Raw genomic sequence first — 57,671 nt, 5'->3', positions numbered from 1 at the left:
CATTACGAGGATTCCGGTGGCCGTGGCCCGGTGGTACTGCTGGGGCACGAATTCTTCATGGATCGAACGATGTTCGCATCGCAGGCGGCCGCATTGGCACCGGAGTTCCGCATCGTCACCTGGGATGCGCGCGGACACGGCCGCACCCGCGACGAGGGGCTGCCCTTCACCTATTGGACGGCGGCCCGCGACGCGCTGACCGTGCTGGATCAGCTCGGCGTCGAACGCGCGGTGGTCGGCGGCACCTCACAGGGCGGGTTCAGCGCCATGCGCACCGCCCTGCTCGCTCCCGAACGGGTGGAGGCGCTGATCTTGATCTCGACCGAGGCGCACAGCCCGACCCCGCAGGAACTCGTGACCTCGCGCCGCTTCCTGGACCACTGGCGGGAGCCGAATATCCGGCACGCCCTCGCCGAGCACATGGCGCACTGGCTGATCGGAGACGACGCCTGGTACCGGGCGGTGTGGACCAAGCGGTGGCTGGCGCGCGATCCGCACGAGCTCGAGGCCGCGGCCGGATGTCTGCTGGCCCGCGACTCGATCCTGGATCGGCTGTGCGAAATCACCTGTCCCGCATTGGTCATCCACCCGACGCGGGCCGGCATCCCGCGCGCGCACGCGCTGGAGATGGCACGGCGACTGGTCGGATCGCGATTCTGCGAAATCGAGGGCGCCCGTCAGGCGGTCAACATGACCCACCCCGAGCAGGTCAACGCCGCGATTCGCGACTTCCTGCGCGGGGAGGTGCTGACCCGGCTCAACTGAGCCGGGCCGCGGCGTGCGATCTCAGGCCCGCACGCTGAGACCGACCCGCTGGAATTCCTTCAGATCGCAGTATCCGGCCTTGGCCATCGAACGACGCAGGCCGCCAACGAGATTCACCGAGCCCCACGGATCGCTGGACGGTCCGTACAGCACCTTCTCCAGCGCCGGCTGCTCGTCCGGCTCGGCGAACTGCAGCAGCGCGCCGCGCGGGACCGACGGATGCGCGGCCGCCGAGGGCCAGTACCAGCCGTGGCCGGGCGCCTCCTGGGCCAGCGCGAGCGGCACACCCAGCATCGCCGCGTCGGCACCACAGGCGATGGCCTTGGCCAGCTGGCCGGAGGAGACGATGTCGCCGTCCGCGATCACGTGGACGTAGCGCCCGCCGGTCTCGTCGAGGTAGTCGCGGCGGGCCGCGGCGGCATCGGCGATCGCGGTCGCCATCGGGACGCCGATACCGAGCACCTCACCGGTGGTGGTGGCGCCGGGCATCGAGCCGTAACCGACGATCACGCCGGCGGCGCCGGTGCGCATCAGATGCAGGGCGGTGCGGTGATCGCTGACGCCACCGGCCACGACCGGCACGTCCAGTTCGGCGATGAAGGTCTTGAGGTTCAGCGGTTCCACCGACGAGCCGGCATCTTCGACGGGCACCGCGCTCGCGCCGCCGACGTGTTCGGCGGAGATGATGGTGCCGTGGACGACCAGCAGGTCGATCCCGGCCTGCACCAGACTCGGGGTCAGGGCGCGCGCGTTCTGGGGGCTCACCCGCACCGCGACCGTCACTCCGGCGGCGCGCACCTGCGCGACCGCGGCGGCCAGCAGGTCGGGCTGCATCGGCGCGGCGTGCAGTTCCTGCAGCAGTTCGACCGCGGCCTCGGGACCCTTGTGCTCGGCCACCTCGACCAACTGCTCGATGCGTGCGCTCACATCGGCGTGCCGGGCCCACAGTCCCTCGCCGTTGATGACGCCCAGTCCGCCGAGGCGGCCCAATTCGATCGCGAATTCCGGCGACACCAGCGCATCGGTCGGATGCGCGACCACGGGGATGTCGAATCGGTAGGCATCCAGCTGCCATGCCAGCGACACCTGCTTCGACGACCGGGTGCGCCGCGAGGGGACGATGTCGACATCGTCCAGCTCATAGGTACGCCGGGCGGTCCGACCCATCCCGATCTCGACCATGTCCCGCACTGATGTCTCTCCTTAGTGTGTTCTGCCACGCCGGTGTGTGCGACGAACTCGCGCGCCGGCGCCACGACGTCGCGGCGATCTCACGCCGACGCGCGTCCATCCTCCCAGCTCCCGGCGTACGCCATACGCCGGGGGCGGTCCGTGTCGGACCGTGAGCATCGGGACGGGCCGGGCGCGGTCACACATCGACACGACCGACCGGTATCCCGGGACCGCGTTGGGCCGACGCGTCGCGATGACATGCCTTGTCCCGGAAGCATTTCCGTCACCCGCGACACAGCGGCGAGCCAACCGTGTCGCCGTGGCGAGGACTCGTCGCCCTCGCCCCGGCTCCTACTTGCCGCGGCCGGTGTAGTTCGGTGCCTCGACCGTCATGGTGATGTCGTGCGGGTGGCTCTCCTTGAGACCCGCCGCGGTGATCTGCACGAACTGCGCCTGCTGCAGGTCGGCGATCGACTGGGAACCGGTGTAGCCCATGGCCGCCCGCAGACCGCCCACCAACTGGTGGATGACCTGATTCACCGGACCGCGGAAGGGCACCCGCCCCTCGATGCCCTCGGGCACCAGCTTGTCCTCGGCCAGCACGTCGTCCTGGAAGTAGCGGTCCTTGGAGTAGGACTTGCCCTGCCCGCGTCCCTGCATGGCGCCCAGCGAACCCATGCCGCGGTAGCTCTTGAACTGCTTGCCGCCCACCAGGATCAGTTCGCCCGGGGATTCGGCGGTACCGGCGAGCAGCGAGCCGAGCATGACCGTCGACGCACCGGCGGCGATGGCCTTGGCCACGTCACCGGAGAACTGGATACCGCCGTCGGCGATCACCGGCACGTCGGCCGCGCGGCACGCGGCCACGGCCTCGAGAATCGCGGTGATCTGCGGGGCGCCGACGCCGGCGACCACGCGAGTGGTGCAGATCGAGCCGGGACCGACACCCACCTTGACCGCGTCGGCTCCGGCCTCGACCAGCGCCGCCGCACCCTCGCGGGTGGCGATATTGCCGCCGACAACCTGGATCCGGTCGCCGACCTCGTTCTTGACCTTGGCGACCATCTGCAGCACCTGGGCCTGATGGCCGTGCGCGGTATCGACGATCAGCACGTCGACCCCGGCATCTGCCAGGCTCATCGCGCGCGACCAGGAGTCCTCGCCGACACCCACCGCGGCGCCGACCAGCAGGCGGCCGTCGCGATCCTTGGTCGCGTTCGGGTACTGGTCGGTCTTGACGAAGTCCTTGACGGTGATCAGCCCGCGCAGGCGGCCGTTGCCGTCGACGATCGGCAGCTTCTCGATCTTGTGCCGGCGCAGCAGACCCAGCGCGGCCTCGGCGGTGACGCCCTCCTGGGCGGTGATCAGCGGCGCCTTGGTCATCACGTCGGCGACCCGGCGGTTCTGGTCGACCTCGAAACGCATGTCCCGGTTGGTGATGATGCCGACCAGCGCACCGGTCTCGTCCACCACGGGCAGACCCGAGATCCGGAACCGCGCGCACATCGCGTCGACCTCGGCGAGGGTGTCGGTCGGGCGGCAGGTGACCGGATCGGTGACCATTCCGGCCTCGGACCGCTTCACTGTCTCCACCTGCGCGGCCTGATCGGCGGCCGACAGATTGCGGTGCAAGACGCCCATACCTCCGGCGCGGGCCATGGCGATCGCCATCCGCGCCTCGGTGACGGTATCCATCGCCGAACTCACCAGCGGGGTGCGCAGCGTGATCTCGCGCGTCAACCGGCTGGAGGTCTCGACCGAGCTGGGGATCAGATCGGAAGCGGCCGGCAGCAACAGCACGTCGTCGAACGTGAGGCCGAGCATGGCGATCTTGTTCGGATCGTCACCACCCGTATGCGGGCGGACGGCTCGTTCGCCCATCACGGGACTACTCATCTGATCGACCCCTCCTGGACCTCGAAAGCACCGATACGGCACTTCGGCCCGGCATTCCGGGACCTCGGTACCGATCGAGAACAGCTGATGGATGGTGGAGCCGAAGCGTGCGACCCGGCGCCTGTGTATCCATGGTATCGGCCGCCTGTGGGGGCGACCTCGTCGCCTCCGACACAGTGGTGGACGAGGGTGACAGCCGCGCAACAAGCGCGTCAAAATGCCTTCAGCGCTGGCGCGGAGGGGGTGGTTCTGCGTACCGTGGGATTGTGCGTGACCATCTACCACCTGGCCTGCCGCCGGACCCCTTCGCCGGAGATCCCTCCGACCCGTCGGCCGCGCTCGATGCCATTGAGCCTGGGGAGCCGCTGGACCCCCATGAGCGCCTAGCGGTCGAAGAGGATCTCGCCGATCTCGCGGTGTACGAGGCGCTGCTGTCCCACCGGGGCATCCGCGGTCTCGTGGTGAGCTGTGAGGATTGCCGGCAGGACCACTACCACGATTGGGACATGCTGCGCGCCAACCTGCTGCAACTGCTGGTCGACGGCACGGTCCGCCCGCACGAGCCCGCATACGATCCGACGCCGGAGGCCTACGTGACGTGGGACTACTGCCGCGGATATGCGGATGCCTCGATGAACGAAGCCCTGCACGGCGACGGATTCGACGGTTTCGACGCCTGACCCCTCAGCCGCGTAGCGCTCGGCTCGGCACAGCCGCGCGCGCTTTCGGCGTGTGAATTTCCACACTTCCGCCGCGACGTACCGCGCGCACTTCCCCCTGAAAAACACGAATCCGACCGCCGGGATCGGCGATCGGTTCTCGTATTGAATATGTGGTTCTAGTTGATGCCGGGGTGCAATCCCCCACCGGCCGGTGGCACGACCACCGTCGGCACCGAGGGCACCGACGGATGGACCGGGGCCACCGTCTGCTGCGGCTGCGTCGGCGGGACCACCGCCCCTCCGCCGATGGTGGTCGGCGGATTGGCGGTGGGCTGGTTCGTCGGCGGCTGTTCGTGTGTGGGTGGCTGTTCGTTGGTCGGCGGCTGCTGCTGAGTCGGCGGCTGGTTCGTCGGCGGCTCGGCAGTCGTCGGCGGTTGCTGCTGCTGGTTCGTCGGCGGCTTGGAACCACTTCCCGGCTCGGTGCCCGGCGTTCCCGGTCCGGAACCGCTCGCACCGGTTTCGGGCGCGGTCTGGCTGCGCATGATCTCCGGGCCCGGGGTGCTCGGCTTGGAGCCGGTGCTCTCGTGCTGCCCTGGATTGGCAGACTGTCCCGGCGTCGTCGGCGCGACCACTGTCGGGGTGGCCGGCGTCGTATTCGCCTTCGGCTCCAGCGACTCCAGCGCGGCGGCCACCTCGGGTGCGGTGGTCTTCAGCTGATCCAGCATGTGCTGCCAGCGCACCTGCAGATCCTGCTTGCGCGAGTTGTCGTCGACCTGAGTCGTGTTGGTGGAAGCGCTCTCCAACAGTGCCTTGGCCTGTTCGGGGTGTCCCTGGTCGATCAGCGCCTGCGCCTTGGTCATATCGTCGTCGGCGCGCTGGGCGATCGTGGTCTGCGCCTGCTGGCTGAACACGACCTCCTTCACCCGCCACAACGGATCACCCGGCTGCGCGCCGTAGGAGAAGGCCGTCGTCCCGCCGGCGATCACCGCGACCGCGGCCGCGGCGCCCATCAGCGGACGTACCAATCGCAATCTGCCGCGGCGATGGGCGTTGACCCTCGCCTCCCGCGCTCCGATCTCCTGGTTGACGGCCGCTACCACGGCGTCCAGATCGGGACCGGCCGGCATCGGAGTGTCGACGATATCGGCTCGCCAATTCGCGAGCAGGCTCGCGAGTTGATACTCCTCGGCACTGTCGGTCGCTACGGGACCGTCGCCTGCGATGGCGTCGATCAGCGCATCGTCGCGTCGGACCGCTGCGATATCCACCGGCCCGGCGTCACCGGACTCCCCGGATGCCTCGGCATAGGGACCGCTGTTCGGCGATCCAAGCCGCGCCTTCCAGTCGCCCCGACCGCGCTCGCCATCCCTAGCCATACATTTCACCTGCCCTCGCCACTTGTGACTTGAGTTTCGCGAGCGCCCGATGCTGAGCCACTCGTATAGCTCCCGCCGTACTGCCCACGGCGACAGCAGTTTCTTCTGCTGACAAACCCATGACCAAACGCAGGATCAGGATCTCTCGATGCTTCTCCGGTAGCGTGGCCAGCAGACTGTTCATCTGCCGGCTCGTTTCGGATTCGAGAGCGCGCTGCTCCGGCCCCTGGTCGGTGGATATGACATCTGGTACTTCGGCCATCGCGTCCGCCTTGTTACGGGCGGCGTTGCGATGTGCGTCGGCGACCTTGTGCGAGGCGATTCCGTACACGAAAGCCATGAACGGCCGCCCCTGGTCCTGGTAACGCGGCAGGGCGGTCATCACAGCCAAGCAGACCTCCTGCGCCACGTCGTCCGCGGAGAGCTGCCCACGCTCCGCGGAACCGATCCGCGCACGGCAATAACGAACTACCAGCGGGCGGATGATTTCCAGTACCTGGGCTAAAGCCGAACGGTCGCCCTGAGCTGCAGCAGCTACGGCGGCGTCCAACGCCCGAGTGCGTCATCGTCAGAGATATTCCTGGCGTTACAAGTGGCACGGCCGGATTTCGACCGGTGCTTCCACCGGTCGGTGGAACGAAACCAACAATAGCGGCTCAGCTATGTGAGTCGGACAACATGGGGGATCACTGCTCCCCGATTTCCGTCCCGATCCGCAGCCGACCGCCCCGACCAGCCAGAATGCTCGCGAACACAGCGGCTTCGGCTGCCGCGCGGCGGGCCTCGGCCGGCTCGCACACCCCCGACCGCAACATCGCGGCGGCCCAGCGCAGCGGCAGCAATCCATGTGCGGCGCAGAGAGAATCGACCAGCTCGGCACCGGCGCGACTGCGATCGATGTCACCCTCGGCCGCCGCCGCGGCGGCCAGCAGTAGCCGCGACTTCACTTGATGCCGAACCGATCCCATCCGCTCGGCCGCGGCGACAGCCGCCTCGGCGTGCGTCGACGCCGGCTCGGCGACCAGTCCCAGACCGGGTGCGGCGAGGGCGGTTTCGGCGCTGACCCAGTGCCAGCGCACCAGTGTCCGCAGGTCCGTGGGCGCGCGATCCAGTTCGCCGCGACAGCGCCGCAGCAACCGCGCGGACACCTGCGGCTGCCCGGTACCGAGTGCGTCCGCGGCCAATCCGGTCAGCGCGTCGCAGACCGCCGCAGCGCGCATCGGATCGGCGGCACCCACCACCGGCAGGTTCGCGACCAGCGCCGCTGCCCGTCCGTCCAGGATCGCGGCGCGCGCGTGCCAGCCGAGTTGACGGAGCAGCGACGCCTCGGTGGAGGCCACGAGCGAGCGGAATACCGGATCCCTGGTCAACCGGGCGGCCCGGAGCAATTCGGCGCGCGCGGCCGCATACCACCCCCGACCACCGAGGACGATTGCCCGCAACCGGGTTCCGGCGGGATCGGCGGCGACGGGCAGATCCGCGAGCGCGATGCCGGGGCGGCCGCCGAACGCCGCGTCGGCCAGTACGGCGGCGGGCCCGGGGTCCAGCAACCCGCGCACTCCCGGGGACAAATCCAACACCAGCGCACCTTATCCGGAGGCGGCCCGCGCTCCGCACCGCATACGGGCTATTTTTCAGCGAAAAGCGGAGGCGCCGTGTTTCCATCAGGTAAATCTGCAACGAGCTAACCGCCGGCGCACCGAAGCAGAATTCGCACGCTTTTCGGATTATTAACCTGCGCGCCCCGACGCGGCCATCCGGACTTCTTCCGCGCGCACGAGGCCAGTGTGCCACATCACATATCACACTCCCCAGCGTTGGCAAGTACGACAGATCTTTTCTTCTGCTAAACACCCTGTGAACTGGGAAAACGCGGGAATCTACGGACACGTCGCAATACTCGCGAAACAAGTCAACCGGTCAGTATCGCTTTCCCGGTCCGGAAAGTAAACAGTGCGTAGGTTAAATCTGAGATCTGCCGGAATTGCGATCACTGTCGACGTATCTATTGACGTGATTTCACTGCGCGACCTAACGTACTTCATCGCCGTCGTCGGCGCCGCGCGAAATTGCGGCGACCGCGTACTGCGATCGCCGGAGATCGGCGATACGGTCCGAGCCCGATCTCGGCGAGGTCACTGTCGCCCCCGCCCAGGGTCCGGACAGACCGCTGCTGACAAGCACCGCTCGACAACGCCGACGAGCTCGCACCATGAGGAGTTCACCATGCCCATGCCCACCCACCTCCCCGGTCCCAACGCCGACATCTGGGATTGGCAGATGCGCGGCTCGTGCCGCGGTGTGGACTCCTCCGTCTTCTTCCATCCCGACGGCGAGCGCGGCCGCGCGCGCACCCAGCGGGAGTTGCGCGCCAAGGAGATCTGCCGGACCTGCCCGGTGCTCATGCAGTGCCGCAGCCACGCCCTGAAGGTCAGTGAGCCGTACGGCATCTGGGGCGGCATGTCGGAGACCGAACGCGAGCTCCACGCCCGGCGCAACCGCCGCCGGATGGCCGTCTGACCGGCGCTCGCGAAATTCGGTCGCACCCGACCGATCCGAACCAGCTGGGGCGCCGAATACCTAGCAAACACCCGGCCACTGAACGTGGCCGGCGACACCGGTACAGGCGCAGGTTCTCGGCCACCGCCGATTCGCCTGCCGCATGTTGACCAACGGCCGCACCCAAGCCCCAGCGTTTCGCGAAAGTCATCGGCGTGTCACGGCGTGTCTCCGCACACTCCTCGGCGTGTCGTCTTACGCGCGAAATCCGCTGGGCCACAGGTGCGTTGCCCGACGCACCCCACCTGAAAGGAGGTCATAGCGACGCGCTACGGTAGTGACCGATGACACAGAATGGAGCGTTGTGACAACGCGGCCGCCGGCCGCAGAGGACGACTCGTTCCAAGGATCCATCGGGGACGGTCGGGTGGCCACACCGAGTGTGGACTCTGCGATCACGGCACGCGCAAGCGAAAGTATCGAGCTGGCGGCACTTCTGGTGCGCTGCGGCCGGTCCGATCAGCAAGCATTCGCCGAGCTGTACGACCGCACGTGCGCCCGGGTATTCGGACTGGTGCTGCGTGTCCTCCACGATTCCGGTTACGCGGAGGAGACGACCCAGGAGGTCTACCTCCAGATCTGGCGCACCGCAGCCAATTTCGACCCGGCCAAGGGTTCGGCGGTGACCTGGCTGATGACGCTCGCGCATCGGCGCGCCGTCGACCGCGTCCGAGCCGAACAGGCGCACGCCCAGCGTGAGGTCACCTACGGCACCGCGACCCTCGGCCACGAATTCGACGAGGTCACCGAGGAAGTCGGCCGCCGACTCGAACAGCAGGCCGTACGCGAGAGCCTCGCCACCCTCACCGAAACCCAGCGCGAGGCCATCTCGCTGGCGTATTTCGGCGGCCGGACGTATGCCGAGGTGGCTGCCTACCTCGGAGTAGGGTTACCGACCGTCAAGTCCCGGATTCGGGACGGATTGACACGACTGAAAAAGAGTTTGGGAGTGACGTGAGATGAACGAGAGCCAGATCGATCTCGCGCATACGGTCGCGCTCGGATCGATCGGCGACGAGGACCAGCGCGCGGTGCAGGAGCTGTTCGACTCCGGCGACCCCGTACTGCGCGCGGACTTCGACACGGAAGTGCAACTGACCAGAGAAGCTCTTACCCTGTTCGCCTCGGCGTCGGCCGTCCAGCCACCCGCCACCCTCCGCACCCGGCTCCTGGCCGCGATCGCCGACGATCACGCCCCCGCCGCACGACACATTCGTCCCCCCGCGCACCGCAACGGTGAGGAAGCCGGTCCCACCTCTCTCAACTGAGCTCCGGCCTCAACCGAGCCTCGAGGTAGGCGCAAACGCTCCAGCGAGTATCCGCTCGCAGCCCCCTCACGAAAACGGCAACGGCCCGTTCACGTTTCGAACGTGAACGGGCCGTTGCGGTCACAAGGCTCCCGTCACCGAGACTCAGGCCCGACCCGATCTCACCGGGTTGCGGCCCGACCCGATCTCACCGGGTTGCGGCCCGACCCAACCCCAACGGGTTGCGGCCCGGCTCGTCGATCGGTGCCCGTTGCGTACGCGACGAAGGAGCAAGCACCGGGTGCCGATCGACGAGCTCTAGGGGGCCACCGCGGCGGAGCCGCGAATTCGACACAGCCCCGCCGCCCGCTTCGATAACTCAGTGCGCGTGGCCGTGGTGGTTGTCGGCCTCGTCCTCGGCCGGCTTGTCGACCACGGCGCTCTCGGTGGTGAGCACCATGCGCGCCACGGAGGTGGCGTTGAGGACCGCGGAGCGGGTGACCTTGACCGGGTCGACGACGCCGTCGGTGATCAGGTCGCCGTAGGTCAGGGTGGCGGCGTTGAAGCCGTCCTTGCCCTCGCTGACCTTGCTGACCACGACCGCGCCGTCGATACCGGCGTTGGTGGCGATCCAGTACAGCGGCGCCCGCAGCGCCTGCCGCACGACCTCGACGCCGATGGCCTGGTCACCGGTCAGCGAGTCGCGCAGTTCGATCAGCTTGGTCGCCGCTTGCACCAGCGCGGTACCGCCACCGGCGACGATGCCCTCCTCGACCGCGGCCTTGGCCGCGCTGACCGCGTCCTCGACCCGGTACTTGCGCTCCTTGAGCGCGGTTTCGGTGGCCGCACCGACCTTGATGACCGCGACGCCGCCGGACAGCTTGGCCAGCCGCTCCTCCAGCTTCTCGCGGTCCCAGTCGGAGTCGGTGGCCTCGATCTCGCCGCGCAGCTGCGCGACGCGGGCGTCGATGGCCTCCTGGGTGCCGGCGCCGTCGACGATGGTGGTCTCGTCCTTGGTGACGACCACGCGGCGGGCGTGGCCGAGCAGGTCCAGACCGGCCTCGCGCAGGCTGATGCCCAGGTCGGGGTTGATCACGGTGCCACCGGTGACGACGGCCAGGTCGTCGAGGAACGCCTTGCGCCGGTCACCGAAGAACGGCGCCTTGACCGCGACGACCTTGAGGGTCTTGCGGATGGCGTTGACGACCAGGGTGGACAGCGCCTCGCCCTCGATGTCCTCGGCGATGATCAGCACCGGCTTGCCGGATTCGGCGATCTTTTCGAGCAGCGGCAGGAAGTCGGGCAGCGAGCTGATCTTCTCCCGGTGCAGCAGCACCTGGACGTCCTCGAGGACGGCTTCCTGCTTGTCGGGGTCGGTGACGAAGTAGCCCGACAGGTAGCCCTTGTCGAACTGCACGCCCTCGGTGATCTCCAGGTCGGTGCTGACCGTGGAGGATTCCTCGACGGTGACGACGCCGTCCTTGCCGACGGTGGTCAGGGCCTTGCCGACCATTTCGCCGATTTCCTCGTCGCGTGAGGAGACGGTGGCGACCTGGGCGATGGCCTTCTCGCCGGAGACCGGCTTCGCGGCGGCCAGCAGCGCCTCCGACACGACGTCGGCGGCCTTGCTCATGCCGGCGCCGAGGCCGATCGGGTTGGCGCCGGCGGCGAGGTTCTTGAGGCCGCCCTTGATGAGGGCCTGGGCCAGCACGGTGGCGGTGGTGGTGCCGTCGCCGGCGACGTCGTTGGTCTTGGTGGCGACGCTCTTGACCAGCTGCGCGCCGAGGTTCTCGAACGGATCCTCGAGGTCGATGTCGCGCGCGATGGTGACGCCGTCGTTGGTGACGGTGGGGCCGCCGAACGCCTTGGCCAGCACCACGTGCCGGCCGCGCGGGCCGAGGGTGACCTTGACGGCGTCGGCCAGCTTGTCGACGCCGCGTTCCATTGCCCGACGAGCCTTCTCGTCGAACTCGATCTGCTTTGCCATGGTTGAGATGTCCTTGGGGTGGGAGTGGTGGACGGGCCTGCGACGACCCGCGGCCTGGAGCAGCGACCTGGACGATCCCGGCCACAACGATCACTGCCCCGGCGCCCATGCGTGGGACACCGGGGCAGTGATCGTTACGGTGCGATCCGGATCGCGACGGCCGCGTGGGTCATCGGTCGGTCATCACTTGTCGACGACGGCCAGCAGGTCGCGCGCCGACAGGATCAGGTACTCCTCGCCGTTGTACTTGATCTCGGTGCCGCCGTACTTGCTGTAGATGACGACGTCGCCTTCCTTGACATCCAGCGGAATGCGCTTCTCGCCGTCCTCGTCCCACCGGCCGGGTCCTACGGCGACGACGGTGCCCTCCTGGGGCTTCTCCTTCGCCGTGTCGGGGATGACCAGGCCGGAGGCGGTCGTCGTCTCGGCCTCGTTGGCCTGGACGAGGATCTTGTCCTCGAGCGGCTTGATGTTCACGCTCGCCACGTTGAGCCCTCCACTTTCAGGGGATTCGGTCGTCCGGGGCTGTTCCCCGGACTCACGGTTTGGTCACGGTGTTGCTGCGGCGTTCGTGGAGCCTTACCACTACCGCCGTGCCGACCCTGCGCACAGCCCCGTCGTCGCGGGTGCCGGGACCCTTGCCCAAAGTCGAGCTGGCACCTGAGCACAACCAGTGCCGACTAGCACTCTATACACGAGAGTGCCAGCGCTCAAGGGTGGGCAGTGCTGACATCGCGACACGCCCGAGGGCGTGGCAATTGCTCCGAAAAATCTGTAACGTTCGGATAACGGATTGTGACAGTATGTAAGACGGTTCCGTGATCGGTCATGCCGTACGACAGTTGTGTCGTTACGGCGCGTCCATCGGCCGTAACCGTCACGCGATCCGTTGAGTACCACTGCTTCACCCATTCGCGCGACAACCTCGCGCACACCTGAGACGAGAACAAGACCGCACGTGATCGACGGCCGGTCCCGACCCTGAAAACGGATCGCACCTGATGGGACCGAAAGCCTGACGGAATGGCGCCTCACCGGACCGCCCCCGACGGAGGAAGACCCGCCCCGATCCGCGCGCGGAGTATTCGCCGCACAGCGGATGCCCGTGATGTCCGTTCGAGATGGTCGGTTCCACCAAGGCCGTCCGCTCGACCAGCTCGAGAAGGGAGGTGAACATGCGAACATCCCTCGGTATCTCCGCCGGGAACGAGGTCGTCTGCTCGGCCGTCGTCACCACCACGCCCAACGGCGCCCAGAGCTTCGACTACCGCGTCGTGTCGGCGGATGTGGCACATTCCGATCCGGGTGATCTGGTCGCCTCGTCGATCGAGCTGATGACCACGCAGATGCCCCGCGACTACCTGCACCGGGTCGGCACGCACACGCCCGGCGCCTCGGCGCCCCAGACGCAGCCCGTCCCGGCCGGGGCCATCGCGGTCGCCTACCGCGATCGTGAGCAGGCGATGGCGATTCGCGCCGCGATCGGCAAGCAGCGCCGGGATGTGCAGCTCATCCCCGAAAGTACTGCGGCACTCACCTATTTGCGCGAGACCGGCCTCCTCGACCGCTACGAGACGGTGGCCGTGATCGACCTCGGCGCCTCCGGTACGACGGTCACCGTGGCCGATCTGGCCGACGACACCGTGCTGCGTTCGGAGCGCACCGAGACGATCAGTGGCGCCGCGGTGGACGAGCTGATCTATCACCATCTGCTGGACTGCCATTTCGCCCGCAGGGGCACCCGGCCCAACCGGACCATGCTGATCAACCGCAGCCGGGCCGCCAAGGAGCATCTGTCCATCGCCCCGGCGGTGACCATCGATCACGTCGCCGGGCAGCCGCTGAAGCTGACCCGCGCCGATTTCGGTGAACTGATCGCCGATCTGCTGCACGAAGCGGCCGACTACGCCCGCGCGGTCTTCGCACGAGCGCCGAAATCCCCGGAGGCAGTGGCGATCATCGGCGGCGGCGCCAATATCGCCTCGCTGGTCGAGGGACTCGACGCACTGCTCGACATTCCGGTGGTCTCGGTTCCGGAGCCGGAGGCGGTGACCGCGAAAGGCGCGGCGCTGGTGGCCGATTCGGCCCAGCCCTCGACCTTCTCCCCGATCGCGCTCGGTAGCGACGGATCGGCCGGAACCTTCACCAAACTGATCGGCACCCTCGTCGGTGCGGTCGTGGTGGTCGGTCTCGTGGTCGGCTACGGCGTCAAGGAACTCGTGCCGACGGCCCACCAGGATGTGACCCCGGCGGGGACGACCGGTACTCAGCTGACCACGTCGCCCACGTCGTCCCCGATGCCCACGGGTACATCGACGGACGGCACCGGGCAGAGCCGGACCGAGCGTCCGCCGACGAGCTCCACCCAGCCCGGCAGTTCGGCACCCGGCACATCGCCGGGCAGCTCGGTGCCGACCACCCATGCCGATCAGGTGCCGCCGATCACGCCGACGACCAGTGCGCCGGTCCTGCGGCCGGATCCGAATCTGCCGCAGATCCCGTTGCCCAACCTGCCGCATCTGCTCGGCCCGCTGCTGGGAACCACCACGCCGCAACCGGTTACGCCCGAGACGACCACACCGGACAGTCCTACTCCGGGGGCCGCGCCGACCAAGCCGGGCAGTACCCGAATTCCGGTACCGCCGCACTCGAGTTCCGGGTCTGCGGAGACGGACCCGGCCCAATCCGCCGAGCCGGGTGAATACACTCCCTCCGGGCAGCCGACAGCGCCCAGCACGACCGTGCAGCCCCAGAACTGAGCCGGCGGAATCCTTTTCGGGACGGCCTCAGCGAATCTGGCTGGTGGACACCGAAAGACCCGGATCGGTCGCGACCGTCAACGGAGACGGTTCGGCGCCGCCCGCGATCACGTGGGCACCCAGGGTGGCGATCATGACGCCGTTGTCGGTACACAAGCGCGGCTTCGGCACCCGCAGGGTCAGACCGGCGGCCGCGCACCGCTCTTCGGCCATCGACCGGATCCGGGAGTTGGCGGTCGCGCCGCCACCGAGCACGAGCGTGTCCACACCGACATCCTGCGCCGCGCGCACGGCCTTCATGGTCAGCACATCGGCCACCGCCTCCTGGAACGAGGCCGCGATATCGGGGATCGGCAGTTCGGTCCCGTTGCGCTGGGCCGCCTCGACGTAACGGGCGACGGCGGTCTTGAGACCGGAGAAGGAGAAGTCGTAGCGCGGATCACGCGGCCCGGTCATCCCGCGCGGGAATGCGATCGCGGCCGGATCACCGTGGACCGCAGCGGCATCGAGCGCCGGACCGCCCGGGAAGCCGAGGTCCAACAGCCGCGCCACCTTGTCGAACGCCTCGCCGGCGGCATCGTCGACGGTGCTGCCGAGTTCGACGATCGGCTCGGCCAGATCGGTCACGTGCAGCAGATGGGTGTGCCCGCCGGAGACCAGCAGGGCCACGCACGGCGGCATCGGTCCGTGTTCGAGAGTGTCGACGGCGACGTGCCCGCCGAGATGGTTCAACGCGTACAGGGGAATATCCCAGGCCGCCGCATAGGCTTTCGCGGCCGCCACGCCCACCAGCAGCGCACCGGCCAGGCCCGGTCCGATGGTGACCGCCAGCGCATCCGGCTTGGCGATGCCGGCCGTCGACAGCGCACGCCGCATGGCGGGCACGATGGCCTCGAGATGAGCACGCGAGGCGATCTCGGGAACCACGCCACCGAACCGCGCGTGCTGGTCGACGCTGGAGGCGACCTCGTCGGCGAGTAGCTCGCAGGTGCCGTCCGGATGGCGGCGCACGATGCCGACACCGGTTTCGTCACAGGAACTTTCGACACCCAGGACGATCATGACAGGACCTCGGAGTCGTGGGCGCGCTCGACGCCCGGGTGCGGGAATCCGGTCATCGCCGGGCGGCGCATGGTGAACGCGTCGGCGCCGCTGGGCTGGTAGTAGCTCTTGCGCAGGCCGATGATGTGGAAGCCGTGCTTCTCGTAGAGCGCGATGGCCGGGGCATTGTCGGTGCGCACCTCGAGGAAGACGGGCCCACCGCGCCGGCCGGCCTCGGCCAGCAACGCGCGCAACAGGGCGGTCCCGATGCCGCCGCGGTGCACATCCGGATCGACACCGATGGTGTGAATCTCGGCCTCGGGATGGTCGGGCGTGCCCAGCAGCGCGATGCCCGCGTACCCGAGCATGCGCCCCGCGTCGTCACGCGCCACCAGATAGCGATTGTGCGAACCGGCCAGCTCCGAGCGGAAGGCCACGTCCTGCCAGGGATCGTCCTCCGGGAACAGCAGCAGTTCCAATTCCACGCAGCGCGCGATATCGGCCGGGCCCATCGGTTCGATATGGACCACCGGCGAGGATTCGGTACTCATCGCACCGCCTGATAGCTGCGTTCGACCGCATCGGGACGGCGCAGATACAGCGGGACCAGCGGCTGCGGCGTCGCGCGCGCGAGGATGTCGTGGGCGGCACACCGCACCAGCCCCGCCGCCGACGGGGTCTCCACCGGCAGCACCGGAAGATCGAAAAAGTCCACGTGCGAGGGTGATCCGGCGATCGCGGTCGCGTCCCCGGAATCCAGATCGACCGGTTTGCACACACCGGGACCGTCGACGCGGCCGCCGCGGCGATACCGCGCCCAGTACACCTCGCGGCGGCGGGCGTCGGTCACCACGAGCAGTTCGGCGCCCGAGATCTCGTCCTGACCGGCCGGCACCTCGGGCCATGCCTCCGCGGCGATGGCGTCGAGACTGCAGACGCCGTGCACCGGCAGGCCCAGGGCGTCACCGAAGGCGGCGGCGGTCGCCATTCCCACCCGCAGGCCGGTGAACGGGCCGGGGCCGATACCCACCACGACCGCCCCGATATCGGTGCGCGTGCGGTCGGCCTCCTCGAGGCAGGCCAGAATCTGCGGGGTGAGCACCTCGTTGTGGGCGCGCGCGTCCACGGTCACCCGGGAGGCGAGAGTGCGGACCTGCGGCTGTGTGGCGGCCTGCTCCAGTTCCACCAGTCCTGCTGTAACGGCAGGCGTCGCGGTGTCGACAGCAAGTACAAGCATGATTGCCTCAACGATACCGGTTGGTCACCTCCTGTATGCCATCAGCGCCGTCGGCGTATTCGCATGTCGCAACCGCGGGGCAAACCGCTGCCGGCCGGATGTGCGCACGTCGTGACGAGGCGACCGCGTGGCGCTCGTCAACGACCAAGTGCCGCAACAACTGCCGGGGTGCCGGTGCGGAGGTCCGCGATCGGGGCCCGGCGGCCGGGCCGGATTCCGCGCTGCCGCGTATTCGCCCGCGGCGCATCGGTGGCGAGCATCACAACCGATCAGTACTGCCCGACCCACTCCCAGGTGGCGGTGCGGGTCTCCGATTCCGCTTCCCGATGCAACCGCACCCGCAGATGACGGTCCGCGAGATGTTCGACGACACCGAGGCCCCACTCGACGACCACCACCGCTTCGTGCAGATCGGCATCGAGATCCAGGGCGTCGAGCTCGTCGAGGTCACCGCCCAGCCGGTAGGCGTCGACATGCACCAGCGGTATCGATCCCGGCGCCGCGCCCGCGCGATGCTGCCGCGCGATGATGAAGGTCGGTGAGCTGACCCGTCCCTCGACCCCGAGCCCGGCCGCGATCCCCCGGGTAAGCGCGGTCTTCCCCGCGCCCAGCGGGCCGTCGAGCACCACCAGATCGCCGGGCCGCAGCTCGGCGGCCAGCTCCCGGCCCAGCGCCTCGGTATCGGCGACCGTGGGCAGTTCGCGGCTCTCGGCCTCGCCCTGTGCTTCCGGGGCTTGCTCGCGATGCTCAGCCATTGCTCGCCTCCCGCCCCGCGCCGTAGTCGACGGACGCGCCGCCGAATACGCCCGTGCGCAACAGCAATCGATCCAGCGCGGCATTGATCAGCTCGGGATATTGCAGATGCACCATATGCGCGGCGTCGGTGACCCGGATCAGATCGGCGTCCGGCAGCCGGGCGGCGAGTTCCCGCGAATTGCGGAACGGGATGATCAGGTCGTGGTCGCCGCCGACGACCAGCGCCGGCTGCGGCGCGAGCACCGGTAGCGCCGCCGATTCGTCGTGCACCTGCAGGGCTTCGAGAAATTTCACGATGGTCTCGACCGGTGTGCGATCGATCATCGAGGTGGTGAATCGCGACAGCGTGGGACTGACGTCGCCGTGGAACGAACTGACGTGCAGGACCGGGGTGATCAGCTGACGGGCCGTGACCCGTCCCGCCTGCACCAGCGCCGGGGAGGTGTGGGCGAGCACCCGGAACCCGTCGATCGCCGGACTGCGCAACAGCTGTGCCGCACCGGCGCGGGTCACCCCGGCCGCGGTGGTGGACAGCAGTGCGGAGGCCAGCACGCGGCGCTCGAACAATTGCGGATTCCGCGCGGCCGCCGCGAGAATCGCCATCCCACCCATGGAATGCCCCACCAGCACCAGCGGGCCGTCGGGCGCACAATCCTCGATCACCCGCAGCAGGTCGCGTCCCAGCTGTGGAACCGTGCAATTCGCAGTGCTCGACGTGCCGGAACTGCCGTGCCCGCGCAGATCGAAGAACACCATGCGGACCTGCGCGCCCCACTGCCTCGCGAGATCACGGCGCTGAAAGTGGAACGAGTGCATGCTGTTACAGAATCCGTGCACGAAAACGACGGTGGCAGCCGGGTTCTCGGCGCCGACGACGCGCGCGGCCAGCGGTACGCCGTCGTCGGCCACCACCCGGCGCGCGGGATCGCGGTCCAGCAAGGTGAAATCCTCGTCGCGCAGGTCGTCCCTGCGAGCCGGCCAGGCGACGGCGGCGCCCATTCGCCGCAGGGCCTGCGCACCGGCCAGCGCGCCCAGCACACTCGCCGACGCCACCCCGCCACGCAGCAGTGTGGACCGTAACCGGCGCGCGCTCCGAAACTGATGTGCCCGTTCGGGTTCCATCACACCACCCCTGCCTGTCCGGTATAGCCTCGCACGACACGGCCGCGGGGGGAACACACGATCTCGTAGTGGATGGTGTTCATCAGTTCCGCCCACCGCTGGGCGTGCGGATCACCCGGGGCCCCGCCGAACAGCACCGCGCGATCCCCCTCCTGCACTCCCTGCCGGTTCTCGCCCAGATCCACGACCAGCTGATCCATGCACACCCGGCCGATGTTCGGATACTCCGCATCCCCGATCCGCAGCGCGATCCGACCGCCCAGGCCGCGCGGCACGCCGTCGGCGTAACCGGCCGGAATCAGTGCCACCGTGGTGTCGTGCGGCGCGATCCACTCGTGCCCGTAGGACACGCCCTCGCCCTGCGCCACCCGTTTGACCAAGGCGACCCGGGCCCGGAAGGTCATGGCCGGGCGCAGGCCGAAGTCGGAGATCTCCGGAATCGGACTCAGGCCGTAGACGGCGATACCGGGCCGCACCATGTCGAACGCCAGATCGGGCCGGGTGAGCGTGGCCGCGGAGTTGGCCAGGTGCACCACCTCGGGCTGCAGCCCGTAGTCCTTGGCGAGAGCGATGGCCTCGACGAATCTGTCCCGCTGCGCGTCGATGACCGGATGCTGCGGCTGATCGGCGTGGGCAAGGTGGGAGAACATCGCCCGCAGATGCACCACGCGCTCGGCGACCAGCTCCTGCAGCAGGGTCAGCACGTGCGGATACTCCGTGGAGGAGACACCGTTGCGGTTCAGGCCGGTATCGAGCTTCAGCGTGACGGTCGCGGTGGTTCCGCTCGCCCGCGCCGCGCGCTCCACCGCCCGCAGGTGGGCGGTCGAGGAGACTCCGATCTCGATATCGGCGGCGATCGCGGCGGCGTAATCCGCGTCGGAGGTGTTGAGCCAGCTGAGGATGGGCGCGGTGATACCGGCCGCGCGCAACTCCAGCGCCTCGGGAATGGTGGTCACGCCGAGTTCGGCCGCGCCCGCGGCCAGTGCCGCCCGGCCGACCTGCACCGCTCCGTGGTTGTAGGCGTCGGCCTTCACCACCACCATCACCGCGGCATCGCCCGCGTGTTCGCGCAGTATCCGCACGTTGTGTGCGATGGCATCCAGATCGACGACGGTCTCCACCTGCGGATCAGCGCTACTCACGGCTACCGATCCTGCCACGCGGCGCGTCGCGCCCACCCGGCGCGCCCGGGTGATATCGGATCGAGCCGAAATCAACCCTTGCTTGGAGTGCACTCCAGCTCATTAGCGTGGTTCACGCGGGCACACGGCGCCCGCCACCACCCATCGACCAGAGGGGTTTCATGAGCAAGGTTTGGTTCATCACCGGCGTCTCGCGCGGATTCGGCCGCGAATGGGCTCTGGCGGCCCTCGAGCGCGGCGACCGGGTCGCCGGAACCGCGCGCAAGCTGGAGACACTCGACGACATCGTCGCCGCCTACCCCGACACCTTCCTGCCGCTGCAACTCGACGTCACCGACCGCGCGGGCGACTTCGCGGCGGTTGCGGAGGCCGCCGAGCGGTTCGGCCGCCTGGACGTCGTGGTCAACAACGCCGGGTACGGGCACTTCGGCATGATCGAGGAACTGACCGAAGAGGAGATCCGCGCTCAGCTCGAGACCAACGTCTTCGGGGCGCTGTGGGTCACCCAGGCGGCGCTGCCGGTTCTGCGCGAGCAGGGCAGCGGCCACATCATCCAGGTGTCGAGCATCGGCGGGATCAGCGCCTTCCCGAATCTGGGCGCCTATCACGCGTCGAAGTGGGCGCTCGAGGGGTTCTCGCAGTCGCTGGCGCAGGAGGTCGACGGTTTCGGCATCCACGTCACATTGATCGAGCCGGGCGGGTTCAGCACCGATTGGGCCGGCCCGTCGTCGGTGCACAGCACGGAAAACCCCGCCTACGACGAGGTGCGGGCCGCGCGCACTCGGACCCGTTCGGCCCAGCAGCCCGGCGAGCCGACGGCTACGCGGGCGGCGATCCTGGCCGTGGTCGACGCCGACAAGCCGCCCTTGCGGCTGTTCCTGGGGACCGCACCGCTGCAGATCGCGACCGCCGACTACGAGTCGCGACTGTCGACCTGGCGCGAATGGGAGTCGGTCACGCTGGCCGCCCAGGGCGACTGACCGGGCACGTACCGGGAGGACGGGCTGCCGGCGCTTCGGTCCCGGCACCCGGCCGTCCACCGTGGTTCCGCCGCGGCGAAGATGGCGCGGTCAGAACGAATCGGCCGGCAGTCCGTCCGCGGCATCGACGAGACTACGCAGGGTCCGCACCGCGGCTCGTAGGTGATGCAGCAGCGGAGTAGACGAAATAGGCGCTGCCGCATCACTGTCGGCATGGGCGGCGAGATTCGCGGCGAGGGCGTGGACACGCGCGGCGGCCGCCGCCGCCCACCCCGGGACCCGTCCCGCCGCCAGCAGTGCGCCGATGACGCCGGACAGTACGTCCCCGGCGCCCGCGGTGGCCGCCCAGGAACCACCCGCCTCGTTGACCAGCGTCGGCTCGCCGGGGGTGGCGACCAGCGTGGACCGCCCCTTCAGCAGGACCGTGACCTGCCACTTCTCGGCGAGTTCACGCACCGCCGCCACCCGGTCGGGGCCGAGTTCATGGCCGGTCAGACGCGCGAATTCGCCTGCGTGCGGTGTCAATACGGTCGGTGCGCCGCGACCGGTGACCAGCTCCGGCGTGGCGGCCAGCAGGGTCAACCCGTCGGCGTCGACCACCACGGGCAGATCGGTGGCCAGGACCTCCGACAGACGCTCGCGCGCGGCGTCGTCGGTACCCGCCCCCGGCCCGAACACCCAGGACTGCACCCGCCCGGTTCCGGAAATACTCTCGGCCGCAATGACTTCCGGGAATTGCGCGAGAACCTGTGCGGCTGCGGTTCCGGCGTAGCGGACCATGCCGGAGGTGGCGGCCACCGCGGCGCCGGTGCACAACACCGCGGCACCGGGATAGGTGTCGCTGCCGGCGTGGATGCCGGTGACACCCTGCGTGTATTTGTCGTCGCGCGGTCCGGGCACCGGCCAGTCGCGACCGATCGACACCGGCTCCAACGCGGCCAGCTGCGGCTCGGGCAGGCGTAAACCGATGGGAACCAGCTGAATTCGCCCACACCACGGCGCGGCCAGCGCGTGCACCGGTTTGTAGGAACCGAAGGTGACCGTCACCGCGGCCCGTACCGCCGGGCCGTCCACTGCACCGGTATTCGGATCGACACCGCTCGGCAGGTCGACGGCGACGATCGGTGCCTCGATCGCCGCTACCAACTCGGCGGCCCGGGGTCGCAGCGCACCCCGGCCGGAGATTCCGATGATGCCGTCGACCACCAGGTCCGGCGTGCCGAGCAGTTCGGCGGCCGATCCCGCCCCGGCCTCACGAATCCGCCCGCCCGCCCGGCGCAGCGCGGCGAGTCCTTCCGCATGCGCTCGCTCGGGCGACAACAGCACGGCCGTCACCGCCGCCCCGCGCCGGCGCAGCGCCGCGCCCGCCCAGAGCGCATCGCCGCCGTTGTCCCCCGATCCGACGAGCAGTGTCACGGACCGCCCGGCGACGCCGCCGGTCCGTTCCCGCAGTTCGGCCGCAACCACATTCGCCAATCCGTACGCGGCACGGCGCATCGGCACCCCCGCGGCGACCCGCTCGAACAGTTCGGCTTCGGCAGCTCGCACCTCGTCGACGGTGAAATATCCCCGCAGGGCCGGTGCCATCATTCGCCTCCTCGTAGGGATCGCACAGGGATCGCGCTCGAATCGGAACCTCCAGCAGATTACGCCCGGGATCTTCGGTTCCCGCATGCCCGCGGCTCCGCCGCCGGTGCGACGCGGCCGGATCGCACGCGGGTGCCGCGAACCGGATGCCACCATTCGGACTAGGCTCGTGATCATGGCCCACAGCACCGTACGCAGCCGCGCAGCGCGTCTCCTCCCGATCGCCGGAGCGCTGGTGGCTGCCGTGCTGATCGCCGGATGTGGTTCGAACACAACGACATCCACTCCCACGACCACGACCGCGGCCACGCCGCCGGGTACCGCGGCTGCCTCGCCGACCGTGGCCCAACCGGCCTCGGTCACCGTGCGCGTCGAGGATATGAAGTTCTCCCCCGACGCCGTCACGGTCCAGGCGGGCGACACCGTCACCTGGAAGTTCTCCGACAAGGTGCCGCATGCCGTGCAGGGCATCGGCGATGCGGCGATGGGCATCAACAGCCCGATTTTCACCGGCGGCGAGTGGAGCCATACCTTCGCCGTGCCCGGCGTCTACCGCTACCTGTGCCCGCTGCATCCCGAAATGCGCGGCACCGTCACGGTGCGGTAGTCGCGACGCCGTCTCCTACCCGCATCTCGCGGCGGTTCAACGCCTCCACGGCCGTCACCAGTGGGGCCAGTTCGGGATCGGCCGCGGCCTCGCGGAGCGCCTGCGACAGGGCGGCGTCGTTGGTGGGCCGCGCCTGTTCGAGGAGGGCAAGACCAGCGGGGGTGACGTCGGTATAGATGCCCCGGCGGTCGTCCGGGCACAGATAACGCTGCAGGAGACCGCGGTCCTCGAGCCGGGTCACCAGCCGCGTGGTCGCGCTCTGACTCAGCGCCACCGAGTCGGCGACCTGGTTCATCCGCAGATGGCCACCGGGCCCGTCGTGTTGGCGGCTGAGCACGGTGAGAAGTGAGTATTCGCGCACGCTGAGCTCGTGGCCGGCCTGCAGGGCGCGTTCGATCCGTGCCTCGATCCGGTCGTGCAGCACCGAGAGCGCATACCAGCCATCCGCCAATCCGGTCAGCGCGGCTTCCGCGGTCATCGGCCCTCCTCATGTCGTCGCCGTCCCCAGGATAACGCGCTCCCGCAATAGCAAGCGCTTGCAATTAACACGCGTATGCAATTATTGTCGACGCCTGTAACGCCCGTCTACAACACCGTGTGGAGGCCTGCACCCATGCCACTCGCACTTCTCGCCCTCACCCTCGGCGCATTCGCCATCGGGACAACCGAATTCATCGTGGTCGGATTGCTGCCCGGGGTCGCGGACAGTTACGCGGTATCGATCCCGACCGCCGGTTGGCTGGTCACCGGCTACGCCCTCGGCGTGCTCGTCGGTGCGCCGGTGATGACCGGACTCGGCACGCGTGTATCCCGCAAGCGCATGCTGCTGATCAGCCTGCTGCTGTTGATCGCCGGCAACGCATTGTCCGCTGCCGCACCGACTTTCGGCCTGATGCTGACCGGCCGCATCATCGCCTCACTGGCGCACGGAGCCTTCTTCGGCATCGGGGCGGTGGTCGCCGGATCGCTCGTCGCCCCGGACCGCCGCGCCGGTGCGATCGCCATGATGTTCACCGGGCTCACGGTCGCGACCGTGGTCGGTGTTCCGCTGAGCACCCTGCTGGGTCAGCATTTCGGTTGGCGGCTCGCCTTCGCGCTGGTCGCCGCCGTCGGCACGCTCGCCTTCGCCGGAGTGCTGGCGCTGGTGCCCGATCGGCCGGCACCGCGCGACGCCCGGTTCACCCGGGAGCTGGCGGTCCTGCGCAATCCGCAGGTACTGCTCGCGATGGCGATGACCGTGCTCGGCTTCGGCGGTGTCTTCGCCGCCATCACCTACCTCGCGCCGATGATGACCGAGGTCACCGGATTCGCCGAAACCTCGGTCACCTGGATCATGGTGTTGTTCGGCCTCGGATTCCTGATCGGCAATCTGGTCGGCGGCCGTTACGCCGATCGCCATCTGCTGCCGATGCTCTACATCACGCTGGCGGCGCTGGCCGTCGTCCTGGCCCTGTTCACGCTCACCGCGCACAACAAGGTCGCGGCGGCGATCACCGTCGTCCTGATCGGAGCGCTGGGCTTCGCCACCGTGCCGCCGCTGCAGAAGCGGGTCCTCGATCAGGCCGCCGCGGCGCCGACGCTGGCCTCCGCGCTGAATATCGGGGCCTTCAATCTGGGCAACGCGCTCGCCGCATGGCTCGGCGGATCGGTCATCGCCGCGGGTTTCGGTTACACGAGCTCCAGCTGGGTCGGCGTGGTCCTGGCTACGAGCGCACTCGGCTCGGCCGTCTGGTCGGGCGCACTGGAACGTCGCACGACACGCTCCAGCACGGCACCCGAAGAGCTTGTGGCAGTGGGAGATTGACCGGCGCGCCCGCCGCTATTCGACGGTGACCGACTTCGCGAGGTTGCGTGGTTTGTCGATGTCGTAGCCGCGGGTCTGCGCCACCTCGGCGGCGAAGATCTGCAGCGGCACGGTCGACAGCAGCGGCTGGAAGAGGGTCGGGGCGGCCGGGATCTCGATCAGATGATCGGCGAACGGGCGGACCGTATCGTCGCCCTCCTCCGCGATCACGATGGTGCGGGCACCGCGGGCCTGGATCTCCCGGATGTTGCTGAGCAGCTTCGAATGCAGCACCGCGCGTCCCTTCGGGGAAGGCATCACCACGATCACCGGCAGACCCTCCTCGATCAGCGCGATCGGGCCGTGCTTGAGCTCACCGGCGGCGAAACCCTCGGCGTGCATATAGGCGAGCTCTTTGAGTTTGAGCGCACCCTCCAGCGCGACCGGATAGCCGACGTGGCGGCCGAGGAACAGCACCGTCGACTGATGCGCGAACCGGCGGGCGATCTCGCGCACCTGCGGCGCGGTCTCGAGCACCCGCTCCACCAGCTTCGGCATGGCCTCCAGTTCACCGAATTCGCGAGCCACCTCGTCCGGATACTTGGTGCCGCGCGCCTGCGCGAGGGCAAGGCCCACAAGGTAATTCGCGGTGATCTGGGCGAGGAAGGCCTTGGTCGAGGCGACCCCGATCTCCGGGCCGGTGCGGGTGTAGACCACGGCATCGGATTCACGCGGAATCTGCGCGCCGTTGGTGTTGCAGATGGCGAGCACACGCGCCTTCTGCTCCTTGGCGTGACGCACCGCCTCCAGCGTGTCGGCCGTCTCACCGGACTGCGAGATCGCGACGACCAGCGTGGACCGGTCGAGGACCGGGTCGCGGTAGCGGAATTCACTGGCCAGCTCCACCTCGACCGGAACCCGGGTCCAATGTTCAATCGCGTACTTGGCCAGCAGTCCGGCGTGATACGAACTGCCGCAGGCCACCACGAACACCTTGTCGAATTCGCGAAGTTCCTGATCGGCGAGGCGCTGCTCGTCCAGCACGATGCGGCCGTTGTCGAAATGGCCCATCAGCGTCTCGGCCACCCCGGCGGGCTGCTCCTCGATCTCCTTGAGCATGAAGTAGTCGTGGCCGCCCTTCTCGGCGGCGGCCAGATCCCAGTCGATGGTGAACGGCCGGGTCCGCGCGCCCTCGGTGGCGCCGGCGAAGTCGGTGACCACATAGCTGTCCGCGGTGATCACCACGGCCTGGTCCTGACCGAGCTCGACCGCTTCGCGCGTGTGCTCGATGAACGCCGTCACATCCGAGGCGATGAACATCTCCCCCTTGCCCACACCGACCACCAGCGGCGTCGAGCGACGCGCGGCCACGATCGTGCCCGGATGATCGGCATGCGTGAACACCAGTGTGAACGCGCCCTCGAGCCGGCGCAGGACGGCCAGCGCACTGCCGACGAAATCACCGGCCGTGGGTCCGGCCGCGTAGGCCTGGGCAACCAGGTGCACGGCGACCTCGGTGTCGGTATCGCTGCGCAGTTCGACCCCGGCCTCCTCGAGTTCGCGCCGCAGCGGGGCGAAGTTCTCGATGATGCCGTTGTGCACGACCGCGACCCGGCCCGCGAGGTCACGGTGAGGGTGCGCATTGCGGTCGGTGGGCGCGCCGTGCGTGGCCCACCGCGTATGTCCCATACCGGTCGTACCGGCGAACGCGGCGGGACCGGCCTCGGCCAGCTCGGCCTCCAGATTGGCCAGCCGACCGGCCTTGCGCTCCACCGCGATAGTGCCCGCGCCGTCCAGGATCGCCACGCCCGCGGAGTCGTAGCCCCGGTACTCCATGCGGCGCAGTGCGTCCACGACGACGCCGAGCGCGTCCCGGTACCCGACGTAGCCAACGATTCCGCACATGGTGTCCCAGCCTACTTGGGCCGCGTGGACACGCGAATCGGCCTGCTATCGAAGCAGGTGGGGGCGTGTCCGGGCCGCTCCGCTCGTGACAGTGCCGCATTCCGGGCGACTCTCGGTAGAGTTCACCCCCGTGTCGGTGTCTGTGAAATCGCTTCTGAGCATTCTGACCAGCCCTGGTCCGCACCGGGTGATGCGCGGCAACCTCGGCATCGCCGGGCAGCCCGGCGTGGTGTACACCCCCGAAGAGGGCCACAACCTGCCCGCGGTCGTCTTCGGACACGGCTGGCTCGCCGGCGCCGGCAACTATCGCCGACTGCTCGAACACCTCGCGTCCTGGGGTTTCGTCGCCGCCGCACCCGACACCGAACGCGGCCCGCTGCCCTCGCACCTGAATTTGGCCACCGACCTGCTGACCACGCTCGACATCTGCGCGGGCGTGCGGCTGGGCACCGGCGCGATCAGCGTGCACCCGGACAAGCTCGCCCTGGCAGGGCACGGGATGGGCGCGGGCGCCGCCGTCATCGCCGCCTCGCAGCGCAAGGTCGGCGCCGTGGCGGCCCTCTATCCGGCACCCACCGCCCCGAGCGCGGAAGCGCTGGCCGCCCGGATCGACACCCCGGCCCTCATCGTCGCCGGCGGTGTCGACATCTCCACCGGCAACTGCACCGCGCAGGCCCTCGCCACCGCCTGGGGCGGGCCGATGTCGCTGCGCACCGTCGACAAGGCCACCCACAACGGCATCGTCGAGGGCCGCCGCGCTCTCGCCGCGCTCGGCGCCGCCAAGTACGAACCCAAGACCGAACGCATCACCCGAGCCCTCCTGGTCGGCTACCTCAGCTACCAACTCCTGGGCGACAAGAAATATCAGCCCTTCGCCGACCCGGAAGCCGACATCCCCCACACCTCGGCCGTCGACCCCGAAGCCACCGAAGAGCCGGAGCCCGAACACGTTTCGCCCTTGCAGCTCGTGCAGGTAGCCCGCGCCCTGCGCAAGTAGAAGGCCGTCGCCCGGGAGCGCACGAGAACGGTGGGAACCGATCGTCGCCGGGCCGCGTCGGATATGTTGACGGCTGGTTTTCGACGGAGGGGTGGACAGATGGCGGACGCCGAGCAGGAGGCCGCGCGGGCGCGGAACGAGGCGTTGCGACTGGAGGTCGATTCCCTTCTGGCGACCTTCGAACAGCAGAAGCGCGAACTCGCCGACGTACAGGAGCGGTTGGCCGCCACGACCGCCGAGGCCTGGTCCGCGGACAATCTGGTCCGGGTCGTCGCCAATGTCGCGGGCGTGGTGGTGGAGGTTCATCTGGAGCCCGAGGCGTTCAAGCGGTCGACCCCGGAGAAACTCGGCAGGTCGATGGCCGAGGCCGCACAGGCCGCGGCTCGCCGGGCCGGCGAGTTGTCGCAGCAGGCGCTGGCACCCATCCAGGAGGTCGCCGGTGACGTGCCCGACCTCTCCGACATCCTCCCGGGTGCGCCCAGCATCAAGGATCTGATGAACACGCTGCTGCCCGATCCGGCGGAAAGCGCACCGGCGCAACAGGGCTCGTCGGAGCCGGGGGCGTTCGACGACGAGGACGAGGACGACTACTACCGCAACCGCGGCTACCTGCGGGGGGAGCGATGAGCGCGTTCAAGGTCGATCCGGCCGCTCTGCGGGCGACCGAGCCCCGGTACAACGACGTTTCGGACCGGGTGATCACCGCGGTGCAGAACCTGAAGCGGATCGTCGAGGCCGAGGGCCAGTGCTGGGGTGACGACGAAATCGGCGAGAAGTTCGCGAAGGGGTACGTCGATCCCGCCGGTAAGGCCGTCACGACCGGCAGTAATCTCGGCGCGATCCTCACCAGCATGGCGGGCAATATGCGCTCCGCGGCCGAAACGCTGCAGGCGCAGGACCAAGCCAACGCCGGCGCGATCGCCCAGACCCAATTCTGATTCCGCGCCGCACATGGGTATCGAAATCCCCACCGAACTGCAGTGGGTCGCGAAATATGTTGTGGGTGCCGGTGATTGGCCCAAGGGTGACGAAACCGCGATGCGGCGGCTCGCCCACGGCTGGGACCAGCTCGCCGACGCCCTGACCGAAATTCAGACCGACGCGGGTTCGGTCACCACCTCCGCTTTGGCCGCCGTCGACGGGAAGACCCACGAGGCGATCAAGGAGTTCTGGGATCAGGTCGCGGGCGACAAAGGCCTGTGGCCGGGGCTGATCGAGGAAGTCAAGGGCCTGAGCCAGGACCTCGACGACACCGCCACCGATATCGAACATACGAAATACGTCATCATCGCGACCCTGGTGATCTTCGCGATTCAGATGATCCAGGCGATCGCCACGGCATGTACGGGTATCGGCGCCCCCGCCGCCGCGGCGGAGGAGGCTGCGGCGCAGGTCGCCGCGCGCCTGACCATCCGCCAGATCATCAAGTGGCTGATCCAGAAGATCTCCACCCGGGCGCTGGCCAAGGCCGCGATCATCGGTGTGGCGCAGGGCGCCGGTGTCGACGCGGGCGCCAGTCTGCTGCAGATGGCGCAGGGTAAGCGCGGTGGTTTCACCGGCGAGGAAGTGAAAGGGCTGTTTGCCGAGAGCGTTTCAGGCGCTGTCGGTGGTGCGGTGGGCGCGAAACTGGGCTCCGACGGGCTGGCCAAGGGCCTCGTCGACAAGGCCGGGTCGACTGCCGGAAAGTTCGCCGCGCGCACGGCCGCCGATGCTGTCGGTGGCGCGGCCGGATCGGTCGCCGGAACCGCCGCGAGCGTCCCGTTCGGCGGGAAATTCGAGGTCGACCCGACCACGCTCGCGACATCGTCGGTCGCCGGCGCGGCTCAGGGTGCGCTCGGCCAGGTGCACGAAGGGCGGACCACGCCCGCGAGCCACGAATCCGGAACGACGGACGCCGGGGAGGCTGGCAGTTCTGATTCCGCTGCGGGACAGAATCATTCGAGTGGTACGCACGACAACTCGACCGGCACGCCTTCGAATGACGGAACGAACCCGGCGCGGCCGGGACCGTCGTCCCCAGCGCACGACAATGCACCCGCACCATCCCCGGCTCACGATGGCCCGCCGGCCGGTCCCACACATGTCGGCGACACCAGCGCACAGCCGTCGCCCCACACCTCGGAGCCCGCGCCCGCCGGCACCGAGACCGGCACGACCGGACACAACACCGATTCGGCGCCCGCACCGGACCGAACCGCCCAGCCGGATCACGGGAACGGACCTCCGCAACATACGGAAAACACTGCGCCGCAACACGACACGCCGACGACGGATGGGGCGCCGGCGCCGCACACCGCCGGCACGGAGAACGGGCCGTCCGGCCATGCCGCACCGGTGGAGCATTCCGTTCCCGAGCAGTCACCGCGCCCCGGGTCGAGCCTGAACTGGGACACCGACTCGCCGGCACCCGCCGGGACCACACATCCGGGCGCTTCCGAGACCTCGTCGCCCTCCCACGACACACCGCCGGGCACCCCACCGGCGCCGGACCATGCCACACCTCAGCATCCGGATGCGAGTTCGCCCCCACATGATGCGCCGACGACGACTCGGCCGGGATCCGACCAGCCGGGCTCACCGCATTCGGATCCGGCGACGCCGCCTTCCGCTGCGCACCCCGATTCCCCTGCGGCAGCACCGGATCCGTCGCGACACCCGGATGCCGGAACGCCGGTGGGCCGACACGAGTCACCATCACCGCAACCCGATCCGGCACAACCCACGGCAACGCCACACGGCAGTTCGGTCGACCCGGCCGCAGTGCCGCACCCCGGCGGCGATCGGACGCCGACTCCGGCCGAGGACACCCCGGCAACCACACACGCCGCGACCGCCGACACCCCCGCTGCCACGACGCCGTCGGCGGCCCCCTCCATGGGGTCGCTGGGATCTCTCGGTTCCGCCGGTGGTGAAGGCACGCATCGCCCTAACACTCCGGCTCACACCCCGACTCACGCGGATACACCGCACTCCGACCCCCGATCGGCAGGCCCGCACATCGGGCCCGAGACCGCGTCGCGCCCGGACAATTCCCGTGCCCCGCGCGACAACGCGCGACCCGACACTACCCCGGCGAGCAGGACCGAGTCCCCGCGTCCGGCGCCATCCGCGCCGCGCACGACGGCCCGCCCGGAGCCGGCTCGTCACGCACCCGGCTCGACCGCCGCCGACCACGCTCCGGCCCGCCTCCGACCGGAGCCGGCACGCACTCCGGAGCCGAGCCGCACACCGGTTTCGCATGACCGAAACGGGCACGCGCAGAACAGGAATACCGCCGAACCGGCTGTCGAACGACCGTCCGACGCTGCGAATGATTCGGACCCTCGAACTCCGAACGGAACTCGGAACGGGTCACCTGAGTCGGCCGATGCGCCGGGTCGTGGTTCCGCACACCCGGGTGCCGCGGAAACCCCGGCCCACCGAACCGGCGAGCAACACCCGACCGACGATGCGATCGCCGCACCCCACGACCGTTCCGATACGGAACCGGCCGAGCCGGCGCGGACCGACACCGACCGCAGCGCGGAGGCGGAACCGCCCGCAGCGACGCCGCAGCCGCCCCCGCACCGCCCGGGTTTCGACCCCGCGGCGCACGCATACGTCGCCCGCCACAACGACGGCCGGATGATCCACATGGATCCCTTCTACTCCGGCCGATACAACCCCCACATCGACCGCTACCAGCCCACGCCGGAGGAGATCTCGGCGGCCCGCGCCCACCCGCCCGGGGAAAGCCCGCACGATCTGGAAGTCCGCCGCTGGGAAGAGCATCGCGCCCGGGCAACGGAAGACCCCGCCGCACAGGAGCTTTCACCTGCCCATGCGCGCGAAGCCGCGACCGCTCCCGACTCGTCCCCGGAAGGCACCGCTCATCCGGAGCGCCCGGCCGAGCGCACTCCCACACCGAGCGATCGCGCCGGAACACCACACGAGCGGAACACGCACCCACACGATCGCGCCGACACCGCCCACGATCGTCCCGCCAACGCCCCCGAACACCCGGCCCGTCCAGCCGAACGCCCGGAAACCCCGCCGCTGCGCCGCGAACCCGAACCGGCAACCCCACCCCGCTGGGCCCACCACGACCCGAACTTCCTCGACAACGCCATGCGCCCACCGGAATGGATGCGGCGCAGCGCAACCCCGTCACACGGCACCCACCCGGCACCGCATCCCGAATCACCCCGCCCGAACGGCACCCACCCTCACTCGACGCCCCGTCCGGAAGCTCACCGACCGACCGGCCGACCGACCACCCCCGAATCACCCCGCCCGAACCATCCCCACCCGGAATCACCCCGCCCGAACCATCCCCACCCGGAATCACCGCGGCCGAACCACCCCCACCCGGAATCCCCACGGCCGAACGGATCCCACCCGGAGACGCCCCGCCCGAACCACCGCCCCGGCGAGCCGGCACCTCGCCCGGAGGCAGGTCCCCGACCTCGTCCGGGTGGGACCACACCACGTCCAGAAACACCGCGCCCCTCGCATCGCCCCTCCGAGCCGTCACCGGCCCGCCCCGAACCAGCCGCGCGGACACATCCGGAGCGGGCGGGCCGACTACATCCGGACCCCTCCGCCGGTCCCGCACGCCGTCCGGTTCCAGGGCCCGATGCCCGCAACACGGCCCGACCGACAGGCGCCACAACACATCCCGGCGCCCACGGACCCGCCGCCGACAACCATGCCGTGCACTCCTCGCCCACCCATCCGGCGAGCCCGCGACCGCACAATGGTGTGCCCCACGAAGGGGGCCATCCCGCTGCGCCGCCACACCACAACCCACCGCCCGGTGACCACTCGCATTCCGACGAAGGTGCGGTCGGCCGCGACGGTGTGCGCCGATTCGGATCCGACGAAGCAGGCCAACGCTACGGCGACAATCGCTTGGCACATGTGCTGCACTCGTTGCCTCCCGAACTACAGCATGCGGTACGTCAGTACACGGTCCAGTCGTTCCCGAACGGCTTCCTGCGCTCGCCCAATCCGTTGGAGGCAGTCGGTCGTCATTTCGACCATCTGCGTGCCGAAAGTCATGCCGCCGCAGCCCTGACCCATGCGAATCGTGGCGAAATGCCTCGGACGGTGGCGGATCTGGATCGCATGGCGATGCGGCGCGACCTGGATCCTTTCCAACGCCAGTGGGTCGACTTCGTACGTTCACAGCCGGATCCGGCAGCCCGACTCGACGCATTGGCGAGCAATCAGGGGAACTGGAGGTTCCTGCACCAGTACTTCGACGGCCCGCCCACGGTCGAGGCCTTCCATCGGCGGATCGCGGAAACCGACGCCGCACTCAACAGACCGCTTCCCGAATCCGTCCAAGTACTGAGAGGGCTGCACGACCTCTCGTTCATGGAGACAGAGATGGGACGTCAACTCGGAGCGGGCGGTGATCCGCGTGCCTTGATCGGCACAACACAAACGGAACGCGCCTATATGTCAACGTCTCTGGGCGCGAATCTCACTCAGGTCGACGGCCGGCCATTCCCGTTCCGGATCGAGATGACGGTCCCGGCCGGATCCCCCGGCCTCTGGATGGGCCACGACAGCGCGTACCCCGATCAACGCGAGCTGATTCTGCAACGGCATACCCGGTACCGAATCAACGACATCGTCCATACCGGATGGGTCCAGACCGAATCCGGCATGCGGCCGACATTCACCGTGCACGCGGAAGTTCTTCCGCCCGAGCACATGGCCGCGCCGGCGGCCGAACACGAGCGACCATCAGCTCCCGCATCACGAACGGAACCCAACGCATCCGGCCCACATCGAAACGACGCGAGCGGACCGGCACCGCACGAATCCGCGCGTCGTCCATCGGATGCACAACCGGCGCCTTCGACTCGGCGCTCGGACGCCGACCACAGCAATCCAGCGCGCACCCCACCGCGAGACGAAGGCAACGCCGGACCGACCGGTCATCCGGCCGAAGTGCCGGCACGCGGCGAATCGATGCGCCCGAGCGAATCTCGCCCGGGCTCCGGAGCACCCGCGACCGCACCGAACGGTAGGCCACCCGCGACGCCGGTCACCGCAGCGGACGGACCTCGCCCCGACCACTCGGCCGGAGATGAGGAACGGCGCCCCGGCCCCGGCTCCTCGGTGCCGCGAGAACCCGGACCAGTCGTCCATCGCCCGGGCGAACCGACAACGACGACAACGTCGGTCGACCGGTCGAGCCCGCCATCTCATCGGTCCGATCCCGAACCCGTGGCTCCCACCCGGACCGACGGTGCGAGGGCGGACCTTCGCCCGGAATCGACCCACACCGCACCAGAAGCTTCCGGTCCCGGCGAGACTCGCGGGAACCGCCACATACCGGAATCGGGCAGGCGTGACAGCGCGCCCGCACACACGAGTCCCGAACGTGGCGACGCAGTAGCGCCGCAGCACCAATACGCTCCCGATCATGGTCGCGGAGAACCGACGCCCGAACAGCATCAAGCTATCCGTGATTACACCGACCCCGACGGGAACCACTACACCGAGCTCAACAACCGTCTGCGCAACCACACCGAACTCGATCCGGACCAGCAGCAACTCGCACAACGGATCTCCGATGGTCTGGGCAATCTGCCGGCCCACACCGGCACCGTCTGGCGTGGCACCTCACTGAGCCCCGAAGAGATAGCGCGGTATGTTCCCGGCGAAACGGTGACCGAGCCCGCGTTCACCAGTACCTCCCGGGACCCTCGACGCACCTTTGTCGGCAATGTCGAATTCGTCATCCACTCCAGCACCGGCCGCGATATCTCAGAGCACTCCGTGCGGCCGGGTGAACGAGAAGTCCTTTTCGATCGCAACACCACGTTCGAAGTGCGCGGTGTCACGCACGATCCGACTGCCGGGCTGTTCGGGCGCACCCGGATCTACCTCTACGAGACACCTCCACACGTTCCCCATTCCGAGGATGCGGCCCAACACCACGACACCGACGATCATGAAGGGTCCACAGATCACGAAATCGAGACCGGCACAGGCGAAGTGGAACACTCGGTCCTGCACGGCCCCGACCGCACTGCCATAGGTGACGACCCCCAGACGCATCGTGTCTACGACAATCTCCGCAATGAGGGCGAACACGATGTCATCGTCCATGGGAACCGCTTCGGCCGCCCGATCCCCGGGCACGAGAACGAGACCAGTCCGCAATACGTTGCCGACGCGATTCGGAACAACCCGAACTACCAGCCGGGCACTCCGGTCCGCCTGATCTCCTGCCATGCGGGCAACGACATCGGCTGGGCTCAGCAGCTCGCCGACGAACTCGGGGCGCCGGTACGCGCACCGTCGGACACCGTCGGCGTGCGTCGGGCCCCCGACTCGCCCGCCGTCGTTCACGACGGTGGGCACTGGGCCACCTTTCACCCCGGCGGTGCCGAACCCACACAGGAACCGCACCACGTCGACATCGCGGAATCCGATAACTCGGCCGTCACCACCGAAGGCCGCCGGGACGGCTGGGACATCATGGCCTCGGACGACAACCACCTCGAGGCAGCCGTGGACCCATCGGTGGACATCAGCGACATGGGCGTGGATCCCCGATGGCGAACCGACAACGAACCTCTCTATCGCAGTGACAACAGGCCGCCCGCTGTGATTTTCGACCAGGGGTTCTCCCCCCGAGATCCCTCGTTCACGGACCTCTCGCAATACGTAGAGGACGATGTCCCTTCGGCTTTCGTCAGCACATCGACACGCGAGGATATCGGCGAGGAATTCGGAGGGCGTTTCACTTATGAGCTGGACGCTCCCGGAGGAATCGATGTCAACGAGACACTCGGCGCCCACACGATGGAATACGAATCCGAAGTGGCATTTCCGGGAGGAATCCGCGGCGAGTTCATCGTAGGTGCGAGGTCGTACAGCTACTCGACCGGAGAGTACGGTGACTTCATTCCCAATCCGAACTACGTCACCAGAGACGACGGGGATCCCGGTGCCGGAGGGAGACCGTCCGAGAGCGATGAGAGCACCGACGACTAGCATGGACAGATACTGACCGGTCGATCCGATTCTGGATGCAGGAGATGAGAATGACCGATAACACACCACCGCCGATAACTCCCGCGCTCCGAAAGGCTGCCGCGGAACAACCCGGAGGATGGGTGTACGTGATCGACCCGTTCTTTCCTCAGGATGGAAACGTTCCCCCGTACGGAATCGAGGGGGCATGGAAAGTCGACGACGAAGGAAAAATCAGCGGCGAATTCCAACGCAACGCCAAGTACCGCCCGTCGCCGGTCAAGCTGGGGATGCCGAAGCCCGGTGACGACACCGAAAGGCAATTGCAACTGGCTGCGACGGGGTATGGGACGGAGGAATCCCTCATGAACGCATTACGGTCATCCGATGTGTACATCCCTGGCGACGGAACTGTTGAGACAGTCGTATATTCGGATTCTCGGGGAGATTTCGTAGCACTGTACACCCGGCCGGAGATCGTGCCGGAGAACTACCGGTTCGTTGAGCGGGTACCGTTCGAAACCCTGCTACAACGCTTACCGGACGATGCGTCGGTCGTAGTCAATCCCGGCACACCGAGTTCTGTGCGGATTCCGGTCGCGGCATTGATGGAAGGCGGCACCGGTCGATAACTTTTTACCACATTCGATACTCGTCGAAAAGAGTTTACTGTGCAGAATCTTCGAGCGGTCGGCATATATCGGGAAATGTACCGAAAAGACAAGCCCGAATTGAAACCGCTATCCGAGTCGTACACCACCCGAATCATAGGCGACCGCGATCGGATTGCGGACTATATGCAGGCCGGGACCCCTGTATTCGATGTCATGGAAGATGTCGTAGATATGGTGGACGGCCGTGAGTGGATCCGTAGCGGACCCACTCTCGTTTCGGACGGCGAGTGGATATGGCGGCTGGATTCGATCCACTATCTGAGAAACTACTCGCTCGACATGCCACAGGAATTCGTGGACCATGTGCGTCGGCAGAACTACCAGCCGCCGGGGGTCATCGATGTGACCGATGCACGATACGACACTGCAATCGCCGCATACTTCTGACCGAACCGGAGCGCACGATGACCTATCAGCCGGACCGCCCTTCCGCCGCCGACCCCGCCGAACAGCGTCGAGTCGACGAAAAGATTGCGGCGCGAATGGGCATCTCGGTCGAGGAGTTGCATGACATCGATCGCCGAGTGGCCGAAGATATCGCCGCCCGAGACGCCGTACCGGCCGAGCAGCGGATTGTCGACGACAACCCTAAATTCACAAAGGGATTCGGCCTGGTCACTCCTGAGAACGAGATCCAACCAGGCGAAATACGGGAACATTACCGGAATCCCGGGGCCGCATCACCCACCGACGAACAACCCTCGTAGACGGGATCATCATCGTGAACTCCTGGGACGACACCAGCTACAACTGGGGCCCCCTCCCGCCGCCGGGGACGCCCGAGTATCCGGAGCCGAAACCGCAGCGCGATCCGCTCGAAGGGCGATACGAGCCCTGGACTCGTAAACCCTTGTTCTACTGGCCGATCCTGATCCGCGGTGAGTTCGTCGGTCACATCTGGGCGTCGCAGCACCACAACTCCGCCGGACTGGTTCGCATCCTGAGTCGTGACGACTTCTCTTGGATGGACGTCTGGCGGGAGCGGCTCGACGCCGCCTGCAAGCAGGGATTACGTCCCGTCGATGCTGTACAGCGCTGGGTCGGCGCGCCCGAAGATCCCATCGGCGGCTACATCCCCGCCGACGCACCTGTCCCCGACGCGCCGAATCTCGACGCTCTGTACCAGCGCACCAACCCTGGCGGCCCTGCGGCGCCTGGACCTCTCATTCAAGACGGCGAATTCCCTGACGGCACACCAGTGAATCGCGCGCAGGGCTGGGGACCACTCGTCTCCGCACCCGCTACCACCTACCCCTCCACCACCGACTCACCGGTTCGGTATCTGCCGATTATCAAGAGCGGCAACCTTATTGCCTACCTGTGGGCGTCGACCACCAACGACGCGGCCGGCTACCTGCCCCGCGCGGCAGCGGGCAGAACCGCACAAATTGCCGCCGGCCTCTGGAAACTTCGCATTACCGAGGGCTACGAACAGAACGTTCCACCGCTCGAAATCCTCGACAGATGTCGCGCCTTCCCTGAAGACCACATGTCAGGCATGATCCAACCCAACGTGCCGGACGCGGAGCTTCCCACAGTGCAACAGCTCGTAAATCTCGCACAGCAGTAGCGGATTCACCGCACAAGCTCGTCGGCAGGGCTCGAGCTCGACTTCACGCCCACCCTATGTACACGGATGAAAGGAACGACGTGTGGCGGAGGCGATCGTCAGTGACAAGTTCATTTTCGCCAACCAGCCCCCTGCCGCCCCACCAGGCTACGAACCTCCAGCCGGTTTCGGTGCGCCGATGGCACCTCGCGCCACATACGAGGGCTGGACCAGGCAACCGGTCAGATATGTGCCTGTCATACGACGCGGCAAATTCATGGGGTGCCTCTGGGCATCGGCGACCCACAACTCCGCCGGTTTCATCCGCAAGATGTCGGACGGCGATCCGCTGTCCGACCCGTCGTGGACCGCGATCGACACGTGGGCGGACCGGCTGGCCGCCGCCTACGCAGACCGGCTCCCGGCCCAGCAAGCGGTACAGCAGTGGATCGGTGCGGCGGAGCATCCCGAGGGTGGTGGAATACCCGCCGGCGCTTCGGTCAGGCGAGCCGAAAGCCTTACTGCCCTATACGAATTGGTGAACCCGGGCGGCCCTCCTCCGCCCGACCCGCTGGTACAGGACGGTATGTACCCCGACGGCACGCCGGTCGACCGCTCACAGGGCTGGGGCCCGCTGGTCAGCACGCCGTTGCGCCGCTACCCAACCAGCACATCCAGTGCAGTCCGCTTTCTGCCGATACTGAAGGAGGGTCGGCATATCGGCTATCTCTGGGCCTCGGTCGAGAACGACGCCGCCGACTACCTTCCTCTCCGGTCCGCCGGCAGGACAGCGCACATCGCCGCCGGTCTCTGGCAATTGCGATTGAGCCATGGGTACAGGCAGCAACTTCCGCCACTGCAGACCCTTCATGACAGTCGCCACCATCCTGAAGACCGCCTCTCCGGGTTGATCGAACCGAACGCTGTGGAAGACGAACTTCCGTCACTGGAACGACTGAAGGCAGTCGCCCAGCGTTAGCACAGCGATCGGCGAGGGGGGAGCGGAACGGTGAGGATTGCCGAGTTGTTCGGGGCGTTCGATTCCGAAGGCATGCCCGCACCAGCCCACGAGCGTCCTTCGTTGGATGACGCCGAACGTGAGGCTGTCTTGCGATTCCTCTCTGGTGCGACGATCGCGGCGCGAACGAGCGGGCGCACGATCGACAGGATTGATGCGTCGAGAGGCAAGGTCGTGCCTGCCTCCTTCGCGACCGACGGCACATGGATGTGGTCGCGCGCAGTCGCGTACTACCTGCGAGAACACGATGTCGTTCCGGAACCTGCGTTCCTGGCGCACATTCGAGAATGTGGTTATGCAGCTGCGCAGCCGGGCCCTGCCGAGCTATCGGTCGCTGTGCGCATGCTCCGATCCGCGGAGAGGGACAACGGCCTGTGACCAACTCGGCCCGGCCGTGACGAGGGAAGCCTGCCGGTTCAGACCAGCCAGCTCTTGCGGCGGTAGTAGGCGTCGTCCTCGTCTTCGGCGTCGATCGGGGCGACGGCCTGGTTGGCTTTCCGGGCGGCCGCGGCGCGGGCTATCGCTTCGCGTTGCTCGCGGGCCTCTACTTCTTGGCGCTCGCGCTCCTCGGCTTCGGCGGCGGCCAGGCGTTCGGCTTCGGCGACGCCTCGGTCGATCTCCGCGGCGAGATGTGCGCCATTGGCGGCGAGTCGGCGTTGAGCTTCCTCGTAGTCCTCGTTGTGGTTGCGCAGCCAGCGGCTGTGTTCGTACATCACCTCTTCGAGGTGGCGGGCGAGGTCCATCTCAATTCTCCCGGGTGGTCAGCGGTGGACGAGTCAGAGTGGGCCCGCCTCGGCCAGTTCCGCGCCCGAGCCGTTGGGATCGGGCGGCGGCCCCTGCGGCGGGACGGCCGGCGGCTTGTGATCGGTTTCGGAGTCACGGCGAGGCGGCGGGGGTGTAGCCGGGTTGACCGGATTGGCTTGACTACCACCGTTTTCGCTCGACTGACCACCTCCGGCGGGTGGCTGTTGGTCGGTCGGCTTCGGTGGCGGAGGTGCCTGATCATCGTTGCCCGGCTTGCCGACACCGCTGTCCTGCTTCTGCTCGGTGTCATCGGGCTTGCGGCCGTCACCGGGTTGCTGCCCCTCGCCGAAGGGCTGACCATCACCTGCGGGTGAGTCGCCAGGGTGCCCCGCGTCCCCCTCCGCACCCGGCTTCTTGTCCTCGGTGTTGATCACCGGGTTGCCGTGCTCGTCCAGCTTCATGCTGTAGGTCTTCTCGTCGCCCGAACTGTCGGACATCACGACCTTCAGCTCACCGTTCGGACCCATCTCGAACTTCAGATGTCTTCCGGCGATGTCGAATTCGGCATTCGGTTTACCGTCTGCGGCCCCCTTCGCGTCATGCGGCTGCAACAGCGACTGCACTTGCTGCAGGGCACCGTCGAACCCTTGCTGGATCGCGGTGGACAACGCTGTCGCTCCCTGCGTCAGCGACTGCCCGAGCGTGCTGACCACCGGAGAGAGCTGGGATGCCACCTGACTGATCTGCGCAAGTCCGTCGAGGCCGGAGGTGACCGTCGGCGAGACCGACGACGGGACGGTATTCCCCGGCGTCGATTGATTACTGGGGACCGAATTCGCCGGAGCTGGGCCCGGATTGGCGGGTGCCGGTCCCGGATTGCTCGGAGAAGGCCCCGGGTTGCTCGGCTGGGACGGCTGCGGAGTCCCTGCCGGCATCGGGTACGCCGAGACATCCAATCGGTCGAGGGCGTCCGATATGCCGCCGTAGAGCTGCTCGATCGTTGATTTCGTCCGCGCGCAAAGGTCATTGAAAGACTGGACAGTGTCTTCCACACCCTTGACGAAAACCGTTCGAAGCCAGTCCGTGGCCGTGGGCCCGTACTGCTTGGCAATCTGCATCGACACCACGGGCGCGTACGAACCCGGGTTCTTGTACTCGGCAGCCACCATGATCATCCAGTCGATCTTCTGCCGCCCCGCGCTGCCATCGAAGTCCGGGCCGTCGTCCTTCCAATACTTCTTTACCGCTTCCGCCTTGCCCAAGACCGCATTTCGCAACGAGCCGGGCGCGAACGCCAAGCCCAACGACACCTGCTTGACCTGGTCGTAGTCCGTCTGCGCACGCCGGACTTGCTGGTCGAGCAGGGCATGTGCGTCATCTCCGGCAGTGCCCTGCCAGATGGATTGGACGGCGCCGAGTTGCGTCTTCTGAAGTTCCAGTTCGGTATCGGCCTCGCCGACCACGCGGCTGAGATCCTGTGCGACACCGTCCAAGGCGGCAAGGTCCATGCCTCGCTCGGTATCGTATTTGGCACATAAGGATTCGTAGGACGGCATCTCTGCTCGGCCGAATCCGAGAAGTTTGTTGACCTGCGCGTACCGGGGCAGATATTCCTGGAAGAACATCAGCCCGGTGCAACCTTCGTCCAGGATCTTATCTACGGAGGCGTCGGTAGAAACGTTGAGAGTCACCAGCATTCACCACCACGGACACGATGCGCACGACATCGGGAACACATCAGACGCGCGCCGCTGCGGGCGTTGTCGGGTTCAGATTCACACCCGTCGCGTTGAACTTTTCGACATTGGAGTCATCGACCGTCGAGTAGGTGTCGGCGCTGGTGCTCATCGTTTCCCCCATCTTCGCGATCGCGGTTTGCCAATTCTTCAACCAGGCGGTCAGGTGCCCCAGCGAGTGGTTGATCTTGACACCGTCGGCAGTGTAGTCACGGCCGGCCTGCGGACCCCCGAAGGTATGCGACGTCAACTCCGTGGTCTTGTTGTCGAGTACACCCGCGGAGCCCTTGAGATTCGTCGCCATCCGCTGAAGCGACACGACGTCCACCTTGACGTGCCCACCCGAAGCCATCGTTAGCTCCCCTCCCTCGCTGACCTGCGGCCGACGCCACAGCCTTCCCGTACTCTCTTGGACGCGCTCGGACAGCAGCCGGTTCCATCACGTACCGGCGGTCGAAAACCGAAGCCACGCCGCTCACTTGCCCATTTTGCCCTTGTCCACCTGGACCCACTCGGTGCGGCCGTCGGGATAGTGGTGGAACTCCCAGGCGGAGTAGTCGCCGCCGTCGTCGACGATGCTGACGTGGTCGGCGTAGCCGTCGTGGTCCATATCGGACCAGACTTCCATCGAGTGGTCGCTGTGGAAGGTTTCGGTGTCCAGGATGCCGTCCGCGTCGATGTCCTGGGACGGGTGGTTCAGCTCCACGGCGCCGATGCCGCCGAGGTCGGAGTGTGCGTCGACTTCCGGCAGGTCCAGGCCCGGCAGATCGCCCGAATGGATCATGTATGTGCTCCTCGAGGGACGTGCGGGAATTTGTTCCATCCTGGCATCCGGAAGCGGCGCTGCGCATCCCCGGCCCGGCATGTTGTGGATAACTTGCCGGCGCCGAGGTGGGCCGCAGGTTTGCCTGTGGATAACTACCGTCGCATCGCGTCCGCTACTGCTTCGGGATGACGATCCACAGCACCAGGTAGACGATGAACTGCGGGCCGGGCAGCAAGCAGGACAGGACGAACAGCAGGCGGATCAGATTGGCGTTCCAGCCGAAATATTCGGCGAGGCCACCGCAGACGCCGCCGATCCACTTGTCGGAGCTCGATCGGGTGAGGCGGCGGGTGGGGGCGGTCATAACGCTCTCCTTCTGTCACGGTCGTGCGTGGTGGTTCCACTGTGCTGTGCGGGCGCCCTCGCGCGCATCGGGCGCGAGACCCATCCCGACCCTGATTTCCACGGCCCGGGCTCAGGGTGGTACCCCGAACCCGGCAGACTCGTGGGCGTGAGTACGACTCTGCACGCGCACGGCCTGTCGGCGGGGCACGGAGACCGGGTGCTGTTCGAGGACCTGGATCTGGTGCTGGCGCCCGGTGATGTGATCGGCCTGGTGGGGGTGAACGGAGCGGGCAAGTCGACGCTGTTGCGGATGCTGGCCGCTCGCACGCCGCAGACGGGCCGGATCACGCTGAGTCCGCCCGATGCGACGATCGGCTACCTCGCACAGGAACCGGAACGCCTGGCCGACGAGACGGTGGCCCAATTCCTGGCCCGCCGGACCGGAGTGGCGGCGGCGCAGCTGGCGATGGACGCCGCGGCGGAACAGCTGGCGACCGACGAGACCGCCGCCGAGGACTATTCGGCCGCCCTGGACCGCTGGCTCGCACTGGGCGGTGCCGACCTGGAGCCGCGAGCCGCCGAGGTGGCCGCCGAGTTGGGACTCACCGAAAGTTTGCCGCAGGGCCTCGACACGCCCATGACCGCGCTGTCGGGTGGGCAGGCGGCGCGGGCCGGACTGGCCTCGGTCCTGTTGTCGCGCTTCGACATTCTGCTGTTGGACGAGCCTACGAACGATCTCGACCTGGAGGGCCTGACCCGGCTGGAGAATTTCGTGACCGGGGTGCGAACGCCGTTGATGGTGATCAGCCACGATCGCGAGTTCCTGGCTCGCACCGTCAACCGGATCGTCGAACTCGATCTCGCCCAGCAGCAGGTCGGCAGTTACGACGGCGGTTACGACTCGTATCTGGCCGAACGCGAGATCGCCCGCCGGCACGCGCGGGAGGCCTACGAGGAGTACGCCGATACCAAGGCCGGGCTGGAAGCGCGGCAGGTGATGCAACGAAACTGGCTCGAACATGGCGTACGCAATGCGCGCCGGAAGGCTCGCGATCCGCGAAAGGTGGACTCCGACAAGGCCGGTCGCAAGATGCGGGCCGAATCCACCGAGAAACAGGCTTCGAAGGTGCGCCAGACCCAGCGCCGCATCGAACGGCTCGAGGCCGTGGAGGAGCCGCGCAAGGAGTGGGAGCTGCGGATGTCGATCGCATCCGCACCGCGCAGCGGCTCGGTGGTGGCGACGCTGTCCGACGCCGTCGTGTCGCGCGGTGAGTTTGCTCTGGGTCCGGTCACCACGCAGGTCGACTGGGGTGATCGGATCGTCCTGACCGGTCCCAACGGTTCCGGCAAATCCACACTGCTGGCGCTGCTGCTGGGCAAGGTGGCTCCGGATGCCGGGGCGGCGTCGCTGGGTTCGGGCGTGGCGATCGGTGAGGTCGATCAGGTGCGTGGCCTGTTCCGTGGAACGGCCACGCTCGCCGACACTTTCGGCGCCGAGGTACCCGACTGGCCGGAGGCGGAGATCCGTACGCTGCTGGCCAAATTCGGGCTCCGCGGCCCGCACGTGCTGCGCGCCAACGACACTCTGTCGCCGGGTGAGCGCACGCGCGCGGCGCTGGCGCTGCTACAGGCACGCGGGGTCAATCTGCTCGTCCTCGACGAACCGACCAACCATCTGGATCTGCCCGCGATCGAACAGCTGGAGCAGGCCGTCGAGTCCTTCGACGGCACGCTGCTGTTGGTCACCCACGATCGCCGCATGCTCGATACGGTGCGTGCGACGCGGCGCTGGCACATGTCCGCCGGACAACTCACCGAAGACCGGTGAACCAGAACCTGCTCGGCATTGCGATCGCGATGCCTCACGCGACCGCCCAGGAGATTCGGATGGACCGGATACAGCTCGGTGTCGACACCCGAATCACCCTGCTGATCGCGGGCCTTCTCTTCGTCTGGGCGCTGCTGCTGGGCGTGTGGAAGTACCACGGGATGCGGACCTCACCGGAGGGGCATGCGCACCCCTACGTCGATATCGCGCATCGCGCGGCCCTGATGTACAGCTTCGCCGCGCTACTGCTCGCGGTCTTCGTGGAGCTGTCGGACTGGCCGACGGCGGTGAATCTCGTTGCGGCGCTGGTCGTTCTCGGCTTCTTCGCCGGCGCGGTCGCCTCGTACTGCCTGCACGGGCTGCGGCGGGACACGACGAATCAATTCCGCGGCGATATCGGGCTGCCGCTGCGATCGGCCATGTACGCGCTGATCGTCTGCGAAATCGGTGGCTTCCTCGTGCCTTTCACCGGCTTCGTGCACGCTCGGTTCTGAACCTTCGATGTGGTTCAGCCGGCCGCGATGCCGGTGATCAGCGTGCGGCCCGATTCCGCTCGGGTGCTGATGATCTGGGTGAAGGCATGCGGCTGTTCGTCCGGCTTCTGCTGGGTGAGGCGGACCTCCCACTGCCCCTCGTCGCCGGTACGGGTGATCTGCACGCAGTAGCGGGTGCCGACCGGCACCTGGTTGATACCGCGCTGAATCTGGTCGGCCGGCGGCACCGACGAGTCGTCGGCGACGACGGCGCGCGCGGCATACCCCGACCGCTGGACGTAGTACGCCCGCTCGAAAGCCAGGATGGCGTCCGGGCCGCTCGCGGTGCCTCCGGGGTCGGTACCGGAGACCACTTCCGCGGTGCGCTGCTGCTCGCAGCCGTCGGTGGCGATCGTCGAGGTCGCCGCCGCCGTGGTCGAGGGCGGCGACGGGGTGACGCTCGCCGAGGTGGGCACCGGCACCGCCGCGACCATCGGCGGTTTCGTCGCGGCCGGTTGCGACCGCTTCCCCGTGTGGATGACGGTCAGCACCACCGAGACGACGACGATCCCCACACCGATCAAAGTAAGTGCGGCCAGCAATTTTTCACCACGCCGATGATCGCGGCGCGGCCCGGCCTGGCGTGGGCGAGGACGTCGCAGCGCAGGACCGGGGTTACCGCCCGAGCGGTCGACGATGTGCGGAACCAGCGTCGATTTGTCGACCAGGTCGGGATCGGTCAACGGCCCCCCGACCGGGATGCGCCGCGGTTCCGGTTCCGTCTCGGGCTCGGGGTCGGGGATCGTCCGCTGCGCGGGCTCGAGCCACTGTTCCCACTCACCCGACGGATAGACCGCCGGCTCCGGACCGGGCCGCGCCGGCGGCACGGCCACGGCGCCGTGATAGGTCGCCCCGGCCGTTCGGTTCGGGTTCCGCCGGCCCGGCCGCCGCTTGCGGCCCTGCTTACCGACGGGAGTCCGGACCATCGGCAGGCCGAGGTCGAAGGGATTGTCCTGCTGCGGGTCCGGCTCAGACCGTGTCATCGCCGAAGTCGCCGATCACGGCGGCGGGAACCGTTGTCTCGGCCGCCGGCACGGTGACACCGAGCTGACCGTCGCGAGGTTTGTGGTCCTGTCCGCTACCGGCCGGCGGCGGCAATGCCATACCTCCGGCAACGCCGCCCGGATGGGCCGTCTCCGGAGCCGGCGCGGGAGCGGGGGCCGGTGCCGGTGGTTTCGGCATCGGTGCCGGGTCCGCGGGTGGCGGGATGATGGACGACGGTGACGGCGGTGGCGGATCGGATTTGTCGGCCGGGGTCTTGTCGGCCGGCGCCTTGTCGGGCGCCGGGGCGCCCGGAATGATCGAGCCCGGCCCGGTCGTTCCGGGAGTCGCCTTGCCGGGGCCGAAGTCGAACAGCTTCGCCGAATCTCCGGAATTACCCGCCGGATTCGTCTTGTCGCCGGTGGCGTGGTCCGGGTTGATCAGCTGCGGTATCGCCTGGTCGACCGAGGAGGCCACCGTGTCGATGGTGTGTGTGCCCACCTCGGCGATCTTGTCGATCAGGTGGGTACCGATATCCACACCGGCATTGATGGCCGAGGTGCCGATCTGTACACCGGCCTGCACGAGCAGCTGCTGCAGTTGCAGCTGCGCAAGCTGAGCCGGATCGATCGGCTGTCCGGGCGCCATCCCGTATTGCGCTGGGACCGTGCCGTATTGGCCCGGAATCGCGCCGTAGGCGCTGGGCAGCACAGTATCGGGGGTATCTCCCCACGCCTGCGAGGAGTTCAGTCCGGCGGGCGTGGTGACCGTCAGCGGACCCATCTCGTCCAATCGGCGCGAGTGATCGTCCATTTCGGTGCGCGCGGAGGTGACGGTGGTGATCGCATCGCGCAGCGCCTGGGTGGCCCGGTTGATCACCGCATCGGTATCCGGGGCGGCGGTGGCGTTGCCGAGGATGGTTCGAGCGTCGCGCCGGAAATCGGCGATGATCCGGTCCATCCGGCCGGCCGCCCGTGCGCTGGTCGCGTGGGCATCGGCCAGTACGCCCAGATAGGCCGGGCCCCGATCGGAGATGTCACCGATCTGAGTTTGGGTGGTGCGCAAGGCCGGAACGGCCGCGTCGGAGCCCGGCCCCGTCCAGGTGGATTCCAGCGCGTGGACGCCGTCGCGGTGTGGTCCCTCGGTGTCGGCGGCCTGTGTGGACGCGCTGGACAGCGCACCGGTGATGGCCGAAGAAGGTGTCGCGACACCGGTGCCCAGCGAGGCGCGCAGCTCCAGCAGCGGCTGGACCAATGTCGCGACGATCGGCGGATCCACGGACGGATCGGATGACGTTGCGGGCGACGTGGTGTCGTTGCGGGCGGCGGTGGGCCGGCGCCGCAATCCGATCGGACGCCTCATGACCGCGGCTCCGTCCGGGTGATCGCGACGGCCGAGTCCTCGTCGGTACCCTGCACACCCGCGGTGTAGGTGTTCAGACCCCGCCCGTAGGCCGAGACCAATTTGCCCGCGGTGGACAGCGCCTGTGCGTGTTCGGACACCGCGGCCGCGAATTTGGCGGCGAAATCCGCTCCCACGAGCCCGAGGTCGGTCGCCAGCTGCTGTGGGTCGACCGCGCCGGCCGCCACGGAAGCCGCCGAAGCGAGCTGCTGGGACACGGTATTCGCGATGGACGTATACGCGGCCATCGCCGCGGGATCGACCCGCATCACCGTATCCGGAGCAGGTGCGGTGGCGGTCGGCGGCGGCGCCGGATTCGCGGAGTCGTCGAGCGTCGGAGACTGATCAAGCTTCAGCGGTTCCACTGTTCCCCCTCACGGAAATCAAGCTTCGCTGTCGCGTCATGATGTGCGTCCCACCATACTTCCCGGAGCCGACAGTCGCGCCCCCATCGCCGGGACCGTCGGCGCGCCAACGCCCTTCACGCGACGTGGCGAGGACCCGCGACCGGCCATCGATACCGACTGTGACCAGGCGATTTTCGCCGATCGCGCGCGAATGCGGCCGTCGCGGCCGCGGCTCCGGCCCTCGGCAACGGCCTAGACAGCCGCACCCCTACGCGGCGTACGCACCCCGTCCGGCGCGCCACGCGGCGCGGCCGCCGAAGTCAGACCGCGGCGACACACTTGGCGAGATCGTCGGCGAGTTGTTTGGCGCGATGCGAATCGGTCGCCTCGACCATGACCCGGATCAGCTGCTCGGTCCCGCTCGGGCGCAACAGCACTCGGCCGTCGTCGCCGAGGACGCGCTCGGCCTCGGCGACCGCCTCGCGAACCTCCGGCGCGGCCGCGACCGCGGCTTTGTCGGCGACGGGGACATTGACCAGCACCTGCGGCACGGTCGTCATCACGCTCGCCAGATCGGCCAGGCTGCGCCCGGTCTCCACCATTCGCGCCATCAGTTTCAGACCTGTCAGCAGTCCGTCACCCGTGGTGCCGTATCGCGGGAAGACCAGATGTCCGGACTGCTCGCCACCCAGGCTGTAGCCACCGCGGCGCAACTCCTCCAGCACGTAGCGGTCGCCGACGGCGGTGGTGCGCACGGTGATTCCGGCATCGCGCAGCGCGATGTGCAGACCCAGATTGCTCATCACGGTCGCCACCAGGGTGTCCTGGACCAGCTCGCCCGATTCGTGCATCGCCAGGGCGAGAATGGCCATGATCGCGTCGCCGTCGACCACGGTGCCGGAGGCATCGACGGCGAGGCAGCGGTCGGCGTCGCCGTCGTGTGCCAGGCCCAGATCGGCGCCGTGCTCGAGCACCGCACGCTGCACGTTCTCGAGATGCGTGGATCCGCACCGCTCGTTGATGTTGAGCCCGTTCGGCTCGGCGTTGATCGCGACCACGCGCGCGCCCGCCTCGCGGTATGCGGCCGGTCCCACATCGGAGGCCGCGCCGTGCGCGCAGTCGACGACCACGGTGATGCCGGATAGATCGCGGCCGGTGGCCTCCACCAGATGTTCGACGTAGCGCTCATGGGTGCCGGCCAGGCTGTAATGGTCCTCGACACGACCGTCGACGCCGGAGAGGCTGAGCACCCGGCCGATGCCCGCACCGGTCGGACGCACGAAACCCTTGGCGCGGACCAGTTCCTCGATCTTGTCCTCGATGCCGTCGTCGAGTTTGTGCCCGCCCGCGGCGAAGATCTTGATGCCGTTGTCCGGCATGGCGTTGTGCGAGGCGGAGATCATGACGCCCAGGCAGGCGTCGTAGGCGGCGGTCAGATACGCGACCGCCGGGGTCGGCAGGACCCCGACCGAGAGCACACTCATTCCGGCGGCGGTCAGGCCGGCGGTCACCGCGGCCTCGAGCATCTCGCCGCTGGCGCGTGGATCGCGGCCGACCACCGCCACCGCGCGCGCTCTGCCCCGGCCCAGCACCTGTGCCGCGGCCGCCGAAATCTGCAGTGCCAGTTCCGGACTCAGCGAGTCGTTGGCAAGGCCGCGGACTCCGTCGGTACCGAACAAACGCCCCATCTATCTCGCCCCTCGAGTTGAATTGCGGTGAGCGCGGAGACCCTGCGTCGCGGACGCAGGCTGCCCGCCCCGGCCTACCGTCGATCGATACAGCACGAGAGCAGGCGCCCGGGAGTGGGCGCCTGCTCTCGTACGGGGTCGCGTCGGCCGTGCTCCCACCGGCACACCGTGTGGGTGCGAGTGGGAGCGGCCGCGCGCTGCAAGATCAGCGCTTCGAGTACTGCGGAGCCTTGCGGGCCTTCTTGAGGCCGTACTTCTTACGCTCGGTGGCACGCGGGTCACGCGTCAGGAAGCCGGCTCGCTTCAGGGCGGGACGGTCGTCCGGGGTGACCTCGATCAGCGCACGGGCGATGGCGAGGCGCAGCGCGCCGGCCTGACCCGACGGGCCGCCGCCGACCAGGCGAGCGTGCACATCGAAGGTTTCGGTGCGCTCGACGGTGACCAGCGGGGACTTCACCAGCTGCTGGTGCACCTTGTTCGGGAAGTAGTCCTCGATGGTGCGGCCGTTGAGCACGAACTGGCCGGAACCCGGGACCAGGCGAACCCGGACCACGGCCTCCTTGCGGCGGCCGACGGTCTGCACCGGGCGGTCGATGACGACCGGCGCGGCGAAGCCCTCGGACTCGGTGTACTCGGCGTCGTAGCCGGCACCCTCGTCGACGACCTCCACGGCGGCGTCTTCGACGTATTCCTCGTTGAATTCCTCAGGAGCGGTCACTGGGCCACCTGCTTGATCTCGAACGGAACGGGCTGCTGGGCCGCGTGCGGATGCGACGGGCCACCGTAGACCTTCAACTTGCGCGCGATCTGGTTGCCCAGCTTGTTCTTCGGGATCATGCCCTTGACGGCACGCTCCACGACGCGCTCCGGCCGGGTGTCGAGCAGCTGCCCGACAGACCGGGACTTCAGGCCACCGGGGTGCCCGGAGTGGGTGTAGAGGAGCTTGTCCTCACGCTTGTTGCCGGAGACGGCAACCTTGTCGGCGTTGATGATGATGACGAAGTCGCCACCATCGACGTTGGGGGCGTAGGTCGGCTTGTTCTTGCCACGCAGCAGATTCGCTGCCTGCACGGCAAGGCGGCCGAGCACTACGTCAGTGGCGTCGATGACGTACCACTGCCGGGTCACGTCACCCGCCTTCGGGCTGTACGTAGGCACAGTGCTTCCCTGTCTGTCGTTGATGTTCTGCCAGCCAGGCGAACGGTCGAGTGATCCCGGCGGCCGGTGGAGACCCGGGGGCTCGTGGGACGGCACGGACGAATCCGCGACGTACCGCACGCCGAACGACGACGATACCAGGGTCGGTTCGAGGTCCCGAAATCGCGTCCGGACTCGTCAGATGTGAATGGGCGGTCCCGAGTCGAACACACCGGGGAAGGTCGGAACGACGTAGTGCAGATTGTCGACCGCCAGATGCGCGCAGGGATGGTCGGCGACCGTCCGCATACCCGGGCCCGGGCGCTCGACGGCGTTCGGCGTGACCGAACAGGCCGGGCTGGGCTCGGGCGCGCGTGAGACCTTGTCCACGGCCGGCCACGAGCCGAAGTCGGATTCCGCGCCGATTCCGGCCGACGATCGCGCATCGACGGCCGCCGCGCCGCCGGGACGCGCATCGGAGGCTCCGGATACCGCCGCCGAGATGTGGTCGGGAAGCGGCCGCGCCATGTGATCCGGTTCACCGTCGGCGTGGATCGCGAGCGCCGCCAGCGCTACCGCTCCGACGATCGTCGGGGCGCCGAACAGATTGTCCTTGACCTTGCTCCACAACTTGCCCTTGTGGGCGTGTTCCTCGTGGTCCGGTTGTTCCCCGGCCGATGACCGACCACCGGATTCGGTGGTCCGCTGATCATCGACCGGGCCGGCCGGGGGGCGGGTGAACCTGCTTTCCACCTGGCCGGCCTCCCGGGTCATCCGGGTGGTCGGCTCACCGGCCGGAAGAGGCTGCGGGCCCGATCCGAGCCCGGCATCACGCGCCGCGTGCCGGCCCTGGGCGAGTCCCTGCGGATTCGGCGGCTCCGGACGATGGTGCGGTTCGGCGGGCGGGCGGGCCGGATCCGGCAGCCCCGCATGCCGGCCCGCGTTCTCGGCCCGGGAATCCGGTTGCTGCACACCGCGATTCGGGCTGCCCTGATTCGACGCCGCCTGCATCGGGCCGGGTCGCGGCGGACCCGGCTGATTCGGCACCGCCGGGTTCGGCTGATTCGGCACCGCCGGACCCGGCGCGGGAGCCGGCCCCTGCTCCGCCTCGGCGTATTCGCTGTCGGTGACCAGCAGATGCGCAGCACCCAGCACCAGGGCGTGCATCGGATGATCGGCGACCCGCAACCGGTTGCCCAGATGGTTCTGGAACGCCAGCCGCAACGCGTCGTTGAAACACACATTGCCGGTGAGCAGCACCGTCGAGGTGTCGGCGCCGATCGAACGGGCCGCGGCCATCACCTCGATGACGACGTTGTCCGCCGAATGCGCGTCCCGCATCGAATCCGGGGTGATCGGGACCCCGACCGATTCGGTGGGCTGCTCGTCGTCCCCGTCGACGGCCACCACCAGGCACACCCGGCCGTCGGAATAGACGCCGGTCGCGCCGACGCCGCGGCGGCCGCGCGCGGGCGGCTGTACCAGGCCCAGGGCCCGCACATAACCGGACAGCGCCACGGATTCGGGCAGTGGGTCGGTGACGACGTCCATCTGCTCGATCAGACGGCAGTACTCCTCGACCTTCTCGTCGGCCCAGTCGTCCGGAAACGGCAACGCCACCACGTCGGGCTTGCCCCGCAACCGGGAGCCGATCGCGGCGAGCGGGTTGTAGAGCCGGGCACGGAACACCAGCTCCGCCGGCCAGGTCGCCCCGGCGATGCGGATCTGCTGATGCCCGAGGATGTCACGCACGTCGGAGACCGCGATGCCCAGATCGGGCCGCTGCCGGTCCACGCCCGCGGTGTGCAGTCGCCCGGACTTGTCCGCCAGCAAATACGCAGGCGGCGTATATGTGCCTTCCACCTGGACCGGGCGGATCGGTATCCCACCGCCACCGGCGGCCACGGACACCACATCCCATCCGAGATGTATCGCCCCAACTCGAGCCGTCACATGCATAAGTGTGCCTGCTGTCGCGTCGGCACGCTCGGGGCAGGGCCGATTAGTGCGGACATCCCTTGTCGACGCTCGTTTCCGGACCCGTTCACGCGGCCGACTTCTTCAGCCGCAGACGCCACCACGTCAGCGTGGACAGCGCCGCGGTGAGCACGATCAACATGCCGGCGTCGAGGAACCAGAAACCGGGTTTGTGCTGCCAGATCGCATCGGGCTGGGCGTTGACGAACAGGGTCCGCAGATCGATGGTCGAGGCGCCGCCGGCGAATCCCCAGCGCGACGGGAAGACGTACGAAAGCTGTTCCAGCACCACGCGATCGGTCACCGGAATCATGCCGCCGGCCATCACCAGCTGACACATGATCATGACCACCAGCAACGGCATGACCTGTTCGTTCGACTTGGCCAAGGTCGACAACAACAATCCGACGACCACACACGTCACCGCCGTCAGCGCGATATCGACGTACAACTCGATACCGCCGGACGGGATGAGCGCCCCCTTCCCGGGCGGATTCTTCCCGGCCAGCACGATGGCCACCAGCACCGCGGACTGCAGCAGCGCCGCGACACCGAAGACCATCACCTTCGCCAGCAGATATGCCGAGGGCAGCAGGCCGACGGCTCGCTCCCGCAGGAAGATCGGGCGTTCCCCGACCAGGTCGCGGACGGTCAGCGTCGACCCCATGAAGCACGCGCCGAGGATGAGCACGACCAGCAGCTGCTGGGACTCACTTCCTCCGGTGAGCTGCGGATGCAACTGGCCGTCCGGGCCGAGAATCGGTGGGGCGGCCGCGAAACCGTTCTTACCCGGCACGACCAGGCACAGCACACCCAGCACGAACGGGAGGACCACCAGGAAGGCCAGGTAGCCGCGGTCGGCGAGGATCAGCCGGACCTGCCGCCGCGACAGTGTCGACAGTTGTTTCCAGCCACTGGATTTCGGCGGCTGCCCCATCACGCCACGGGGCACGGCCGGCGGTGGCGGTGGCAGCGCCGCCTGCCGGGACCGGTAGTTCGCGAAGGCGCGATCCGGTTCGGCGGCGACCCGCGCGAAGATCTCCGCCCAGTCGCTGGTCCCGAGAAAGTCGCCGACCCCGGCCGGATGTCCGCAGAACGCGGTCTTGCCGCCGGGCGCCAGCAGCAGCACCTGATCGCACATGTCCAGGCAGGCCACCGAGTGGGTGACCACGATGACGGTGCGCCCGGCGTCGGCCAGTTCACGCAGCATGGTCATGACCTGCCGGTCCAGCGCCGGGTCCAGGCCGGAGGTGGGTTCGTCGAGCAGCAGCAGGGCCGGGCCGGTCAGCAGTTCCAGCGCCACGGAGGCGCGCTTGCGCTGACCGCCGGAGAGCCGGTCGACGCGGGTATCGGCATGTTCGGTCAGCGACAGTTCCTTCAGCACGCCGTCTATGACCTGCTGCCGATCGGCCTTCGAGGAGTCCGGCGGCAGCCGCAGTTCGGCGGCGAATCCGAGTGCCTGGCGCACGGTCAGCTGGCGGTGCAGCACATCGTCCTGCGGGACCATGCCGATACGACTGCGCATGGCCTCGTATTCGGCGTGCAGATTGCGGCCCTCGAAGGTGACCACACCGGCCGACGGATGTGTCGTTCCCGCAATGAGTTTCGACAGTGTCGACTTACCGGCGCCCGAGGGTCCGATGAGCGCGGTCAGGGTGCCGCGACCGGCCTGCATGTTGACGTCCACGAGCAGCTGCTTGTTGCCCTCGACGACGAAACCGACGCCGTGCACGCTCAATCCCTGTTCGGTGACCGGCTTCTTGCGGTGTTTCAGCGTGCCTTCCTGCACGACGAAGTCCACGTTGCCGATGGTGACGATATCGCGTTCGCGCAGCGCCACCCGCTGCTCGCGGCGGCCGTTGACGAAGGTGCCGTTGGCCGAGCCCACATCCTCGAGGACGAGGCCCTCGCCGCTCTTGACCAGGCGGGCGTGCCGCCGCGAAGCCAGCGGATCGTTGACGACGATCTGGTTGTCGCTGGTGCGGCCGATGGTCAGGCCGCCGGCCGGAATGCGGTCGGCCCGCGCGATCGGCGCGGTCGAGGCCCGCGCACGCACCGGCGGCAGTGCCGAGGTGTCGGCCTTGGTGGTCATATTGACGTTCGGCACACCGCCGGAGCCGCGGGCCGCCGGAATCGGTTGAGACGGGCGCTGATTCGGCCGCGGCGCGGGCCGCGAGGGCGGCTGCGGCGCAGCCGGGCGGCGCATCTGCCCGGATTGCGGTGTGGGATGGGACGGTTGCCGCTGCTGCTGACCCCCACCGTGCTGACCCCCACCGTGCTGAGTACCACCGTGCGGGCCGCTGCCACGCGGCCCCGCGGCCCGGACAGGCGGATTCGGCGCACGGCCCGGCGACTGCGCCCGGGTGGGCGGTGCGGGCGGCCGGAATTGCGCCTCCGGCAGCAGATGAACCAGCGGGCCCGTGATCGCGTCGCCGAGCCGGACCAGCATCGGCCGATCCACCGGGACGGGACGCGTGATCCGCTGGGCGTCCACGAAAACCCCGTTGGTACTGCCGTTGTCGGCGAGCACCCAGGCGCCCCCCTGCCAGCCAAGTGTCGCGTGCACACGAGAGACCAGCGGACTGTCGACGAACACCGTCACCTCGGGCGCGCGGCCCAGGGTCACCTGCTGAGTGTTTTCGAAGATCCGATCGGTTCCCTCATGGCGCACGGTGATCTTCTGCGCCCCCGGTAATGACATGAGCCGGATAATATGCGATGGCCGTGACATCGGTGGGGCTCGAACGTGCCCCCGATCGCCGGGGGCGGCGCAGGTGACGCAGCGACTACCGGCCCGGGGAGGGATGGGGAGATGGCGAAACGCCCGGTGACGGCGACCCTCGCCGTACTGGTGCTGGCGGTCGGTCTACTGGCCGGGTGCACCATGACGACCGGTGGGCACGCCGTATCCATCTACGACGACCCGTTCCAGGTCGCCGGACTGCCCACCACCAACGGCCCCAGCGGTCCTCGTTCCGGTGTTCCCGATTCCCCGCTGACCGCGACGGGCGGTGACAAGGGCGCGGTCGACACGTTGGCGCTCAACGCCATCGACGATATCCAAAGTTATTGGCGCGGTGAGTATCACAACGAGTTCGACGGCGACTTCACCCCCGTCACCAAGTTGTATTCCTGGAGCGCGAAGGCGCCACGCTCGCAGGAGACGCAGTTCTGCAAGGACACGACCTATCACCTGGTCAACGCGGCCTACTGCCGGCTGGACAATTCCGTCGGCTGGGATCGCGGCGTACTGCTGCCCATGATGCAGGACAGCTTCGGGAAGATGGCCGTGGTGATGGTGCTCGCGCACGAATACGGCCACGCCATCCAGACGATGTCGCGCATCGTCACCGCGAAGGATCCGGTCATCGTGAAGGAGCAGCAGGCCGACTGTTTCGCCGGCGCGTTCATGCGTCACGTCGCCGAGGACAAGGCCGCGCATTTCACGATCAACACCTCCGACGGCCTCAACAACGTGCTGGCCGCGACGGTCGCCATCCGCGACGCCAATCCCGAGGATCCGGAATCGGTGCACGGCTCGGCCTTCGAGCGGGTGACCGCGGTGCAGATCGGTTTCACCGACGGCCCCAAGGGCTGCAAGGCGATCGATATGAAGGACATCGATCGCCGCCGCAAGAATCTGCCGCAGTCCTTCGGCGACGACGTCAATCGCGGCGAACTGGCGATCACCAAGGACAGTCTCAAGGAGTTGAGCAAGGCGATGGCGGCGATCATGCCGATCCCGTCCGAGCCGACCTACGACTATCACGGCGCCCTCATGCACTGCAGCAACGGCGCCGACACCGTGCCCGTCACCTACTGCCCCGCGACGAATACGATCGGCACCGACATTCCGGCCCTCGCACAGCGCGGCGCGGCGGATACCGATGAGCAGGACGGCTTTCCGACTCGCGTCGGCGGCGACTACAACGCCTACGTCGTGTTCGTCTCCCGCTACGCGCTCGCGGTGCAGCGCAGTGCGCACCAGCAGTTGACCGGAGCGAAGACCGGTCTGCGGGCCGCCTGTCTGTCGGGCGTGATCACCGCGAAGCTCGCCGATCCGCGTCGCGATGCCGGCCAGGGCGATATCGCGCTGTCTCCCGGCGATCTCGACAAGGCGGTTTCGGGACTGCTCAGCGATGGGCTGGCGGCCAGCGATGTGGAGGGCAAGACGGTGCCGAGTGGCTTTTCCCGGGTGGACGCGTTCCGGGCCGGTGTGCTGGGCACACAGGAGATCTGCGAGGCGCGCTACTCCTGACGCGCTGCCTCCCCCGGCCGCGTCGCTACGGTCGCTCAGCCGAACGGCGGGGGCGCGGCCGGCTCCAATCGCAGTACGCGGTTGCCGAGCTGGATCTCCGAGCCGTGGGCCAGCACCATCGGCTGATTCGGTTGCAGCCGAATCCAATCGCGATATCCGGCCGGCCGGGCCCGGGTGCCGTTGGTGGAGCCCCGATCCACGACCGTGATATCCCAGTTCATCAGCCGGATTTCGGCGTGGGCCCGCGACATTCCGCCGGAGGAGTCCTCGATTTTGACCGGCACCAGACCGCGCTGGGCGGCCTCGGAGTTCTCCGGGTCCCGTCCGATCACGGCGTCGGCCGCCAGCAGATAGGTCATACCGTCGTCGAGTACGAGCATGCCCAGCGGCGGCCGGACGACTTCGACCGGTTGCTGCGTCTGGTCGACCGGCATTCCGCAGACCGTGCAGAACGCCGAGCGCGGATCGCTGGGATGAGCCCGAGCGCAGGTGAATCCCATCACCCGCACGGCCAGCGAGGTCGCGCGGGCGGTCGCCTCCATTCGGCGTTCCAGTTCGGGATCGGGACCGGGGGCGGGATTCGTACCGCGCAACCGGGTTTCGGCCAGCCGAGGATCCTCCGCCGGTTCGGGACGCGATATCCCTTGCCGCGCATCGGCTTCCGGTGTCCGATCCGGTCGGGTCGGGGGTGGGGGCAGTTGCGGTTCGGGCCGCTGCGCGTCCAATTGCGACGTGGGCGAGGGCTCGGCGCGATGGTGTGCACCGGCGGCGGGACGGGCGACACGATCACGCGCGCGGGTCCGCTCGCCCTCGAACCAGACCACCGCACCCGCGGCGGCTGCCACGCCCTCCACCAGGGAGCCGATGCCACGTTCGGGCAGTTCCGGAATCCGGCCGTGCTCGTCGTCGATGAACAGCGCCGCCGCGCGGGCCGGCGGTTCGGTGAACCGGTCGACGGTGAAGGCGGCATCCACGCCGCGGTAGTACTCGACACCCCGGGCGCCCGCGAGTACCGCGGTGACCGAGCCGTGCAGGAAGATCGCCACTCCACCGGTATCCGAGCCGGACAGAATTCCGAGGTCGACCGGGCTGCCGTCGACCTGTTCGGCCTCCTGCATCAGCCAGCGGGTA

The 57,671-nt window shown here is 68.2% G+C and carries 52 protein-coding genes (2 of these 52 cut by a window edge); 22 read left to right on the top strand and 30 right to left on the bottom strand.

All coding sequences use genetic code 11. From position 1 onward, the window contains the following. Window positions 1–765, top strand: the 3' portion of a protein-coding gene (locus tag NN2_RS10630) for an alpha/beta fold hydrolase (protein ID WP_030513516.1). 33 nt of this gene lie to the left of the window's left edge; the window shows 765 of its 798 coding nt (coding positions 34–798); its start codon lies off the left edge, out of view; its stop codon occupies window positions 763–765. A gap of 21 nt (window positions 766–786) precedes the next feature. On the opposite strand, the gene NN2_RS10625 is transcribed toward NN2_RS10630, so the two are convergent. Continuing rightward, entirely contained in the window at window positions 787–1,956 is a 1,170-nt protein-coding gene (locus NN2_RS10625; RefSeq protein ID WP_063012661.1) for a GuaB3 family IMP dehydrogenase-related protein, read from the bottom strand. 333 nt (window positions 1,957–2,289) lie between these two features. Beyond that, the gene (guaB, locus tag NN2_RS10620) at window positions 2,290–3,834 is read right to left on the bottom strand and encodes an IMP dehydrogenase (protein ID WP_227463190.1); all 1,545 of its coding nucleotides are present in this window, start codon (window positions 3,832–3,834) and stop codon (window positions 2,290–2,292) included. A gap of 266 nt (window positions 3,835–4,100) precedes the next feature. Here guaB and NN2_RS10615 point away from each other — a divergent pair, with 266 nt between their 5' ends. Then, window positions 4,101–4,514 carry a DUF5319 domain-containing protein gene (locus NN2_RS10615; protein ID WP_025347353.1) on the top strand — a complete coding sequence of 138 codons (414 nt, stop codon included), beginning with the start codon at window positions 4,101–4,103 and terminating at the stop codon, window positions 4,512–4,514. Window positions 4,515–4,672: 158 nt separating this feature from the next. On the opposite strand, the gene NN2_RS10610 is transcribed toward NN2_RS10615, so the two are convergent. The 3 genes from NN2_RS10610 to NN2_RS10600 all read right to left on the bottom strand — a co-directional run bounded on the left by NN2_RS10610 (window position 4,673) and on the right by NN2_RS10600 (window position 7,452). Continuing rightward, window positions 4,673–5,872: an anti-sigma-D factor RsdA gene (locus NN2_RS10610; protein ID WP_082856888.1), complete on the bottom strand. Its 1,200-nt coding sequence runs from the start codon at window positions 5,870–5,872 to the stop codon at window positions 4,673–4,675. After that, entirely contained in the window at window positions 5,865–6,422 is a 558-nt protein-coding gene (locus NN2_RS10605; protein WP_063012657.1) for a sigma-70 family RNA polymerase sigma factor, read from the bottom strand. The genes NN2_RS10610 and NN2_RS10605 overlap by 8 nt, the downstream gene beginning before the upstream one ends. 136 nt (window positions 6,423–6,558) lie before the next feature. Then, window positions 6,559–7,452, bottom strand: coding sequence for a hypothetical protein (locus NN2_RS10600; protein ID WP_227463191.1), 894 nt, complete (start codon window positions 7,450–7,452; stop codon window positions 6,559–6,561). A 646-nt stretch (window positions 7,453–8,098) separates the two neighbouring features. Between NN2_RS10600 and NN2_RS10595 the strand changes: the two genes are divergently transcribed. From NN2_RS10595 to NN2_RS10585, 3 genes are all read left to right on the top strand, one after another. Then, the gene (locus NN2_RS10595; protein WP_030513510.1) at window positions 8,099–8,392 is read left to right on the top strand and encodes a WhiB family transcriptional regulator; all 294 of its coding nucleotides are present in this window, start codon (window positions 8,099–8,101) and stop codon (window positions 8,390–8,392) included. 421 nt (window positions 8,393–8,813) lie between these two features. Next, entirely contained in the window at window positions 8,814–9,389 is a 576-nt protein-coding gene (locus tag NN2_RS10590) for a sigma-70 family RNA polymerase sigma factor (RefSeq protein ID WP_063012702.1), read from the top strand. A gap of 1 nt (window position 9,390) precedes the next feature. Then, a complete protein-coding gene (locus NN2_RS10585; RefSeq protein WP_227463192.1) occupies window positions 9,391–9,699 on the top strand; it encodes an RskA family anti-sigma factor in 309 nt (102 codons plus the stop codon). Window positions 9,700–10,057: 358 nt separating this feature from the next. Here the strand turns inward: NN2_RS10585 and groL are convergent, their stop codons facing one another. Together groL and groES are read right to left on the bottom strand one after the other, a co-directional pair. Continuing rightward, the gene (gene groL, locus NN2_RS10580; protein ID WP_063012652.1) at window positions 10,058–11,665 is read right to left on the bottom strand and encodes a chaperonin GroEL; all 1,608 of its coding nucleotides are present in this window, start codon (window positions 11,663–11,665) and stop codon (window positions 10,058–10,060) included. Window positions 11,666–11,848: 183 nt separating this feature from the next. Beyond that, window positions 11,849–12,151 carry a co-chaperone GroES gene (groES, locus tag NN2_RS10575; protein ID WP_030513506.1) on the bottom strand — a complete coding sequence of 101 codons (303 nt, stop codon included), beginning with the start codon at window positions 12,149–12,151 and terminating at the stop codon, window positions 11,849–11,851. 689 nt (window positions 12,152–12,840) lie between these two features. On the opposite strand from groES, the gene NN2_RS10570 reads away from it, so the two are divergent. Then, entirely contained in the window at window positions 12,841–14,424 is a 1,584-nt protein-coding gene (locus NN2_RS10570) for a DUF7159 family protein (RefSeq protein WP_082856891.1), read from the top strand. Between the two features lie 27 nt (window positions 14,425–14,451). On the opposite strand, the gene tsaD is transcribed toward NN2_RS10570, so the two are convergent. The 6 genes from tsaD to alr all read right to left on the bottom strand — a co-directional run bounded on the left by tsaD (window position 14,452) and on the right by alr (window position 19,722). Further along, window positions 14,452–15,486 (bottom strand): tRNA (adenosine(37)-N6)-threonylcarbamoyltransferase complex transferase subunit TsaD, encoded by a 1,035-nt coding sequence (tsaD, locus tag NN2_RS10565; RefSeq protein ID WP_030513504.1) that lies wholly within the window; start codon window positions 15,484–15,486, stop codon window positions 14,452–14,454. After that, on the bottom strand, window positions 15,483–16,016 hold the full coding sequence (rimI, locus tag NN2_RS10560; RefSeq protein WP_063012650.1) for a ribosomal protein S18-alanine N-acetyltransferase: 534 nt from the start codon (window positions 16,014–16,016) through the stop codon (window positions 15,483–15,485). The genes tsaD and rimI overlap by 4 nt, the downstream gene beginning before the upstream one ends. Further along, on the bottom strand, window positions 16,013–16,702 hold the full coding sequence (tsaB, locus tag NN2_RS10555; RefSeq protein ID WP_063012648.1) for a tRNA (adenosine(37)-N6)-threonylcarbamoyltransferase complex dimerization subunit type 1 TsaB: 690 nt from the start codon (window positions 16,700–16,702) through the stop codon (window positions 16,013–16,015). The genes rimI and tsaB overlap by 4 nt, the downstream gene beginning before the upstream one ends. 269 nt (window positions 16,703–16,971) lie before the next feature. Next, complete coding sequence (tsaE, locus tag NN2_RS10550; RefSeq protein WP_063012646.1) at window positions 16,972–17,457, bottom strand: tRNA (adenosine(37)-N6)-threonylcarbamoyltransferase complex ATPase subunit type 1 TsaE; 486 nt, start codon at window positions 17,455–17,457, stop codon at window positions 16,972–16,974. Then, window positions 17,450–18,580, bottom strand: coding sequence for an alpha/beta fold hydrolase (locus NN2_RS10545; RefSeq protein WP_063012644.1), 1,131 nt, complete (start codon window positions 18,578–18,580; stop codon window positions 17,450–17,452). Before NN2_RS10545 ends, tsaE begins: the two co-directional genes overlap by 8 nt. Further along, on the bottom strand, window positions 18,580–19,722 hold the full coding sequence (alr, locus tag NN2_RS10540; protein ID WP_227463193.1) for an alanine racemase: 1,143 nt from the start codon (window positions 19,720–19,722) through the stop codon (window positions 18,580–18,582). The genes NN2_RS10545 and alr overlap by 1 nt, the downstream gene beginning before the upstream one ends. 161 nt (window positions 19,723–19,883) lie before the next feature. Between alr and NN2_RS10535 the strand changes: the two genes are divergently transcribed. Then, entirely contained in the window at window positions 19,884–20,702 is an 819-nt protein-coding gene (locus NN2_RS10535) for an SDR family oxidoreductase (RefSeq protein WP_063012640.1), read from the top strand. A gap of 90 nt (window positions 20,703–20,792) precedes the next feature. Here the strand turns inward: NN2_RS10535 and NN2_RS10530 are convergent, their stop codons facing one another. Then, the gene (locus NN2_RS10530; protein WP_063012700.1) at window positions 20,793–22,277 is read right to left on the bottom strand and encodes an NAD(P)H-hydrate dehydratase; all 1,485 of its coding nucleotides are present in this window, start codon (window positions 22,275–22,277) and stop codon (window positions 20,793–20,795) included. A 187-nt stretch (window positions 22,278–22,464) separates the two neighbouring features. Here NN2_RS10530 and NN2_RS10525 point away from each other — a divergent pair, with 187 nt between their 5' ends. Further along, window positions 22,465–22,896, top strand: a complete 432-nt coding sequence (locus NN2_RS10525) for a plastocyanin/azurin family copper-binding protein (protein ID WP_063012638.1) — start codon at window positions 22,465–22,467, stop codon at window positions 22,894–22,896. On the opposite strand, the gene NN2_RS10520 is transcribed toward NN2_RS10525, so the two are convergent. Next, window positions 22,883–23,374, bottom strand: coding sequence for a MarR family winged helix-turn-helix transcriptional regulator (locus tag NN2_RS10520; RefSeq protein WP_051755315.1), 492 nt, complete (start codon window positions 23,372–23,374; stop codon window positions 22,883–22,885). The two genes, NN2_RS10525 and NN2_RS10520, sit on opposite strands and share 14 nt — an antisense overlap. Before the next feature lie 135 nt (window positions 23,375–23,509). Between NN2_RS10520 and NN2_RS10515 the strand changes: the two genes are divergently transcribed. Continuing rightward, window positions 23,510–24,700 carry an MFS transporter gene (locus NN2_RS10515; protein WP_063012636.1) on the top strand — a complete coding sequence of 397 codons (1,191 nt, stop codon included), beginning with the start codon at window positions 23,510–23,512 and terminating at the stop codon, window positions 24,698–24,700. A 15-nt stretch (window positions 24,701–24,715) separates the two neighbouring features. Here the strand turns inward: NN2_RS10515 and glmS are convergent, their stop codons facing one another. Further along, window positions 24,716–26,584 (bottom strand): glutamine--fructose-6-phosphate transaminase (isomerizing), encoded by a 1,869-nt coding sequence (gene glmS / locus NN2_RS10510; protein WP_063012634.1) that lies wholly within the window; start codon window positions 26,582–26,584, stop codon window positions 24,716–24,718. 130 nt (window positions 26,585–26,714) lie between these two features. Here glmS and NN2_RS10505 point away from each other — a divergent pair, with 130 nt between their 5' ends. The 10 genes from NN2_RS10505 to NN2_RS10460 all read left to right on the top strand — a co-directional run bounded on the left by NN2_RS10505 (window position 26,715) and on the right by NN2_RS10460 (window position 39,177). Then, entirely contained in the window at window positions 26,715–27,581 is an 867-nt protein-coding gene (locus NN2_RS10505; RefSeq protein WP_063012699.1) for a dienelactone hydrolase family protein, read from the top strand. 99 nt (window positions 27,582–27,680) lie between these two features. Continuing rightward, entirely contained in the window at window positions 27,681–28,208 is a 528-nt protein-coding gene (locus NN2_RS10500; RefSeq protein WP_063012632.1) for a YbaB/EbfC family nucleoid-associated protein, read from the top strand. After that, complete coding sequence (locus NN2_RS10495) at window positions 28,205–28,519, top strand: WXG100 family type VII secretion target (RefSeq protein ID WP_063012630.1); 315 nt, start codon at window positions 28,205–28,207, stop codon at window positions 28,517–28,519. The genes NN2_RS10500 and NN2_RS10495 overlap by 4 nt, the downstream gene beginning before the upstream one ends. Before the next feature lie 13 nt (window positions 28,520–28,532). Next, window positions 28,533–35,579, top strand: a complete 7,047-nt coding sequence (locus NN2_RS10490; RefSeq protein ID WP_063012628.1) for a scabin-related ADP-ribosyltransferase — start codon at window positions 28,533–28,535, stop codon at window positions 35,577–35,579. 50 nt (window positions 35,580–35,629) lie between these two features. Next, window positions 35,630–36,190: a type VII secretion system-associated protein gene (locus NN2_RS10485; protein WP_169812394.1), complete on the top strand. Its 561-nt coding sequence runs from the start codon at window positions 35,630–35,632 to the stop codon at window positions 36,188–36,190. Between the two features lie 39 nt (window positions 36,191–36,229). Beyond that, on the top strand, window positions 36,230–36,619 hold the full coding sequence (locus NN2_RS10480) for a hypothetical protein (RefSeq protein WP_063012624.1): 390 nt from the start codon (window positions 36,230–36,232) through the stop codon (window positions 36,617–36,619). Between the two features lie 17 nt (window positions 36,620–36,636). Then, the gene (locus NN2_RS10475; RefSeq protein ID WP_063012622.1) at window positions 36,637–36,939 is read left to right on the top strand and encodes a hypothetical protein; all 303 of its coding nucleotides are present in this window, start codon (window positions 36,637–36,639) and stop codon (window positions 36,937–36,939) included. A 14-nt stretch (window positions 36,940–36,953) separates the two neighbouring features. Further along, on the top strand, window positions 36,954–37,802 hold the full coding sequence (locus NN2_RS10470; protein WP_063012620.1) for a hypothetical protein: 849 nt from the start codon (window positions 36,954–36,956) through the stop codon (window positions 37,800–37,802). 82 nt (window positions 37,803–37,884) lie between these two features. Next, window positions 37,885–38,760: a hypothetical protein gene (locus NN2_RS10465; RefSeq protein ID WP_156511297.1), complete on the top strand. Its 876-nt coding sequence runs from the start codon at window positions 37,885–37,887 to the stop codon at window positions 38,758–38,760. Window positions 38,761–38,790: 30 nt separating this feature from the next. Continuing rightward, the gene (locus NN2_RS10460; protein WP_063012615.1) at window positions 38,791–39,177 is read left to right on the top strand and encodes a hypothetical protein; all 387 of its coding nucleotides are present in this window, start codon (window positions 38,791–38,793) and stop codon (window positions 39,175–39,177) included. A 38-nt stretch (window positions 39,178–39,215) separates the two neighbouring features. On the opposite strand, the gene NN2_RS10455 is transcribed toward NN2_RS10460, so the two are convergent. The 5 genes from NN2_RS10455 to NN2_RS10435 all read right to left on the bottom strand — a co-directional run bounded on the left by NN2_RS10455 (window position 39,216) and on the right by NN2_RS10435 (window position 42,409). Then, window positions 39,216–39,542, bottom strand: coding sequence for a hypothetical protein (locus NN2_RS10455; RefSeq protein ID WP_063012609.1), 327 nt, complete (start codon window positions 39,540–39,542; stop codon window positions 39,216–39,218). Between the two features lie 33 nt (window positions 39,543–39,575). After that, window positions 39,576–41,240, bottom strand: a complete 1,665-nt coding sequence (locus tag NN2_RS10450; RefSeq protein WP_063012607.1) for a hypothetical protein — start codon at window positions 41,238–41,240, stop codon at window positions 39,576–39,578. A 40-nt stretch (window positions 41,241–41,280) separates the two neighbouring features. Then, complete coding sequence (locus tag NN2_RS10445) at window positions 41,281–41,631, bottom strand: hypothetical protein (RefSeq protein WP_063012605.1); 351 nt, start codon at window positions 41,629–41,631, stop codon at window positions 41,281–41,283. Window positions 41,632–41,754: 123 nt separating this feature from the next. Further along, window positions 41,755–42,063, bottom strand: coding sequence for a DUF6802 family protein (locus NN2_RS10440; protein ID WP_030513482.1), 309 nt, complete (start codon window positions 42,061–42,063; stop codon window positions 41,755–41,757). Between the two features lie 154 nt (window positions 42,064–42,217). Continuing rightward, window positions 42,218–42,409, bottom strand: coding sequence for a PspC domain-containing protein (locus NN2_RS10435; RefSeq protein WP_030513481.1), 192 nt, complete (start codon window positions 42,407–42,409; stop codon window positions 42,218–42,220). A 147-nt stretch (window positions 42,410–42,556) separates the two neighbouring features. Here NN2_RS10435 and NN2_RS10430 point away from each other — a divergent pair, with 147 nt between their 5' ends. Beyond that, window positions 42,557–44,218, top strand: a complete 1,662-nt coding sequence (locus tag NN2_RS10430; RefSeq protein ID WP_063012698.1) for an ABC-F family ATP-binding cassette domain-containing protein — start codon at window positions 42,557–42,559, stop codon at window positions 44,216–44,218. 59 nt (window positions 44,219–44,277) lie between these two features. Continuing rightward, a complete protein-coding gene (locus tag NN2_RS10425) occupies window positions 44,278–44,712 on the top strand; it encodes a hypothetical protein (protein WP_174554959.1) in 435 nt (144 codons plus the stop codon). A 14-nt stretch (window positions 44,713–44,726) separates the two neighbouring features. Here NN2_RS10425 and NN2_RS10420 read toward each other — a convergent pair whose 3' ends face one another. From NN2_RS10420 to NN2_RS10385, 8 genes are all read right to left on the bottom strand, one after another. Continuing rightward, complete coding sequence (locus tag NN2_RS10420) at window positions 44,727–45,734, bottom strand: DUF8176 domain-containing protein (protein WP_063012604.1); 1,008 nt, start codon at window positions 45,732–45,734, stop codon at window positions 44,727–44,729. Then, the gene (locus NN2_RS10415; protein ID WP_063012602.1) at window positions 45,721–47,094 is read right to left on the bottom strand and encodes a hypothetical protein; all 1,374 of its coding nucleotides are present in this window, start codon (window positions 47,092–47,094) and stop codon (window positions 45,721–45,723) included. Before NN2_RS10415 ends, NN2_RS10420 begins: the two co-directional genes overlap by 14 nt. Next, window positions 47,091–47,498, bottom strand: coding sequence for a hypothetical protein (locus NN2_RS10410; protein ID WP_227462913.1), 408 nt, complete (start codon window positions 47,496–47,498; stop codon window positions 47,091–47,093). Before NN2_RS10410 ends, NN2_RS10415 begins: the two co-directional genes overlap by 4 nt. Before the next feature lie 302 nt (window positions 47,499–47,800). Next, window positions 47,801–49,168, bottom strand: a complete 1,368-nt coding sequence (gene glmM, locus NN2_RS10405) for a phosphoglucosamine mutase (RefSeq protein WP_063012600.1) — start codon at window positions 49,166–49,168, stop codon at window positions 47,801–47,803. A 205-nt stretch (window positions 49,169–49,373) separates the two neighbouring features. Continuing rightward, window positions 49,374–49,886: a 30S ribosomal protein S9 gene (gene rpsI / locus NN2_RS10400; protein WP_030513474.1), complete on the bottom strand. Its 513-nt coding sequence runs from the start codon at window positions 49,884–49,886 to the stop codon at window positions 49,374–49,376. After that, window positions 49,883–50,326 carry a 50S ribosomal protein L13 gene (gene rplM, locus NN2_RS10395; protein WP_030513473.1) on the bottom strand — a complete coding sequence of 148 codons (444 nt, stop codon included), beginning with the start codon at window positions 50,324–50,326 and terminating at the stop codon, window positions 49,883–49,885. Before rplM ends, rpsI begins: the two co-directional genes overlap by 4 nt. A 177-nt stretch (window positions 50,327–50,503) precedes the next feature. Then, window positions 50,504–52,264, bottom strand: a complete 1,761-nt coding sequence (locus tag NN2_RS38515; protein WP_063012598.1) for a hypothetical protein — start codon at window positions 52,262–52,264, stop codon at window positions 50,504–50,506. An 85-nt stretch (window positions 52,265–52,349) separates the two neighbouring features. Then, window positions 52,350–54,983 carry an FHA domain-containing protein gene (locus NN2_RS10385; protein WP_063012596.1) on the bottom strand — a complete coding sequence of 878 codons (2,634 nt, stop codon included), beginning with the start codon at window positions 54,981–54,983 and terminating at the stop codon, window positions 52,350–52,352. Window positions 54,984–55,094: 111 nt separating this feature from the next. Here NN2_RS10385 and NN2_RS10380 point away from each other — a divergent pair, with 111 nt between their 5' ends. Beyond that, on the top strand, window positions 55,095–56,540 hold the full coding sequence (locus tag NN2_RS10380) for a neutral zinc metallopeptidase (RefSeq protein WP_063012594.1): 1,446 nt from the start codon (window positions 55,095–55,097) through the stop codon (window positions 56,538–56,540). 35 nt (window positions 56,541–56,575) lie between these two features. Here NN2_RS10380 and NN2_RS10375 read toward each other — a convergent pair whose 3' ends face one another. Beyond that, on the bottom strand, window positions 56,576–57,671 hold the 3' portion of the coding sequence (locus NN2_RS10375; RefSeq protein WP_063012592.1) for an FHA domain-containing protein. Its footprint extends 203 nt past the window's final position; 1,096 of the gene's 1,299 nt are visible here — the last part of the coding sequence; the start codon falls outside the window, past its right edge; its stop codon occupies window positions 56,576–56,578.

This window comes from Nocardia nova NBRC 15556 (assembly GCF_001613005.1).
Taxonomy (GTDB): Bacteria; Actinomycetota; Actinomycetes; order Mycobacteriales; family Mycobacteriaceae; genus Nocardia; species Nocardia nova.
This window is presented reverse-complemented; position numbering and strand designations above follow the sequence as displayed.

Excerpts from the sequence above, each read along its gene's own strand:
- guaB (WP_227463190.1), bottom strand. The coding sequence starts at position 3,834 with ATGAGTAGTCCCGTGATGGGCGAACGAGCCGTCCGCCCGCATACGGGT.
- NN2_RS10610 (WP_082856888.1), bottom strand. The coding sequence starts at position 5,872 with ATGGCTAGGGATGGCGAGCGCGGTCGGGGCGACTGGAAGGCGCGGCTT.
- NN2_RS10595 (WP_030513510.1), top strand. The coding sequence starts at position 8,099 with ATGCCCATGCCCACCCACCTCCCCGGTCCCAACGCCGACATCTGGGAT.
- NN2_RS10585 (WP_227463192.1), top strand. The coding sequence starts at position 9,391 with ATGAACGAGAGCCAGATCGATCTCGCGCATACGGTCGCGCTCGGATCG.
- groL (WP_063012652.1), bottom strand. The coding sequence starts at position 11,665 with ATGGCAAAGCAGATCGAGTTCGACGAGAAGGCTCGTCGGGCAATGGAA.
- NN2_RS10570 (WP_082856891.1), top strand. The coding sequence starts at position 12,841 with ATGCGAACATCCCTCGGTATCTCCGCCGGGAACGAGGTCGTCTGCTCG.
- tsaD (WP_030513504.1), bottom strand. The coding sequence starts at position 15,486 with ATGATCGTCCTGGGTGTCGAAAGTTCCTGTGACGAAACCGGTGTCGGC.
- rimI (WP_063012650.1), bottom strand. The coding sequence starts at position 16,016 with ATGAGTACCGAATCCTCGCCGGTGGTCCATATCGAACCGATGGGCCCG.
- tsaB (WP_063012648.1), bottom strand. The coding sequence starts at position 16,702 with ATGCTTGTACTTGCTGTCGACACCGCGACGCCTGCCGTTACAGCAGGA.
- tsaE (WP_063012646.1), bottom strand. The coding sequence starts at position 17,457 with ATGGCTGAGCATCGCGAGCAAGCCCCGGAAGCACAGGGCGAGGCCGAG.
- NN2_RS10545 (WP_063012644.1), bottom strand. The coding sequence starts at position 18,580 with ATGGAACCCGAACGGGCACATCAGTTTCGGAGCGCGCGCCGGTTACGG.
- NN2_RS10535 (WP_063012640.1), top strand. The coding sequence starts at position 19,884 with ATGAGCAAGGTTTGGTTCATCACCGGCGTCTCGCGCGGATTCGGCCGC.
- NN2_RS10525 (WP_063012638.1), top strand. The coding sequence starts at position 22,465 with ATGGCCCACAGCACCGTACGCAGCCGCGCAGCGCGTCTCCTCCCGATC.
- NN2_RS10520 (WP_051755315.1), bottom strand. The coding sequence starts at position 23,374 with ATGACCGCGGAAGCCGCGCTGACCGGATTGGCGGATGGCTGGTATGCG.
- NN2_RS10515 (WP_063012636.1), top strand. The coding sequence starts at position 23,510 with ATGCCACTCGCACTTCTCGCCCTCACCCTCGGCGCATTCGCCATCGGG.
- glmS (WP_063012634.1), bottom strand. The coding sequence starts at position 26,584 with ATGTGCGGAATCGTTGGCTACGTCGGGTACCGGGACGCGCTCGGCGTC.
- NN2_RS10500 (WP_063012632.1), top strand. The coding sequence starts at position 27,681 with ATGGCGGACGCCGAGCAGGAGGCCGCGCGGGCGCGGAACGAGGCGTTG.
- NN2_RS10495 (WP_063012630.1), top strand. The coding sequence starts at position 28,205 with ATGAGCGCGTTCAAGGTCGATCCGGCCGCTCTGCGGGCGACCGAGCCC.
- NN2_RS10490 (WP_063012628.1), top strand. The coding sequence starts at position 28,533 with ATGGGTATCGAAATCCCCACCGAACTGCAGTGGGTCGCGAAATATGTT.
- NN2_RS10485 (WP_169812394.1), top strand. The coding sequence starts at position 35,630 with ATGACCGATAACACACCACCGCCGATAACTCCCGCGCTCCGAAAGGCT.
- NN2_RS10475 (WP_063012622.1), top strand. The coding sequence starts at position 36,637 with ATGACCTATCAGCCGGACCGCCCTTCCGCCGCCGACCCCGCCGAACAG.
- NN2_RS10455 (WP_063012609.1), bottom strand. The coding sequence starts at position 39,542 with ATGGACCTCGCCCGCCACCTCGAAGAGGTGATGTACGAACACAGCCGC.
- NN2_RS10450 (WP_063012607.1), bottom strand. The coding sequence starts at position 41,240 with ATGCTGGTGACTCTCAACGTTTCTACCGACGCCTCCGTAGATAAGATC.
- NN2_RS10445 (WP_063012605.1), bottom strand. The coding sequence starts at position 41,631 with ATGGCTTCGGGTGGGCACGTCAAGGTGGACGTCGTGTCGCTTCAGCGG.
- NN2_RS10440 (WP_030513482.1), bottom strand. The coding sequence starts at position 42,063 with ATGATCCATTCGGGCGATCTGCCGGGCCTGGACCTGCCGGAAGTCGAC.
- NN2_RS10435 (WP_030513481.1), bottom strand. The coding sequence starts at position 42,409 with ATGACCGCCCCCACCCGCCGCCTCACCCGATCGAGCTCCGACAAGTGG.
- NN2_RS10425 (WP_174554959.1), top strand. The coding sequence starts at position 44,278 with ATGGACCGGATACAGCTCGGTGTCGACACCCGAATCACCCTGCTGATC.
- NN2_RS10420 (WP_063012604.1), bottom strand. The coding sequence starts at position 45,734 with ATGACACGGTCTGAGCCGGACCCGCAGCAGGACAATCCCTTCGACCTC.
- NN2_RS10415 (WP_063012602.1), bottom strand. The coding sequence starts at position 47,094 with ATGAGGCGTCCGATCGGATTGCGGCGCCGGCCCACCGCCGCCCGCAAC.
- glmM (WP_063012600.1), bottom strand. The coding sequence starts at position 49,168 with ATGGGGCGTTTGTTCGGTACCGACGGAGTCCGCGGCCTTGCCAACGAC.
- NN2_RS38515 (WP_063012598.1), bottom strand. The coding sequence starts at position 52,264 with ATGCATGTGACGGCTCGAGTTGGGGCGATACATCTCGGATGGGATGTG.
- NN2_RS10385 (WP_063012596.1), bottom strand. The coding sequence starts at position 54,983 with ATGTCATTACCGGGGGCGCAGAAGATCACCGTGCGCCATGAGGGAACC.
- NN2_RS10380 (WP_063012594.1), top strand. The coding sequence starts at position 55,095 with ATGGCGAAACGCCCGGTGACGGCGACCCTCGCCGTACTGGTGCTGGCG.